Source organism: Algibacter sp. YIN40, from assembly GCF_057219435.1.
Genome location: NZ_JBXVVC010000002.1, coordinates 115,344 through 173,014, shown reverse-complemented (window position 1 = coordinate 173,014; position 57,671 = coordinate 115,344). Strand labels below are relative to the sequence as shown.

The 57,671-nt window shown below is 33.1% G+C and carries 49 protein-coding genes and 2 tRNA genes (2 of these 51 cut by a window edge); 21 read left to right on the top strand and 30 right to left on the bottom strand.

All coding sequences use genetic code 11. The annotated features are described in order from the left end of the window. Window positions 1-383, bottom strand: the start of a protein-coding gene (locus AC2D6V_RS08630) for an IS110 family RNA-guided transposase (protein ID WP_484647691.1). 613 nt of this gene lie to the left of the window's left edge; 383 of the gene's 996 nt are visible here — the first part of the coding sequence; its start codon is at window positions 381-383; its stop codon lies beyond the left edge, outside the window. 734 nt (window positions 384-1,117) lie between these two features. On the opposite strand from AC2D6V_RS08630, the gene AC2D6V_RS08625 reads away from it, so the two are divergent. Next, window positions 1,118-1,660 carry a BfmA/BtgA family mobilization protein gene (locus AC2D6V_RS08625; RefSeq protein ID WP_484647690.1) on the top strand — a complete coding sequence of 181 codons (543 nt, stop codon included), beginning with the start codon at window positions 1,118-1,120 and terminating at the stop codon, window positions 1,658-1,660. A gap of 130 nt (window positions 1,661-1,790) precedes the next feature. Here AC2D6V_RS08625 and AC2D6V_RS08620 read toward each other — a convergent pair whose 3' ends face one another. Next, window positions 1,791-3,047 carry a site-specific integrase gene (locus AC2D6V_RS08620; RefSeq protein WP_484647688.1) on the bottom strand — a complete coding sequence of 419 codons (1,257 nt, stop codon included), beginning with the start codon at window positions 3,045-3,047 and terminating at the stop codon, window positions 1,791-1,793. Window positions 3,048-3,420: 373 nt separating this feature from the next. Here AC2D6V_RS08620 and AC2D6V_RS08615 point away from each other — a divergent pair, with 373 nt between their 5' ends. Both AC2D6V_RS08615 and AC2D6V_RS08610 read left to right on the top strand, forming a co-directional pair. After that, complete coding sequence (locus tag AC2D6V_RS08615) at window positions 3,421-4,677, top strand: site-specific integrase (protein ID WP_484647686.1); 1,257 nt, start codon at window positions 3,421-3,423, stop codon at window positions 4,675-4,677. A 2-nt stretch (window positions 4,678-4,679) separates the two neighbouring features. Next, the gene (locus tag AC2D6V_RS08610) at window positions 4,680-5,120 is read left to right on the top strand and encodes a hypothetical protein (RefSeq protein WP_484647685.1); all 441 of its coding nucleotides are present in this window, start codon (window positions 4,680-4,682) and stop codon (window positions 5,118-5,120) included. Between the two features lie 254 nt (window positions 5,121-5,374). Here AC2D6V_RS08610 and AC2D6V_RS08605 read toward each other — a convergent pair whose 3' ends face one another. The 11 genes from AC2D6V_RS08605 to AC2D6V_RS08555 form a co-directional block, all read right to left on the bottom strand. Then, entirely contained in the window at window positions 5,375-5,908 is a 534-nt protein-coding gene (locus AC2D6V_RS08605) for a hypothetical protein (protein WP_484647684.1), read from the bottom strand. Between the two features lie 162 nt (window positions 5,909-6,070). After that, window positions 6,071-6,220 carry a hypothetical protein gene (locus AC2D6V_RS08600; RefSeq protein ID WP_484647683.1) on the bottom strand — a complete coding sequence of 50 codons (150 nt, stop codon included), beginning with the start codon at window positions 6,218-6,220 and terminating at the stop codon, window positions 6,071-6,073. A 13-nt stretch (window positions 6,221-6,233) separates the two neighbouring features. Beyond that, window positions 6,234-6,830, bottom strand: coding sequence for a recombinase family protein (locus AC2D6V_RS08595; RefSeq protein WP_484647682.1), 597 nt, complete (start codon window positions 6,828-6,830; stop codon window positions 6,234-6,236). A gap of 676 nt (window positions 6,831-7,506) precedes the next feature. Then, the gene (locus AC2D6V_RS08590) at window positions 7,507-7,944 is read right to left on the bottom strand and encodes a heavy-metal-associated domain-containing protein (RefSeq protein WP_484647681.1); all 438 of its coding nucleotides are present in this window, start codon (window positions 7,942-7,944) and stop codon (window positions 7,507-7,509) included. Between the two features lie 18 nt (window positions 7,945-7,962). Further along, on the bottom strand, window positions 7,963-9,732 hold the full coding sequence (locus AC2D6V_RS08585; RefSeq protein WP_484647680.1) for an efflux RND transporter periplasmic adaptor subunit: 1,770 nt from the start codon (window positions 9,730-9,732) through the stop codon (window positions 7,963-7,965). A 2-nt stretch (window positions 9,733-9,734) separates the two neighbouring features. After that, window positions 9,735-10,445 (bottom strand): PepSY domain-containing protein, encoded by a 711-nt coding sequence (locus AC2D6V_RS08580; RefSeq protein WP_484647679.1) that lies wholly within the window; start codon window positions 10,443-10,445, stop codon window positions 9,735-9,737. A 3-nt stretch (window positions 10,446-10,448) separates the two neighbouring features. Continuing rightward, entirely contained in the window at window positions 10,449-12,941 is a 2,493-nt protein-coding gene (locus tag AC2D6V_RS08575) for a heavy metal translocating P-type ATPase (protein ID WP_484647678.1), read from the bottom strand. Between the two features lie 76 nt (window positions 12,942-13,017). After that, window positions 13,018-13,575: a helix-turn-helix domain-containing protein gene (locus tag AC2D6V_RS08570; RefSeq protein ID WP_484647677.1), complete on the bottom strand. Its 558-nt coding sequence runs from the start codon at window positions 13,573-13,575 to the stop codon at window positions 13,018-13,020. Window positions 13,576-13,577: 2 nt separating this feature from the next. After that, window positions 13,578-14,795 carry a TolC family protein gene (locus AC2D6V_RS08565; RefSeq protein ID WP_484647676.1) on the bottom strand — a complete coding sequence of 406 codons (1,218 nt, stop codon included), beginning with the start codon at window positions 14,793-14,795 and terminating at the stop codon, window positions 13,578-13,580. Next, the gene (locus tag AC2D6V_RS08560; protein ID WP_484647674.1) at window positions 14,792-18,505 is read right to left on the bottom strand and encodes an efflux RND transporter permease subunit; all 3,714 of its coding nucleotides are present in this window, start codon (window positions 18,503-18,505) and stop codon (window positions 14,792-14,794) included. Before AC2D6V_RS08560 ends, AC2D6V_RS08565 begins: the two co-directional genes overlap by 4 nt. Window positions 18,506-18,611: 106 nt before the next feature. Next, entirely contained in the window at window positions 18,612-19,025 is a 414-nt protein-coding gene (locus AC2D6V_RS08555) for an HYC_CC_PP family protein (RefSeq protein WP_484647673.1), read from the bottom strand. Between the two features lie 860 nt (window positions 19,026-19,885). On the opposite strand from AC2D6V_RS08555, the gene AC2D6V_RS08550 reads away from it, so the two are divergent. Together AC2D6V_RS08550 and AC2D6V_RS08545 are read left to right on the top strand one after the other, a co-directional pair. Beyond that, window positions 19,886-21,022, top strand: coding sequence for a primase C-terminal domain-containing protein (locus tag AC2D6V_RS08550; RefSeq protein ID WP_484647672.1), 1,137 nt, complete (start codon window positions 19,886-19,888; stop codon window positions 21,020-21,022). A 1-nt stretch (window position 21,023) separates the two neighbouring features. Beyond that, entirely contained in the window at window positions 21,024-21,302 is a 279-nt protein-coding gene (locus AC2D6V_RS08545; protein ID WP_484647671.1) for a hypothetical protein, read from the top strand. Window positions 21,303-21,458: 156 nt separating this feature from the next. On the opposite strand, the gene AC2D6V_RS08540 is transcribed toward AC2D6V_RS08545, so the two are convergent. After that, window positions 21,459-21,533, bottom strand: a tRNA-Pro gene (locus AC2D6V_RS08540). Between the two features lie 99 nt (window positions 21,534-21,632). Continuing rightward, entirely contained in the window at window positions 21,633-22,613 is a 981-nt protein-coding gene (gene trxB / locus AC2D6V_RS08535; RefSeq protein WP_484647670.1) for a thioredoxin-disulfide reductase, read from the bottom strand. A gap of 157 nt (window positions 22,614-22,770) precedes the next feature. Here trxB and AC2D6V_RS08530 point away from each other — a divergent pair, with 157 nt between their 5' ends. Next, window positions 22,771-23,244 (top strand): hypothetical protein, encoded by a 474-nt coding sequence (locus AC2D6V_RS08530; RefSeq protein ID WP_484647669.1) that lies wholly within the window; start codon window positions 22,771-22,773, stop codon window positions 23,242-23,244. A 219-nt stretch (window positions 23,245-23,463) separates the two neighbouring features. On the opposite strand, the gene AC2D6V_RS08525 is transcribed toward AC2D6V_RS08530, so the two are convergent. The 14 genes from AC2D6V_RS08525 to AC2D6V_RS08460 form a co-directional block, all read right to left on the bottom strand. Further along, the gene (locus tag AC2D6V_RS08525) at window positions 23,464-24,741 is read right to left on the bottom strand and encodes an alginate export family protein (RefSeq protein ID WP_484647668.1); all 1,278 of its coding nucleotides are present in this window, start codon (window positions 24,739-24,741) and stop codon (window positions 23,464-23,466) included. Window positions 24,742-24,892: 151 nt separating this feature from the next. Further along, complete coding sequence (locus AC2D6V_RS08520) at window positions 24,893-25,723, bottom strand: ABC transporter ATP-binding protein (RefSeq protein WP_484647667.1); 831 nt, start codon at window positions 25,721-25,723, stop codon at window positions 24,893-24,895. Window positions 25,724-25,732: 9 nt separating this feature from the next. Further along, window positions 25,733-26,581: an ABC transporter ATP-binding protein gene (locus AC2D6V_RS08515; RefSeq protein ID WP_484647666.1), complete on the bottom strand. Its 849-nt coding sequence runs from the start codon at window positions 26,579-26,581 to the stop codon at window positions 25,733-25,735. A 142-nt stretch (window positions 26,582-26,723) separates the two neighbouring features. Further along, window positions 26,724-27,830 carry an ABC transporter permease gene (locus AC2D6V_RS08510; RefSeq protein ID WP_484647665.1) on the bottom strand — a complete coding sequence of 369 codons (1,107 nt, stop codon included), beginning with the start codon at window positions 27,828-27,830 and terminating at the stop codon, window positions 26,724-26,726. A 30-nt stretch (window positions 27,831-27,860) separates the two neighbouring features. Next, window positions 27,861-29,255 (bottom strand): CmpA/NrtA family ABC transporter substrate-binding protein, encoded by a 1,395-nt coding sequence (locus AC2D6V_RS08505; RefSeq protein ID WP_484647664.1) that lies wholly within the window; start codon window positions 29,253-29,255, stop codon window positions 27,861-27,863. Window positions 29,256-29,510: 255 nt separating this feature from the next. Further along, on the bottom strand, window positions 29,511-30,269 hold the full coding sequence (locus AC2D6V_RS08500) for a Crp/Fnr family transcriptional regulator (protein ID WP_484647663.1): 759 nt from the start codon (window positions 30,267-30,269) through the stop codon (window positions 29,511-29,513). Between the two features lie 56 nt (window positions 30,270-30,325). Then, window positions 30,326-31,756, bottom strand: coding sequence for a rubredoxin (locus AC2D6V_RS08495; protein WP_484647662.1), 1,431 nt, complete (start codon window positions 31,754-31,756; stop codon window positions 30,326-30,328). Next, complete coding sequence (locus tag AC2D6V_RS08490; protein WP_484647661.1) at window positions 31,756-35,277, bottom strand: molybdopterin-dependent oxidoreductase; 3,522 nt, start codon at window positions 35,275-35,277, stop codon at window positions 31,756-31,758. Before AC2D6V_RS08490 ends, AC2D6V_RS08495 begins: the two co-directional genes overlap by 1 nt. A gap of 567 nt (window positions 35,278-35,844) precedes the next feature. Beyond that, a complete protein-coding gene (locus AC2D6V_RS08485) occupies window positions 35,845-36,510 on the bottom strand; it encodes a response regulator (RefSeq protein WP_484648192.1) in 666 nt (221 codons plus the stop codon). Window positions 36,511-36,599: 89 nt separating this feature from the next. Continuing rightward, entirely contained in the window at window positions 36,600-38,414 is a 1,815-nt protein-coding gene (locus AC2D6V_RS08480) for a sensor histidine kinase (RefSeq protein ID WP_484647660.1), read from the bottom strand. Between the two features lie 10 nt (window positions 38,415-38,424). Next, the gene (locus AC2D6V_RS08475) at window positions 38,425-39,009 is read right to left on the bottom strand and encodes a DUF4202 domain-containing protein (protein WP_484647659.1); all 585 of its coding nucleotides are present in this window, start codon (window positions 39,007-39,009) and stop codon (window positions 38,425-38,427) included. Window positions 39,010-39,023: 14 nt separating this feature from the next. Further along, window positions 39,024-39,401 (bottom strand): nitrite reductase small subunit NirD, encoded by a 378-nt coding sequence (gene nirD / locus AC2D6V_RS08470; protein WP_484647658.1) that lies wholly within the window; start codon window positions 39,399-39,401, stop codon window positions 39,024-39,026. A 167-nt stretch (window positions 39,402-39,568) separates the two neighbouring features. After that, a complete protein-coding gene (gene nirB, locus AC2D6V_RS08465; RefSeq protein ID WP_484647657.1) occupies window positions 39,569-42,082 on the bottom strand; it encodes a nitrite reductase large subunit NirB in 2,514 nt (837 codons plus the stop codon). A gap of 448 nt (window positions 42,083-42,530) precedes the next feature. Then, window positions 42,531-42,605: transfer RNA gene (locus AC2D6V_RS08460), tRNA-Pro, on the bottom strand. Window positions 42,606-42,759: 154 nt separating this feature from the next. Here AC2D6V_RS08460 and AC2D6V_RS08455 point away from each other — a divergent pair. The 15 genes from AC2D6V_RS08455 to AC2D6V_RS08385 all read left to right on the top strand — a co-directional run bounded on the left by AC2D6V_RS08455 (window position 42,760) and on the right by AC2D6V_RS08385 (window position 57,517). Beyond that, window positions 42,760-45,027 (top strand): TonB-dependent receptor domain-containing protein, encoded by a 2,268-nt coding sequence (locus tag AC2D6V_RS08455; RefSeq protein WP_484647656.1) that lies wholly within the window; start codon window positions 42,760-42,762, stop codon window positions 45,025-45,027. A 22-nt stretch (window positions 45,028-45,049) separates the two neighbouring features. Then, window positions 45,050-46,174, top strand: coding sequence for a PQQ-dependent sugar dehydrogenase (locus tag AC2D6V_RS08450; RefSeq protein ID WP_484647655.1), 1,125 nt, complete (start codon window positions 45,050-45,052; stop codon window positions 46,172-46,174). Window positions 46,175-46,184: 10 nt separating this feature from the next. After that, entirely contained in the window at window positions 46,185-46,580 is a 396-nt protein-coding gene (locus AC2D6V_RS08445) for a c-type cytochrome (RefSeq protein ID WP_484647654.1), read from the top strand. Window positions 46,581-46,645: 65 nt separating this feature from the next. Then, entirely contained in the window at window positions 46,646-47,251 is a 606-nt protein-coding gene (gene udk, locus AC2D6V_RS08440) for a uridine kinase (protein ID WP_484647653.1), read from the top strand. Then, window positions 47,252-47,584, top strand: coding sequence for an FtsB family cell division protein (locus AC2D6V_RS08435; RefSeq protein WP_484647652.1), 333 nt, complete (start codon window positions 47,252-47,254; stop codon window positions 47,582-47,584). Further along, complete coding sequence (locus tag AC2D6V_RS08430; RefSeq protein ID WP_484647651.1) at window positions 47,574-48,938, top strand: methylmalonyl-CoA mutase subunit beta; 1,365 nt, start codon at window positions 47,574-47,576, stop codon at window positions 48,936-48,938. Before AC2D6V_RS08435 ends, AC2D6V_RS08430 begins: the two co-directional genes overlap by 11 nt. Window positions 48,939-48,959: 21 nt before the next feature. Continuing rightward, window positions 48,960-49,631 carry a hypothetical protein gene (locus tag AC2D6V_RS08425; RefSeq protein WP_484647650.1) on the top strand — a complete coding sequence of 224 codons (672 nt, stop codon included), beginning with the start codon at window positions 48,960-48,962 and terminating at the stop codon, window positions 49,629-49,631. Beyond that, on the top strand, window positions 49,632-51,752 hold the full coding sequence (scpA, locus tag AC2D6V_RS08420; RefSeq protein WP_484647649.1) for a methylmalonyl-CoA mutase: 2,121 nt from the start codon (window positions 49,632-49,634) through the stop codon (window positions 51,750-51,752). 113 nt (window positions 51,753-51,865) lie between these two features. Continuing rightward, complete coding sequence (locus tag AC2D6V_RS08415) at window positions 51,866-52,630, top strand: ParA family protein (protein WP_484647648.1); 765 nt, start codon at window positions 51,866-51,868, stop codon at window positions 52,628-52,630. Window position 52,631: 1 nt separating this feature from the next. Continuing rightward, entirely contained in the window at window positions 52,632-53,543 is a 912-nt protein-coding gene (locus AC2D6V_RS08410; RefSeq protein WP_484647647.1) for a ParB/RepB/Spo0J family partition protein, read from the top strand. Next, window positions 53,533-54,150 carry a DUF5683 domain-containing protein gene (locus AC2D6V_RS08405; RefSeq protein WP_484647646.1) on the top strand — a complete coding sequence of 206 codons (618 nt, stop codon included), beginning with the start codon at window positions 53,533-53,535 and terminating at the stop codon, window positions 54,148-54,150. Before AC2D6V_RS08410 ends, AC2D6V_RS08405 begins: the two co-directional genes overlap by 11 nt. Beyond that, window positions 54,151-54,855 carry a 4-hydroxy-tetrahydrodipicolinate reductase gene (gene dapB, locus AC2D6V_RS08400; RefSeq protein ID WP_484647645.1) on the top strand — a complete coding sequence of 235 codons (705 nt, stop codon included), beginning with the start codon at window positions 54,151-54,153 and terminating at the stop codon, window positions 54,853-54,855. 67 nt (window positions 54,856-54,922) lie between these two features. Beyond that, the gene (lepB, locus tag AC2D6V_RS08395) at window positions 54,923-56,500 is read left to right on the top strand and encodes a signal peptidase I (protein ID WP_484647644.1); all 1,578 of its coding nucleotides are present in this window, start codon (window positions 54,923-54,925) and stop codon (window positions 56,498-56,500) included. 73 nt (window positions 56,501-56,573) lie between these two features. Further along, window positions 56,574-57,191, top strand: coding sequence for a WbqC family protein (locus tag AC2D6V_RS08390; RefSeq protein ID WP_484647643.1), 618 nt, complete (start codon window positions 56,574-56,576; stop codon window positions 57,189-57,191). A gap of 5 nt (window positions 57,192-57,196) precedes the next feature. Next, on the top strand, window positions 57,197-57,517 hold the full coding sequence (locus AC2D6V_RS08385; protein ID WP_484647642.1) for a DUF6122 family protein: 321 nt from the start codon (window positions 57,197-57,199) through the stop codon (window positions 57,515-57,517). Between the two features lie 81 nt (window positions 57,518-57,598). Here AC2D6V_RS08385 and AC2D6V_RS08380 read toward each other — a convergent pair whose 3' ends face one another. Beyond that, window positions 57,599-57,671, bottom strand: partial view of an endonuclease/exonuclease/phosphatase family protein gene (locus tag AC2D6V_RS08380; protein ID WP_484647641.1) — the 3' portion only. 953 nt of this gene lie beyond the right edge of the window; the window shows 73 of its 1,026 coding nt (coding positions 954-1,026); its start codon lies beyond the right edge, outside the window; the stop codon is at window positions 57,599-57,601.

The window sequence follows — 57,671 nt, the reverse complement described above, 5'->3', positions numbered from 1 at the left end:
GGAATTGGTCTATATAGTTCTATTTCATTACAGTTTTTAATTGCATATTGTGCAATACGAATGGCATCTATTTTGTCATTTTTACCGCGTTGGATTCCAAGACTTCGGGTAATCCTTAAAGACATTTCAACACAGAAATTAGCTTCTGTTTCCAATAATTTTGTGATGAGCAACCTTCCATATATACCTGTGTGTTCCATACAAATAAGCGTATCGTTTAAAGCCATTTGTTGGTTCTTGAGCAATCTTAAAAAGGCTTTGACGCCTTTGTTGGTGTTTTCAAATAAAAATGATTTGGTAGAGGTCTCATTAACAATGGCAACATCAAAAGTCTGTTTGGATACATCTATACCGATAAAGTACAGAAAGTCTAATTTTTTCATAATAAAGAGTTTAAAAAGTATGTAACATAAAAGAACAAATACAACCAAGAATCTGAGGTATCATCTAATCCCTAATAATAGGTCTAAAAACCTGAATTTCCATTTGATGCTGGTTCAGATATAACCGACAAAGGATTTAATCCGACCTTATAAGTCCGAAACTTTGAAAAGCAATTAATTCTCCTTTGTCGGTTTGGTTGCCATTCATAATCATAGAGGTTTAAAGTAAGATAAATTATTATCTATCCTCTATATGAATAGCGATATAGACCTTTAAAATATTAAAGGTTAGATTTTATATGATATGAACGTAAAAACAATTAATAATCTGAATTACCATCGAAACCCAATATTAGGTCTAAAAACCTGTATTTCCATTTGATACGGTTCAGAGATAACCGATAAAGGATTTTTAAGGCATAAGTCTAAAACTTTCTTTGCGTGTAATTCCCCTTTATCGGTTGGTTGTTATTTACAATTACAGAGGGTATTCCCGTAAAAAAGATAACTGCTCACATAAGTAGTAATTATCTTAAAAGAAAGCTCTATGTAAATGACATTGCGAATCTAAGGGATAAGCAAGAGGGTAACACGCTTCGCGATGTTACTTATTCATATTTTACTGATTTTCAAATAATTAAAATAACATTAATTATTACTGTTTTAGCTTTTTACAGTAAATTTGGTTTGCAACATAGTAAATTTAGCATTTCATTGTAACAATTTAATAAATTATGGATGATTTTAATACCATTCGGTTAAAGAAAAAAACTATTGATAAATTTAAGAACTATTCTAAAAAAATAAGTCCGAGTTATTCTGAAACTTTGGACTTTATGATTGCTTTTTTTGAAGATAATAAACTCTCCCCTTATGACACTTTAAGAATGAGTAATGCATCACTACTAAACGTATTTAACAAACGCATGGACGCTGTAGTTTCTATTTTCAAGAATGTTGAAGAGGCACAATTAAAGCCAACAAAAAAAATGTTGGAATCTCTATTTGAGGAAAAGAAAGAAACAAAACCATTACTTAAAGAAAAAAAGATATTGATAAAACCTACTCTCATAAGTAAAAATGAAGAGCTAGATTACTACCGCAAAGCTTATTTTATAAACAATCGAAAATTAACCGAACTTAAACACAAGTTCAATAGTTTTCTTAATAATGCTAAGCTGGTCAAGAACACTTTTGGTTCAAATTATTATTCTTTAAGGTTAACTGCTGAAGAGTACAATATAATACAAGATAAGCTTACAAATGGTGCACTTTGACCTACCGCACTCGCTTAGGCGAGTTTGCTTCATTTTTAAAACTATGGATTCTCCACGCTTGAATTAGCAATGTTACAAAAACAGATTTAAAATACCCAGCCTCTAAATCCATAGTTTTAAAAACGGTTTTTTAGCCCTCTGCTATTTCCATTCTCTTTTGAGCTTTTCTTTCAAATCGTTTTAACAGGTTTTGAACATCCTCACTTATTTTCGTTTCCACTACCCTAGCATATATTTGTGTAGTTGTTAATTTGGTATGCCCTAACAGTTTTGAAACCGTTTCAATAGGAACCCCGTTGGACAACATCACTGTAGTTGCAAAGGTATGTCTGGCAACATGAAAAGAAATGTTTTTATTAATACCGCAATCTTTTGCTATTTCCTTTAAATATACATTTACCTTCTGATTCGAATAAAGTGGCAGTAATGTTTTACTTTTTGTCTTTTCACAAGCAGTTTTATACTTGCAAATGATCTTTAAGGCTCTGGGCAAAATTGGTATTTTGACCGTTTCATTTGTTTTTTCCCGTTTGGTAAATATCCAATAATTATTATCGATACCCCTAGTTATTTGATTTAAGGTAAGTTCCTTTACATCAATATATGACAACCCAGTATAGCATGAAAACAGAAAACAATCTTTCACCCTTTCTAAGCGTTCGCTATTATAATGAGTATTCTCGATAATTTCAAGTTCCCTTTCAGAAAGATATTGTCTATCAAATTTATCAAACTTTAATTGGAACTGAATAAAAGGATTTTTTGGAATCCATTCTAACCTAAAGGCAAGGTTAATCATTTTCTTAAACCGCTCTAAATGTTTCATCACCCCATTGTTGGATAAGGATAATTCCTTTTTTGTGTTTTTATACTTTCGAAGGTATTGTTCGAAATCACAGATAAAGCGATAATTCAATTGTTTTAAATAAATATCATCAACTTTTAAAGTTTCACATAAAAACTTATGTAGATATTTTTCTGTGGTGTAATAATTTTTCATAGTACCAAATTTCAATACATTCATCATATTAGTATTATGATATGCAATGAGTTCTTTTAAAGTTTTGTGATTATCATCCTCTCCTAAATATCGTCTTTTAATCGCATTGGCAGATACCATCTTACCCTCTTCAAATAATTGCTTGTGACAATCGAGCAATTGATTATAAACTTCATCTAAATAAGCATTTAAAAATCTTATTTTTGATGTATTTCCCCTACACCTAGACCTATTATTGTCCCAATCATTCACCTGAACGTTTCTTTTTAAACTAATTTCTGAACGTTTTCCATTAACAGTAATACGTGCATAAATTGATAACTTAATTACTGGACTTGATAATTTCCTTGTATAGAAAATGACTGAAAATGTACTGTTTGTCTGCATTTTACGAATCTTTAGTTAAACAAATTATTTGTAAAACAAAATTCAAATTGCTCTTAAAAGCTCTTTAAAATTACGACAATTCTATTAAAAAAGAACGCACCGAATCGTACACCTTTTAGATGATTTTATATGATTTCATTTGATACCATATAAAATGAAAAACACTGATAATCATACAATTAACAGTGTTTTGATATATCTTGAAACTAGGTTCGTCGGGATGACAGGATTTGAACTATATTTTCTCTAATTAACTTTATATTCACTAAATATTGGTTTTCAATGCATTAATATAAAAGTGATTTTAATATTTTCTCTCAATGTTTTCTCTATTTTCTTTATTTTCCTTATTTTGTGTTCCAATCGTGTTCCTATGGGTTATTCAACAGTTAAATTATATAAAGAAAATAAAAATAAAGAGAAATTTGTAGTCATATACTATAAACATGATGGTACCGCAGTAAGACACAGAACTGGAATTACAATCCATGAAAAAGACTTCGATAAAAAAGCTGAGAGAATAAAACCCTCACACCCCTCCAATGAAGATTACAATAAGATTATTAGTAAATTTCAGAAGTCAATAGAAGGCTTAATTATTGATTATATAAATGAACACGAAATAAAACCTACCAGTGACTATGTAAAGAGACAAATTAAATCAGGGCTTAAAGAAAGAAAAGAATCTTTAGAAGCTGATATCATGGATTGTTTTGAAGATTTTTTGAGTGAAAAAAAAATCATGTTTAGCAGTCCTGAAAGGAGCAACACTTCCTTGAGAGATTATATTTCAACTAAAAATGCTTTAAGAGATTATTCCAAAGTAATAGGATACATCCGCCCTTCAGAGTTAAATGACACAATTTGGTTAACTAAGTTTAACAAGTTCCTTGCAGAACCAAGGCCAAGTATTGCTGGTTATAAATTTATTACTTCAGCTCAGAACGATAAAACTAGGGCTAAGCGTTTTGGTGTTTTAAAGAACTTTGGAAAATGGTTGGTAAAAGAGAACTACCTTAAAGAGTTTGATGAATTGAAGAACTTTAAGGTTAAGGTCGAAGAAAAAGCATATTACACTTTAAGCCTCGAAGAATTAAGTTTAATCCAACATCATCAATTTAAATCTCCATCTCATCAGAAAGCCATAGACATGTTTATTGTAGCATGCCATACAGGTTTGAGATTTAGTGATGTTATAAGGATTTCTAAAACCAAAATCCATAAGAAAAATAACGGAAGAATTCTTGCCATTGTAAATCAGAAAACAAAAATCAAGGTCGAGGTACCTCTAACTAATAAAGTATTAGATATACTTAAGAAATATGACTATCGTCTCAACTTAATGTCCCCTCAAAAAACTAATGATTACATTCACGAAGGACTGGAAAACATCAAGGAATTTCATGATTTACAATCAAATGGAGATGATGGTGAAGAATTGCACAAATATGAATTAATCACCTTTCATACTGGCCGTAGAACATTCATAACTAACTTAGTAAACAACAATATTAGCTTGAATGCTATCATGAAAATGACTGGACACCGAAAATTATCTACTCTACAGAAGTATATTAACCCTGATTACGACTTAATTATGGATAACGTTAGAATATTTAATAATTTATAGAAATGAAAAAAGCAGATATACAATTAGTAATAGACTTAATTCATTCTACAGAACCTTTCCCAGAATCCATTAGGGTTGAAAAAGTAGTTCAAAGTACTGTAGATAGATATATCGATAATCTCATTAAAAACGACCCTGGAATTAAATATAAAACCATAAAAACTCTTAGCGAGAGAAAGACAAATAACTTCATCAGACAATTCGAAGTTGCATTTCAAAGAAAATTAAAGAAGCTACTTGAAGAACACTATTTAAAGGCAGAACCTAAACCAGCTAAAGAGGAAAAACAGCACCTAATTAAAGATGCTGCTAATTTACTTAAAATGACTCCACAAAACCTTAATCATCTGTTAAGAGGCCATCCAGAAATAAATGTTATAGAAATATCAAGCAGAAAAAGATATTTAACTGAAAGTGAAATTGAGAAATTGAGAAATTTATAATCTTTAGAATCCAGTGAATCAAAAAGTCCTTCAGGGCGAAAATTATTTAATCCATTCAAAGTTACTATTACATTTATGATTGAATGATGAAGTTGATTTTATCAAGGCTGTACTAATTAAACTAATAAACTTGTTAATATGTATAATAAATGTGACATAAAATAAAACCACATATATACTTATATAAATTAGGCCAAATATTTTTTTTGAGGTAATAAATTAAAATAAGCTGTTGAAGAATACGATATTTTGTTTTATTCATCCAAAAGACTCATACCATATGTGCTTTGTTTAAAATTAATTTCATCTTGTGGTATTAATCTGCCTCTAATTGAAATTGATTTAGTTTCACCGTTTAACAGATTTTCGGCAGATACAGTCAATTTGTCGCTACTAAATTTGTAATAAATTATTGGTTTACCAACTGGTGTTTTTTTCTTTGTAGTTAATTTCACTTCGTTAGGACTAAAGGTGTTAATGTTGACTTCTAAAACTTCAAATTCTCTGACAGTAGTACCCTTAAAAGACTCAAGTTTGTCAAGCCACTTTAGATTAGATAAAAAATAGTTCTCACTATATTTTTCTTTAACTATTACAATATACTCTACTTTAAGCTTGCCAGTATCAGGGTCGGTATCCTGAACTTTAAATATAAAACCATCTACAATCTCTATATTAATGTCTTCATAAGGGTAAACTTGTAATAAATCCTTTGAATCATTTTGAGAATAAGAAAAACCGCCAGATAATAATAAACAAAAGAAAATTGTATAAAAAATTGGTTTCATAGTACTGAGTGTTTTAAAGAAACATTTTTCGAAATGTTTTATAAATATACGAAGAGTATATAGTTTTTAAATATTTTAAATTTTTAGCATTACTACCTTTAGGTCTTTCGGTCCAGTCAAATATGATTTTGCCTTATTTGGGTTAGGTGTATTTGAAGGTTTTTAACCCTTACTCATCTGTTTTACCCAGTGCTTAACTTGAAACTGATTCTGAATTATTTTTTTTGCTGCAGATGGGTTGCTGGCTTTGGCTGAAACATCTACAGCACTTCCTAGGCCAGAGATTCGGATTTTTCCTTTGTAAGTTTTCATCTTATTTTTAAAATTAATTATTATTCATTGCTTTTTTAACACGTTGTGCCACTCCAAGACTGACACCACCTAATGCCGCTGCTCTTCTTAAAGATTCACCATTACTTAGCTCATTGGCCACCTTTTTATACTTATTTAAGAACTCTTCAGTGGTCATTCTGGAGCCATATAAACGGCCTTTATAAACGCCATTGGCCTTGGCTATCTCAATGCCCTGTCTTTGTCTTTCAAGCATATTATCCCGTTCCATTTCACTAACATTCCCCAAAACCGATACAATCATCTTAAAGATTGGGTTCTGTTTTCCATCAACCATTGAATACATTCCTATGTTCTCAACATATAGATTCACACCTTTTTGAGTAAAGAATTCACACACGGTCAAAATATCTAATATGCTTCTTCCGATTCTATCTATGGATATTACATGAATCTCCTTAATTTTTCCTGAATTTATGTCTTCAACCAGTTTCTTTCCCTGTGGTCTGTCAAAAAATGATATGGCCCCACTTATTTTATCAACATAAACTTTGTTGAACTCTGATTCATTTTTTTCTTGTCTGGAAGTATTTTGTTCTAATGTTGAAACTCTAACGTACTTAACTTTCATAATTACTTATCTATATTACAAATATAGTGTATTTATTTAGGGTGGCAAAATAATACACCTGAAAACCAGGCATTTAACTCATTTAGGTGTAACTATTTCAAGCATGCTTGGAATAATACACTTGATGTATATACAAACAGTTTATATTACTGGAAGTTGGTCACCAGTTAACGGACAGATGGGACCCATGTCTATACACGGGTGCTTCTAATTTCATGAAGACGGTGGATACGGGGATGAGGTTCTAGAATTCTTGAAAATATAAGTAATGATAACGCACCCCTCCCACTGAAATGTCAAAAATTGTATAAAAACCGCACTTATAACAAAGTATACACTACGACTTGCGTGCCATAGTAAGGTCTGAACGGTACAGTTAAATAAAGTTTATTGATTATTAGAACAATTTATACAGGTCTGACATATTTATATTTAAAGAATAGTTATGAGTAGACTTCCAAAAACTGAACAGACTGACGTCCTTGTTGTAAGGATTTCACCAACATTAAAACAAAAGTTATTTGAATTGGCTAAACGAAACAAATCAAAGTATGGTGGCAGCGCATCATCCGCCATTAGATACCTGATAGAATCAGCAGTGAAATACCATTAATTAAGCTCACAAACTATATTGTGAGCTTAATTACATACATTTTGCTAAATATTGATATCGTAACTAATGGTTGTGACCAGAATGGTCATTACCTTTTTCTTTTCCTGATTGATTCATAGCCATTTCATGGTCGTACTGGCAACAACCTGGTAAACCTTTATAGGCCTCTTCACTACCAGCTACTTTTTCTGTATCGTAACCTGAAGCTGCTATTGCTTTGTGAATTGCCATCACATCAGTTTTAGAATCATCAAAAGTTACATCAATTTTCTTTTTATCCACGTCCCAAGCTACTTTTGCAACACCATCTACACCATTGGCTGCTTTTTCAATAGTCTTTTTACACATACCACAATTTCCTCTTACCCCAAAAGATAAATCGGTCATTGCCATTTCATGTGCTACTTCGGTTATTGCATCTGTTTTTTGTTTCGTCTCATTTTTACAGCTTGTTAAACTGATAGCAGCAATTACAGCTACACTTAAAATTACTTTTTTCATTGTTTTAAATATTTGTTGTTACTCTATTATTTGCTTTACTTCTCCACAGGTAAGCATGGCTTCTCCAAAATATGGATTGATTACTTTTTCTTCTTTGCTCAACCAATAAGCCCCATTATTGCTATCTGCCATTGGACAAAATTGATAGTAAACCTTTTCGTTTATACCGAATAGCTGAAGAGCTTTAGCCAAATGTGATGACAAATGCTTAAAATGATTTCTTTGCCCTTTAATATCTGAAGAGCTTGAAATAGAATTAGCTGAAGTTTTTAATTCTTTTGCCAAGGTCATCCAATGGCTATGTCCTTTATCGGTTAATAATTTCATGTCTATCTTACCTAAATCGGACAAGAACTCTTTTGCTGATTCGGCACCTTTTTTATAATCCTCGTTTACTAGGGCTTTCTTTAATTTGATATAGTCATTAAATACTACCTTTAAATGATTTTGAAAATCTTCTGACACTTCCATTCTTTCATTCATTTCGGAATGACTCTCTTTTGCACTTGAAGGGTTTGCCCCCATACCAAGATGTCCTTCATGACCAGTCATTACCTTGCCACCTTCTTTATTCATCATGGATTTCTTGCCTTGTAATTGGGCAGCAGCATCAACTGTAAACGTACCATTGGTTACAATTTCATCCCCATCATTAACACCTTCTAATACTTGGTAGTTTTCTCCAATCCTGTTACCAAGAGTTACTTCTTGTAATTCAAATATGGGTTCGTTAGGATTCCTCTTTAGATACACTACAGAACGTTTTCCTGTCCACAATACAGCACTTGAAGGAATAACAAGTGTTTGTTCAGTAATCGCATTAACGGGTTCTATATTGCCCTCTACAAACATACCTGGCTTGAATAAATCCGTTTTGTTCTCTAATACCGTTCTTAATTTCATAGTCCTAGTTTTTACATCAAGGGTTGGGTCTATAAAAGATACTTTTGTTTTAAAGGTTTTATTTGGATAGGCATTAGTTTTAATTGAAATTTCCTGCCCTTCCTTAAACAAGTCTATTTGATTTTCGTAGACATCAAAATTTGCCCAAACTGTGTTTAGGTTTGCAATTTTTAATAAAGGTTGACCTTGCTTGATATACTCGCCTTGTTCTACTAATTTTTTAGATACCGTACCAGATACAGTAGCATAAACAGAAAAGTTCTCATTTACTTTGCCAGATGCTTCAATCTTATTTATTTGCGTGTCTGATAGCTTCCAAAGTTTTAGTTTATTACGAACCGCCTTATATAGTTCTGGTTGCGAATCTTTTAAAGAAGATGCTGTAATAAGTTCTTGTTGGGCAGCAAATAATTCTGGAGAATAAATAGTTGCTAATAGTTGCCCCTTTCTTACTTTTTCTCCTGTATAACTAACGTTTAGTTTTTCTATTCTACCAGAGAAGTAACTGACTTGGACTACATTTGATTCTTCATTTTCAACTATTTTCCCTGATAGTTTTATCGTATTCCCTTCTACTTTACTATGACCTACAACAGATGTTTGAATGTTAGCCAATGCCATTGCATTTTTGGTCAGTTTAAATTGGTCTGCCGTTAACCCACCAGCTCCACTTTCGGCTGGAATTAAATCCATACCACATATTGGACAATCTCCTGGTTCTGGTTGCATAATTTGCGGATGCATAGAACAAGTCCACATTTGATTGCTTTCTACTGATTCACTGTGATTATGTGAAGTTTCTTCATTAGAAGAATTGCCAAATAGCAACCATCCCAATAGTAGCCCTATAGCTAATACTCCGATATAAATTACATATTTTTTCATATTCATTTGTTTTTTCGTTTTGATAATTTTCTGATTGATGGAGAACTTGTAAACCATAATAAAAAGCCACTCAAAACAGTAATTAATCCTAAAAGAGAAAATACTCTTAAAACTACTGTGTTAAAATTGTCTCTACCTTCATAATCCATCGTATGGGTCATCCATAAAAAATCAAACCAACGCCAACTTTGATGTCTAACCGTTTGAAATCTTCCATCTTTAATAGAAACATAGGCTTTTAAGGATTCATCCGATTTATACGATATAACGTAAGCGGGTAACAACCTCTCTCTATATTCGTGATGCTTACCAACTTCATTGATTTGTTCAATAGTTTCTACTTCCAAATCACTTTTCATGTGGTTTTTAGCTATATATAAAGCCTCATCTTTTGTGATGTAATTTTTTGGGTTGCCATCAATGGCATTATATAGTTGATTGTTATTTATCCAATAAAATGGTGTGTTACCAATGTCTCGTAACTCAATAGTTTTTAAACCACCTGAAACAATTAGTTGTGCTGGACTAATAAGGTTATTGAATGATTTCGGTTGATATTCTAATTTTTTAAATTGGTCTCCATGAATATCATCAATATTTGTCCAACTAAAATATAAGCCACTTGTTGTCCATAGTAAAAACTGGATACCTAAAAACAAACCCAAATAGCGATGCGTTTTTCTAATTTTTAATGCCGTGTGTCTGTTTACCATAGTTTAAATATTAATTGTCCTAAGTCTTAATGCGTTTGCTATTACAGAAACCGAACTAAAACTCATAGCTAAAGCCGCAATCATTGGGGAGAGTAACAGCCCAAATATTGGGTATAAAACACCTGCTGCTATTGGCACCCCTAATACGTTATAAACAAAAGCAAAAAACAGGTTCTGTTTTATGTTTTTGACTACACCGTGACTTAACTTTTTAGCTTTTACGATGCCCTGTAAGTCTCCTTTTACTAATGTAATTGTTGCACTTTCTATAGCAACATCTGTTCCTGTTCCCATAGCAATACCAACATCCGATTGTGCTAAAGCTGGCGCATCATTAATTCCATCTCCAGCCATAGCTACTATTTTTCCTTGCGATTGCAGTAGTTCAATTTCTTTGAGTTTATCTTCTGGAAGACATTCGGCTTTATAGTGTTTTAGATTTAACTGGTTCGCTACAGCTTTAGCTGTGTTTTTGTTGTCCCCAGTAAGCATTATAACATCAACACCATTGTTTTGAAGTGCTGAAATAGCCTTTTGACTTGTAGTTTTAATGGCATCGAAAATAGTAACATAGCCTACCGCCTTATTATTTACTGTAATGTATGAAACTGTTTTACCTTGTTCTTGTTCAACCAAAACTTTGCTTGCCAAACTTTCAGGAATGACTATAGTAAATTGTTCTAACAATTTTGCATTACCTAAAGCAACCTTCACATTTCCAACTGTACCTATAACTCCCTTTCCTGCTACTGCTTGAAAATCCTTTACTTTAGTAATAGAAGCCTTTTTTGATTTACCATAATTTACGATGGCTTCTGCTAAAGGATGTTCGCTATATTGGTTCAATGATGTTATGTGTTCTATCAAAACTGTTTCCTCTACAGCATCCGTTCCTATAACCTTTTCAACTGATGGTTTTCCTTCGGTTATTGTTCCTGTTTTATCTACAATTAAAGTATCAACCTTATTCATTTTTTCTAAGGCTTCCGCATTCTTAATCAATACTCCAGATTCCGCACCTCTTCCAACGCCAACCATAACAGACATTGGTGTAGCCAAACCTAAAGCACAAGGACAGGCAATAATCAATACTGCAATAGCATTGACAAAAGCAAAAACATAAGCTGGTTCTGGACCAAATACAGCCCAAACTATAAATGTTATTACAGAAACAATTAATACTATCGGAACAAAATATTTAGAGATTCTATCAGCTAACTTTTGAATGGGTGCTTTTGAGCGACTTGCATTATTAACCATGTGAATAATTTGAGACAGCAAGGTTTCTGCACCAACCTTTTCGGCTTTCATTACAAATGATTTTGTACCATTGATTGTTCCAGAACTCACTTTATCATCTACATTTTTATCTACAGGAATAGGCTCTCCTGTAATCATAGATTCATCTATACTACTATGCCCTTCTACAATACTACCATCAACAGGAATTTTTTCTCCTGGTTTTACACGTAATAAATTGCCTTGCTCAATTTTATCAATGGCAATTATTTTATCCTCTCCATCACTTACCAAGGTTACTGTTGAAGGCACTAATTTTAATAATTCCTTTATCGCTCCACTTGTTTGGCTATGTGCTTTAGCTTCTAATAATTGCCCCAATAAGACTAATGTGAGAATTACAGTTGTAGCTTCAAAATACACAAATACATTACCGTCAGCAGTTTTAAAATCTTGCGGAAATATATCAGGAAACAACATAGCAAATACACTAAACACCCACGCTATACCAGACCCAATGCCTATAAGTGTAAACATATTTAGGTTTATCGTTTTTATAGAGGTCCAAGCACGTTCAAAAAACATCCAAGTCGCATAAAACACTACTGGAATTGATAAAACAAATTGAATCCAGTTCCATGTCTTTTGTTCTAATATTGTGTATAACGGATTGCTATTAACCATTTCAGACATAGCGATTAAAAAAATAGGCACAGTAAAAGCTACGGCAACCCAAAACTTTTTTAATAGTTTCTTATAGGTTTTATCTTCTTCTGAAGTATCAGCTTCCAATGGCACTAAATCCATCCCACAGATAGGACAAGAACCAGCTTCATCTTTAATAATTTCAGAATGCATAGGGCATGTAAATTGAACACTCGAAGGGACTATACTTCTTTCTTCTACCAAGTCCATTCCACACACAGGGCAATTTCCTGCTTTCTCATAGGTTTTATCTCCTTCACAATGCATAGGACAGTAAAAAGTACCTGTGCCTTTCCCTTTTGGAGCTTCTTCTTTCTTTAATTCCTTATGATGATGTTCTCCTATATTATGTATGCTATATCTGTCACTATCTTTCTTTAAAACTTCCTGAAAAGTTTCTAAAGAAATATGCAATTCCATTTCAATAGTCGCTTCTGATTTTTCTAAATCGACTATTGCACTTGAAACACCTTCCACTTTTGAAAGTGTTTCCTCTACATGACTTCGACAACCGTTACAGGTCATTCCGTGTATGTGATAAGTATGTTTCATTTTTTATAAATTTTAGAATTAACTCCCAAAACTATATTTACTTTAAAATTGTTGTTTTTCTAATTATGATTAATTTTTATACAATTTTGTCCAATTCTCTTCTATTCCAATTTTGCAACTTTTTGTATTGTGACATTGATATACCAGTTACAGATTTAAACTGCTTAGCTAAATGGCTACTATTATTATAATTGAGGCTATAAGCTATTTCGGAAAAGTTTAAATGATTTATTTGAATATGTTCTTTTACTTTTTCAATTTTTAAATTGATAAGGTATTTTTCAAGCGTCATCCCTTCTGACTTACTAAAGTATCTGCTCAACATAGAATAACTCTTCCCCAATTCTTTTGGTAATTCAGAAAGTATATTCTCAACATCATTTTTCTTCAACTTTTGAATCATCGATATTTTAATTTTTTCTATTAATACTTCTGATGCTTTATTAATAAGCTCAAAACCTTCAGCCTTCAACGATTCTTCGAGCTTTATAAAATCAATTTCTTTCTCTCCTTTAACAACCACTTTTCCTAGTTCAATGGATTCAACTTCATAGCCTTCACTTTTAAATTGTTGTTCAATAATTGTTTTACAACGATTACAAACCATATTCTTTATACTTAGTGTATGCTTCATAATTATTCCGTCAAATAGTTAATAACAGTTGATTGCACATAATAGCTCTTCACAGATTCTATCTGATTAATTTGAAACTTTAATTGTAACTCTTGGATGTCTAAAACATCGTTAAAATTAATCGTTCCAGTTTCATAACTCTTTATTAAAATTTCTTCTGCGTCTTTTGCCTGTTTTAAGTTTTTAGCTTGTGTATCATAACTAATCCGTGAAGCAATTCTGTTGTTAATTGCTTTAGACAAAGCTGTCTCTAAAATGTTTTCCCTTTCCTGTTTCTGAAATGTAATCTCCTTCAGCTTTAATTTATTTTGCTTGGTTTGCGACTTGTTTTTCTTATTGAAAATTGGAATTGAAAGTGATACCATTGGCATTACAATATCTTTCCCATTATCACTAAAATTCATATTGGGTCGTTCTGAAACCGAAACGTAATCTAAACCAAAGGCAATCATTGGCTGACTATCTTTTTGATTTAATAGCTCGGATTGTTCCACAGATTGAAACAACTTATCATACTTTGTCAATTCAGGATGCAATGCTAAATCCGCTGACTCATTTAGAGCTTCATTTAACGGTATTATCAATTCGCTTACTAAATCAATTTCAACAGATTTTTCTCTATTTAAAAGCTTATTGAATGTTGTCTGTTCTGCTAAATATAATTGCGCTAATACTTGCTTAGATTGTTCCAGCTCATTCTGCCTCATTTGCAATCGTAATACATCGACAGCTGAAGCTTTGCCAACTTCTAGAGACGATAAAGCCAACGTTTCATAAGTTTTGAGTAGAGCTATATTCTCATCGAAAACCCCTTGTTTTGCTTTAAGCGCATAAAGATTATAATAAGACTGCGATACAGAGGCTACTAATTTTCGTTTTGCTATGGTAATATCTTCATATTTAGCATCAGCTAAAGAGCTAAAATAATTCTCTCTGGCGGTAATAGAACCAAACCAAGGCATCATTTGTTTCGCAGAAATCTTAAACCGTTGTGCGCCAGTTCTCGTTTCAGGTTCACTTACAAAATAACCCACTCCAAATTCGGTGTTTGGTATAGTATTGACCTCGTTAACCTTTTCTGAAGCTATACTATATTGCAATTCAAACTTCTGGATTTCTGGATTATTCGCTAAGGCTTCATTGATTAATATTTCCAACTGTTGCGCATTGGAATTATTAAACACCATTAAACCAAGAAGTATAAAAACTAATCTTTTCATTTTTCTACTTTTTTTAGTTGTAACTCTGCTTTCCAACTGTATAAAACTGGAACAACAAATAGTGTAATCAAGGCAATGAGCATACCTCCGAAACTTGGAATTGCCATTGGAATCATAATATCACTACCACGACCTGTTGAAGTCAATACTGGCAACAACGCCAATATGGTAGTTGCTGTGGTCATTAAGCAAGGTCTAATACGCTTTTCTCCAGCTTCTACTACAGAGGCTCTTATAGATTTTTTGTTTGTTGGCTTGTTTCTATCAAATATTTGAGTAAGATATGTAGCCATTACAACGCCATCATCTGTAGCTATACCGAATAGGGCTATAAAACCAACCCAAACGGCTACACTCAGATTAATAGGATGCATCTGGAACAAATCTCTTAGGTTTTCTCCAAAGAAATTGAAGTTTAAAAACCAGTTTTGACCATATAACCAAATCATGATAAAACCACCTGCAAAGGCAACAGCTATACCTGTAAATACCATAAAAGATGTAGCGACTGAACGGAACTGAAAATATAGAATTAAGAAAATAATAATCAGTGCTAAAGGCACTACAACCGACAAGGTTTTTTCTGCTCGTAATTGATTTTCATAAGTTCCTGTAAACTGGTAGTTAATTCCTTTTGGAACTACTAATTCTCCTGAATCAATTTTCTGTTGAATAAGTGTTTGGGCATTTTCAACAACATTTACTTCAGCATATCCATCTAATTTATCGAAAAGCACATAGCCTACTAAAAAGGTATCTTCGCTCTTAATGACTTGCGCCCCTTGTTCATAACGAATGGTTGCCAATTCACTCAACGGAACAGGACTTCCTTTTTCTACTGGAACATAAATATTTTCCAAATCCGTAGGATTACCTCGTAGTTCTCTGGGATACCGTACCCTAACACCGTAACGTTCTCTACCTTCAACAGTTTGTGTTAGCACCATACCTCCAACAGCTACTTTTAAAACATTTTGAACATCCTCAATAGAAATACCATAACGTACTATCTTTTCTCTATCTATATCAATTAACAAGTATGGCTTACCAACAATTCTATCAGCAAATACAGCTTCAACTTTAACACCTTCTGCTTGCTTTAAAATATCCTCCAACTGAACACCAAAAGCTTCAATCTCCTTTAAATCTTGTCCTTTCACTTTAATACCCATTGGAGCACGCATACCTGTTTGTAACATAACCAAACGTGTTTCTATGGGTTGTAATTTAGGGGCTGACGTAACACCTGGTAATTTGGTAACACGAACAATCTCTTTCCAAATGTCATTTGGATTTTTTATTTCTGGTCTCCAGTTTCTATAAAATTCTCCGCTATTATCTTCAATTAATTGTTCTCTAACTATATCAGAATTAAGTGGAATGTTTTCAGATATGTTATTAGGATTTCCTATAAAACTTCCATCCTTCAACTCAAAATAACCTTCTTCATTAACCTTGTAGCGTTGGCGTTCTCCATGTAGATTTAACATGTATTCAGGTTTATATTGAATCACATTTTCATACATAGATAAAGGAGCTGGGTCCAAGGCTGATTCTGTCCGTCCAGCTTTCCCAACTACCGTTTTAATCTCTGGAATATTAGCCACAGCCATATCTAATTGTTGTAGCACTCGTTTATTTTCTTCCACACCAGAATGTGGCATCGAAGTTGGCATTAAAAGAAAAGACCCCTCATTTAACGATGGCATAAATTCTTTTCCTGTATTTTTCATTATAAAGAAGCCTCCAATAACAATAAGTGTAGGAATGGATAGAAACAAAGCTTTATTAGCTAAAGCCCATTGCAAAATGCGAGTATAATACCTTCTAAATAATGTGAAGCCTCCTAATAAGCCAAAACATATTAAGCCCACAAAAATGAGATTCCAAAAAATACTCTTATCAACGCCTAAAGGTCTCCAATATTCAGCAAGAAGGAAGATGATTGTTACTGCTGAAATAACAATATTTATAAGGTTCGTTCTTTTTTCTAAAAGTTGTCCATTAGATTTTAATAGGGCTGTAATGCCAAATGCTATCAATATAAGACCGAGCCAATATCCAGAGATTATTGTTATAATACCTATTATAATTAAAAGCCCATTCACTACATAACTAAATGTTTTTTTTATATTTTTCTTTCTAAATAGAAATGCCGCAAATGGGGGTATCAAGAATAAGGCAACTATTATGGAAGCGGTTAAAGCAAAGGTTTTTGTAAAAGCCAATGGTCTAAACAATTTTCCTTCCGCACCTATCATTGTAAACACAGGAATAAAACTTATAATAGTGGTCATTACTGCGGTTACAATAGCCCCTGAAACTTCAGCAGTTGCATTATAAACCACAGTATTTATTGGTAGATTATTTTTATTTTCATCTAAGTGTCTTATTATATTTTCTGAAAGAATAACACCAACATCTACCATCGTACCAATAGCAATAGCAATACCTGATAAGGCTACAATGTTTGCATCAACTCCAAAGAGTTTCATAGCTATAAACACCATGAGAACAGCAACAGGTAATAAACCAGAAATAAGAACTGAAGCTCGTAAATTGAACACCATAATAATGATGACCAAAATTGTTATCAATATCTCTAAAGTTAAAGCTTCATTAAGTGTCCCTAACGTTTCTTGAATCAATTCTGTTCGGTCATAAAAAGGTACAATAGTAAGTTGAGACGTTCTTCCATCACTCAATACTTTTGATGGTAACCCAGAACTTAACTCACTTATTTTTTCTTTTACATTTGTGATGACTTCCATTGGGTTTGCTCCATAACGAGCCACAACCACTCCTCCTACAACTTCAGCACCTTCTTTATCTAAAACCCCTCGTCTTGTTGCAGCTCCTAAAGACACATTTCCTATATCCTTAATTCTGATTGCTGTATAGTCTTCCGAGGTTACAACAGCATTTTCAATATCTGCAATGGATTTTATATAGCCTAAACCTCTAACCAAATATTCTGCTTGATTAATCTCTAAGGTTTGTGCTCCAATATCATTATTACTTTCTTTAACCGCCTTTACAATATGATGTAAACCAATATTGTATTGCCGCATGAGTTCTGGATTAACATCTACTTGATATTCTTGAACATATCCGCCTATCGAGGCAACTTCTGAAACACCACTTGCTGATGACAGAGCATACTTTACATAGTAATCTTGAATGCTCCGTAATTCATGTAAATCCCATCCTCCTGTTACATTTCCTTTTTCATCACGTCCTTCGAGGGTATACCAAAATATTTGACCTAAACCAGTTGCATCTGGACCCAAAGCTGGATTTACACCTTCTGTAAGTAACCCACTTGGTAACGAGTTTAGTTTTTCAAGAATCCGACTTCGACTCCAATAAAATTCTACATCTTCTTCAAAAATGATATAGATACTAGAAAAACCAAACATAGAAGAACTACGAATCGTTTTTACTCCTGGTATTCCTAATAATGAAGTGGTCAACGGGTAGGTAATTTGGTCTTCAATATCTTGTGGAGAACGCCCATCCCATTTAGTAAAAACTATTTGTTGATTTTCACCAATATCTGGTATGGCATCAACAGCCACAGGGTTACTTGGCAAAAAGCCAACATCCCAATTAAATGGAGCGTTTACAGTTCCCCATCCGATAAAAAGAACGAGCAATAAAACAGCTACAAGTTTGTTTTCTATTAAAAATTTTATGCTTTTATTTAGCATTGCATATGATTATTAAACAGTTAGACATTGGCCTTAGGAAAACACCGAATACAACAAATTATCCTTATAGCATGCACTATAGGATAAATAGTCTATTGTTTAAAAATCAAATTAAATAGGTCTCGTCAATCTTGTAGATACGCCTTATGACGAGTGGCGGTTTGTATTCTTCGTAAGAAGACACATTATTATCTAAACCTTCAAAAAGGTTAATATAAGTAGATATAAATGAAGCTATAAATACTTGTTGGTCTAAAGTTAATTTATCAAAAGATATTTTTAACTCATCCTGACCTTCAATAGTAATTTGTACATCTGTACAACAATTCTTTTTTGTAACAGCACAATCAGTACTTGAAGGATTTTGCATTTCCATACCACAACCTTTTGCTTTATGGAATATGGCAGTCTCAACCAAAGTATCTCCACAATAATGCATATCTATTGTAAACGACATTGTAGAAAATAAGACTACAAAAGCCATTAAAAATGATGCTATTTTATGGGATACTTGTTTCATCTGTACCACAAAGGTATTAAATTATAATACTTCTAAATAAGTTTAACATAAAATTTAGATAATTGAGGTTAATAATTGTACTACTTCGATAACCATCTACTTTTGCTTTAATTCTGTTAATAACCATGTAATTTCGTTAAGAACTCTCTGAAAAACACTTGTCAAATGGATATTTTTTTGCTTTTTTTGATTAAACGATTTTCTAAATGTCATAAAATAAAATGACTTTCCGCTTCGGCTAGACTATTTATTTATGAAGGAGTCACTAAGGACTCTCGTTAATAGATATGAAATTACCACATGAAAACCGTGACTGGAGGCTTAATATTCCATTAGAAAAATTGTCCGTTAACCAAAGGAAAGAATCTTTAATATTATTATTCTTTCTAAACCTTCACAAAGAAGAAATTAGGGCTTTTAACGAGCTTAAAATTAAATGGATTGACACAGTATATAAGTTGCCAAAAACCTCATCTGAGAGCTATGATACGATAAAAAATGGAAGGTACGTGGTCTTGAAGAGAATGAAGGAATTATTTAATAAGTACATGGTCAAACCTTAGACCTAAATTAAGGTTATAAAACTTGGATATGATGCTGCTTTAAAACAAATTCATACAGCACCATATCCATGGTCCCTAGGTTTCTAGGGCTTTCAATAAGTCTTGTTTAATAAGAGATTTTTATAGTAATCTGAACAAGACATGAAGAGTGCCGACTCTACTATATAAATAGTTAAAAAAAATAAAGAAGACTACTTGATTCGGTATTCGATTAATTTTTTATTAATCATGTTAAATTATTACAAATGCGTTACAAGCTCTAGTAACGTACTTGGGTCAATAAGTACTCAAGATTTTTTGAGCAAAATCCAATATGGAGACAATTACTTAAATCTAATTAAAGAAGCTAGAGAAGTCCATCATTGTGATACTCTTAGGTATAAAGCCATTAAAAGGAATTCTTTGCCATGTTATACCTTAAACTTCACCTTTAGAAACATAAGAAGAGATAAGAATATAATTGGCCCAACAGGCTATATTTACCTAGATATTGATGAAGATATAAATATTAATTTTAATCATCCTCTGCTGCATGCCTCTTGGCTATCTCTTTCTGGAAAAGGACGTGGAGCCTTGGTTAAGGTATATGGACTTACACAAGATAACTTTAGTCATAACTACAATCTTATATCCAACGAACTTGGAATTGAAAGCGACAATGGTGCAAGAAAGAAAGGTCAAGTTAATGTCTTGTCATACGACCCTAATCTATTCTTTAACGATAATTCAGATTATTGGGGATGCCAAACAAATTATGAAAAAAGACCCCATTTCAGTAAAAATATCACCCCCACCATTATTACTACTGAAATGGGTACAAAATCACCTCAAGATATCAGGTATCATAATTTAAATGATTTACTACCAAAAATAGATTTTGATGGTGAAGATGTACATGACCTAAAAGAGAAACTATACTATAGCAAAGTTAAACTGCCATACAATCAGATTGAAGAGAATTATAGAAATTCAATACTATCATCCATCGCATATCAAATTAGAGCATTAAACCAGCATATCGAATCTAGTCTTTTATTAATGCTTATGCTTAATATCAATAATAAGGTGTGTTCAGCACCTCTTGAAAACTACGAAATAGAGGTTATGGTTACATCCATAATGAAGAATGACCCCAAAGACCTTAAACCTGTTATTAACGCCTCAAGAAGATTTATATACAACAAAGACTATTGTTTCACCACAACTCAGAAAAGACAAATAATCATTAATGCTATGGCCGCTGACAAGGTCAAGAAAAGCAAATTAAAGATTGAAAAGGCCATTAAGGAATGGGACTTTCTAGAAGATGGTAAAATAACCATAAGGTCTTTATCAAAAGTTGCTGGAATGAACAAAAAGACGGTTCAGAAATATTACCACTTGTACAAGTCAGAGATTCAATTATTAAATAACACATACTACAAAAAGAAATAAAATGATACTATCAGATAAATTATTAAAATCAAAAGACCTGACACCAACTCAGAAGTTCGTTCTAGGTTTAATACTGAGTGAAAACCTAGTGGTTATGCAATTCGGTGGTGGCTATCTAAAAACCTGTAGTGAGATAGGCAAAGAAATTGGTCTGTCCAGAGCCAAAGTCAAAACCGCATTGAGCGATTTAGTTAAACAAGGTTATGTTATCACCGAGTATGGAACTGCCTGGAGAAAGACGAACTTAACGGATAAAGGTAGTGAATATGCACCAATATAAATCACTTTACAATAGGTCTATTTTCTCTATTTTCCTTAATCTTAAATGAACCTACTATAAATTGAAAAAATTCAAGGAATTCACAAAACAGTGTTCTTTTTGTGTTCCTTGAATTTTTTAAAACACTCATAAACAAATACTTAAAAGTTTAATTAGTCGGGATAACAGGATTTGAACCTGCGACCACACGACCCCCAGCCGTGTACGCTAACCGGACTGCGCCACATCCCGAATTGATTTCAAAGAAAAGATATTTCTAAATAATTACAAAACGCAAAAAAGCCAAAGCAATTCACTTTGGCCTTTGAAATTATAAGCTTATTTTATTTTTTAGTTATACGTAGATGTTGAAACTTCAAATGTAGAATCCTTAGCAGCAAGATAACGTTCTGCATCTAAAGCAGCCATACATCCAGTTCCAGCAGCAGTAACAGCTTGTCTATAAACATGGTCCGCAGCGTCACCAGACACAAAAACACCTTCAATATTTGTTTTAGATGTTCCTGGTACATTAATAATGTATCCAGTTTCATCTAAGTCTAAGAATCCTTTAAAAATATCGGTATTTGGTTTATGTCCAATAGCTACGAAAAAGCCTGTCGCCGGTATTTCGTGTTTTTCATTTGTACGATTATTAAAAACTCGCACACCCGTTACTACCTGTCCATCTCCTAAAACCTCATCAGTTTCGGTATTGAATAAAATTTCGATGTTGGAGGTATTCTTTACTCTAGCCGCCATAATTTTAGAAGCTCTAAATTCATCTCGTCTAACTAACATGGTTACTTTTGTACACAATTTGGACAAATAATGTGCCTCCTCGCAAGCTGAATCTCCAGCTCCAACTATAACCACTTCTTGGTTTCTATAAAAGAATCCATCACAAACAGCACATGCCGAAACACCCCCGCCTAATTTTAAATATTTTTGTTCAGAGTCCAACCCTAAATATTTAGCTGAAGCTCCAGTTGAAATAATAATGGTATCAGCGTGGATTTCCTTAGTTTCATTTACCCATACTTTATGAACTTCTTCTGAAAAATCAACTTTAGTAATCCAACCATCACGAACATCAGTTTCAAAGCGCTGCGCTTGTGCCTGCAATTGCATCATCATTTCTGGTCCTGTAACACCATCTGGATAACCTGGAAAATTTTCGACCTCATTTGTTGTCGTTAATTGTCCCCCAGGTTGCGTGCCTTGGTATAAAACAGGTTTCATATTGGCTCTTGCAGCATATATTGCTGCGGTATAACCCGCTGGTCCCGATCCGATAATTAAACATTTTACTTTTTCTATATTCTCTGCCATAATTAATTCTATTTGTAAAGCAAAAGTAGAATTTTTGATAGAAAACTTACATATAAGTTATTAACAGTTTTTATGCAATAATAACTTACTCTTATTAGGTATGTGTTTTTTTTGTAACTTGTAATAATCATTTTATTAATCCTTCAATTAGAACACTATGAAAAATTCACTATTACTCATTATTATCGTTTTATTTTTTTCATGCAAAGACAATCCAAAAAATAATTTGGAAGAGAGTTCAGTATTAGACATGGCGGAAAACAAAGTCAATACACTGGAAGGTGCATGGAAACTTGTAAGTTATTTGAATTATGGTGAAGATGGAACCGCAGACACCATTCTTTCGTCGAAAACAAATAAACAAATAAAAATGTATTCTGCTTCTAAAGTCATGTGGAGTAGAACTCGTATTTCTGACTCAATTGATTGGTTTGCTTTTGGTGATTATAATGTTAAAGATGGTCAGCTTACGGAGATTTTAGATTATGGGTCTAAATCAATGAATCAGGTGATAAAAGAAAAAACTGAATTTATATTTAATGTTAAAATAGGAGAAAATGAATTTAGTCAGATTGAAATTGATAGTTTAGGTCATCCTATTTTTGCCGAAAACTATATACGTCTTGAATAAAAATTAATTCTGTAAATAAAGAAAGCCTTTCAAATGAAAGGCTTTCTTGTCGGTGTGTCAGGATTAATTAGACTCTATTAGTCACATATACATTATAGTTATTATCTTTTAATCAATTAATGTTCGCCGAAAAGTACATTAACGTCAAAAGAACTATTTAAACAAACTGCATTACTTATAGTATACTAAATAATCAAAAACTGTTCTATAAATTCAAATTTAGTTGCTACCATTAAAAAACTTAGGCTTAATTACCAACATAGCCCATGCCCAGTTTTGTCCACTTGCAGCAGCATCTTCAGTAATTCCCTTCAATTCATACATACCATCGCTAGCAAACATTTGAGAATAACCAGCAACTAAAGCGTACCCTTTAAACTTCTTTTTAAATACAATATCTATTTCTGTTCCCAAAGCACTCTCACCACTTGGTAAATCTTGCTCTCCACTAAAATTTAAAGCTTTAACCATTAAGCTAGAGGTTTCGCTTAATTTAAAATTAGCACTTACATGGATATCTACTAATCCAACTGAATTAGCATGGTTACCTACATAGAAATAATCCATAAATCCATTAAATTTATGGTTAGTGCCGTACAATGGAAAAAACGCTCCTGTTTCTCCTACTCCACCATCATTGCCACTAATAATTTCAATACCTGCGCCTAAACCAACTTTCGGAGATGCTTTATACGTGAAATCTAGCCCTAATAAATGTGCCCCTTTAACATCCACTTCCCCCTGGCGTTTTCCTGTTTGAATAAAGGCGTTAAGTGCAGCACCGAAACTTCCTTTTTTATAATATAAATGTGTTCCTAATGTTTGTAAATTACTAACACCATCAGCAGCACTAGCATCATCAAATTCTTGAAAACCATTGTTCATTAATAATAAACTTCCAGAAAAACTTTCCCAAGATTGCTTTAAATAAGCATACTGCATGGTTTTATAAGAAAAGAAGCCTGTAGTATTATAAGCAGTTCCAGAACTCACAAAGCCTGTTGGATTAGAATAATCCTGATTAAATACTAAAGCTATATCTAAAATAAATTTATCTTTTTTATATTTAATCAATCCAGCATCATGGTTTCGTCCTTGTTGTGCCCAGTCTAAACCACCAAGTATACGTTGATCGTCATAGGATAAAACTTGACGACCTAATTTAGTTGACCATCCAGAACCGAAATTAATTTCAGCCCATGCTTGAAATATAGCAAAAGAGTTATTTTGATCATAAGGCAAAATCTGTCTATTTTCACCCCAAACCATAACGTCTTGTATACTTAAATAAAATTTATATGCTTCTGTTTTATAACCTGCATTTAATCTTGCTCTAGTAGAAATACCAAATCCAGCATCGGCATCATCTGCTATTAAACTTCCAAATCCGTTGCGGTATTCTGCTCTTGGTCTAAATTCACCATCTAAAGTAAATTGCGCTTGTGCAAATTGAAATATCAATGCCATCAAGCCTATTAAAATGTATTGCTTTCTCATGTTTCCTTGTTTTTAAGTTTTAATTCTGTTTTTGAGTTATTATTAATTTCTGTTTCTGTTTCTGTATAGTTATAGTTATCCTAAGATTTAGAAAACAAAGTGTTTCAAAATCTGATTAATAACCAATAGTGTTTTAGTTGCTTTTCTTTAATTAGTGTTCTAAAAAGTCAATTAAATGCTTTCTGTATTTATAATAATCATCGTGTTCTAAAACCGATTTACGAGTTCTGGGTCTTTCAAATTTAATATCTAATACATCGCCAATTTTAGCTTTTGGTCCGCTAGTCATCATTACCACTCTATCTGCAAGAAAAATAGCCTCATCAACATCGTGAGTAATCATTACTGCAGTAATTTTTTCTTTGTTCCAGATTTCAATTAAGATATCTTGTAGTTCTCCTCTAGTTAAAGAATCCAACATCCCAAAAGGCTCATCAAGTAATAGCACTTTCGGCTTAATAGCAAACGCTCTTGCAATACCCACTCTTTGTTGCATCCCTTGAGACAATTCTGATGCTTTTTTATTAAACGCATCCTCTAATCCTACTTTCTGCAAATAATACTTAGCAATATCATTTCGTTGGGTTTTGGTAGCATGCGGAAAGACTTTATTAACACCTAACATGACATTTTGAAGCGATGTCATCCAAGGCATTAAACTTGGTGATTGAAAAATGACACCTCTATCAGGTCCGGGACCTTTAATAAACTTACCTAAAACCGATATATTCCCCCCCGATATTGGATTTAACCCAGCTATCATAGAAAGCATGGTGGTTTTACCACAACCTGAATGTCCAATAATGGTGACAAATTCCTCTTTTCGAATTTGTAGATTTAAATCTTCAAGAACTACATAATCCCCTTTTGGTGTTGGATATACTTTCTTAAGATTTTTCAAATCCAACATCACGTCATTTGAAGGAAAAAGGCCATTATTAGCAACGCTAATTGTTGTTTTGTTTTCTATTATAGTATTCATGTCATCCCCTTATTTAAACTGATTAACAAAATCTTTCGGACTCAAATCTGGAAGTACAAATTCCGCTTTAGCTTCAGATTTTCTTTCGTTTCCAATATCCATTAAGTATTCAATAATGGCATTTCTAGTTTTCTTAAAATTTGGATTATCATTCATTTCTGTTTTATCTCGAGGACGCTCAAGATCAATTTTAAACTCAGGCCCCAAGGTAGCATTTGGTCCTGGCCGTAAAGGAATAATACGATCTGCCATATAAATACCTTCATCAACATCATTCGTTATTAATAAAGCTGTGCGCTTATCTTTACCCCAAATATTTAAAATTTCATCTTGAAGGTTTCCACGCGTTAACGCATCTAAAGCCCCAAGAGGTTCATCCATAATAATCATCTCGGGTTTCATAGCTAGTGCTCTTGCAACCGCGACACGCTGGCGCATTCCTCCAGATAATTCTTTAGGACGTTTATTAATAGCAGGTGTTAAACTCACCATCTCAACATAATCTGCGACAATAGTATTTAACTCCTTTTTACTCATTTTCGGAAAGGCTTCCTTAACTGCCATAAAAATATTCTGTCCAACTGTCAACCATGGCAACAATGAATAATTCTGAAAAATCACCCCGCGCTCATGACTCGTCCCCTGCACAGGTTTTCCTTTAAACAATACGGCTCCTTTTGTTGGCTCCAACAAACCATTAATCAAGTTTACCAAAGTCGTTTTACCACTTCCTGTAAATCCAACAATTGCAACAAATTCACCTTCCTCAATCGATAAATTAATATTCGAAAGTACCTCGGTTTCATTTTCACCTTGTCCATAAGTTTTATAAATGTTATTTAATTCTAAGTATGCCATTTTGAAAATGTTTAATCGTTTAATTGTTTATACTTACTCATTCGCTTAATTTCTTCTTAACGAATCCACATGTAAACAAATCAACTTTTTTATGCTCGTTACCATGAGGGTCGGGCTTTCCGCTACAATCCCTAACGCAAAATTAAATGGCGTCTGTTTTATCAAAAGACACCCAATTCTGTATCGTTAACATCAATCTGTCTAATAAAAAACCTATCATACCAATTACAAACATGGCAACAATAATTTTTGCATTCGAGTCGTTGGCACCATTTTGGAATTCCTCCCAAACAAACAAACCTAAACCTGGGCTCTGGGCTAATAATTCAATAGCGATAAGCACCATCCACGCTACCGATAAGGTGATTTTCAAACCTGTAAATATTAATGGTAAAGATGATGGTAACACGACTTTAAATATTTTCTGAAAGTTCCCAAGCTTTAACACTTTAGCAACATTAATAAAATCTTTATCTACACTCGATACACCCATTGCTGTATTAACTAAAGTAGCCCACATAGAACATAAACCAACACTAATAAACGAGATAGTAAAAGAGCTATCTTCATTAGAATCTATTAGTAATGTTTTCACAATCATAAACACCAATAAATACCAAACCACTGGAGATACGGGTTTAAAAATTTGAATAAACCAATTAAACGAACTTTTTAAAGTCGGACTCAATCCTATAAATATGCCTAGTGGTACAGCAATAAATAATGCTAATAAAAATCCAGCAAACACAGTTTTTAAACTTCTAAATATTTGATCAACAAATGAAGGTCTTCCCGTATACGTAATAGCATCTTTACCTTCTGCAATACGCTTTTCATTCAAAGCAGCAGTTTTATCTATAAATGCAGCTTTATCAGCACTAATAATGTTATGATCTCTTAATAATGATTTATAAGAGCCCCAAACCTGAATAGGTGATGGTAATGTATTTGGTTGGCAACTAGAATCTCCCGATGCAATACATGTACGTAGTGCATCGGCAGCTTCTCGTCCTTGATCATTAAGTGCCTTTTCTATTTTAAATTCTGCTTCTATGTTGTACAAAGATTTTGCACCCATATGCCACAGGCCAATAAATAATAGAATAGAAGCAAGCGGTACAACTACTTTACGTAGAAAACTCTTTAAATCTTCCTTTTCCAGTTTTCCAGTAAATAGGCCTTTTAATGTGCTTAAAAATCCTAACCCTATAAATTGAGTTACTTTTCCCAATGATATACTTTGCTTCATCTTCTTTTCTTTATTAATTTATTTTACTCCTTACTGTACAGCTTTATCCTTGTTACCAATTTTAAAACTGTTGATATATCCAATAGGATTTTTAGCATCGTAAGATGTTCCATCAATAAAATCAGCAGTAGCAGGCTTGTAGCCATCTGTTGTTGGAATATCACCAACTGGAATATGTCCTTCTTCTACTAAAAGTTTTGCGGCTTTAGTCCAGATATCTGGTCTGTAAATATCTTTAATTGTATTAGGATACCAATCTGCTGCCTTAGCTTCTGGAATTTGTCCCCATCTTCTCATTTGGGTTAAGAACCAAATACCATCAGAATAGAAAGGATACGTTGCATTGTACTTATAGAACACGTTAAAATCAGGCATATCGCGCTTATCTCCTTTTTCAAATTCGAAAGTACCAGTCATAGAATTCGCTAACACTTCTTCTGGCGCTCCAACATATTGAGACATCGATAATATTTTCACTGCCTCTGCTCTATTGCTTGGTTCATCCAACCATTTACCAGCTCTAATTAATGCTTTCGTTACTGCTATTGATGTGTTAGGATAATCTTCAACAAATTTCTTCGTCATTACAAACACTTTTTCTGGATTGTTTTTCCAAATATCATAATTGGTTACTACTGGCACTCCTATACCTTTAAAAACAGCTTGCTGATTCCAAGGTTCACCAACACAATATCCATAAATAGTTCCTGCTTCAAGAGTAGCTGGCATTTGTGGTGGAGGTGTTACAGATAATAAAACTTCTGCATCAATTTGTCCTTGTACGTTATCGGCAGTATACATTCCTGGGTGAATTCCAGCCGCAGCTAACCAGTATCTAATTTCGTAGTTATGTGTAGAAACCGGGAATACCATACCCATTTTAAAAGCTTTTCCAGAGTTTTTATATTCTGTAATTACTGGCTTTAAAGCCTCTGCTTTAATGGGATGAATTGGCTTACCATCTGCATCTTTTGGTACATTTGGTTTCATTTTAGACCAAACATCATTAGATACTGTAATACCATTTCCATTTAAATCCATCGAGAATGGTGTCACTAAATCTGCTTGTCTTCCAAAACCAGCTCCAGCAGCAATTGGCTGACCTGCTAACATATGCGATCCATCTAATTGACCATCAATAACACGATCTAATACGTTTTTCCAATTGGACTGTGCTTCAACAGAAACAAATAATCCCTCATCTTCAAAGAACCCTTTTTCTTTTGCTATGGCCAAAGGCGCCATATCAGTTAACTTGATAAAACCAAAAGTCAATTGTGGTTTCTCAATATCTAATGTTTTAGTTTTTGTTGTTTCGACAACCGCAACTTCGGCAACATCTTTCTTTTTGTCTTTACCACCGCAAGCAAATAGTAATACTGCAACCGGTAAAATCCAATTTGTTTTTTTGATTAGAGATTTCATTTTTTGTTGTTTTTAAATTAATCTAAGTATTAATACTTATTTATGACAAATATATAAGTAGATTACATTCTATTTCATGATTATTACCATGTAAAAACCTCTTTTTAAACATAAAAAAACCTGTTAAAAAACAGGTTATAAAATTATTACTATGATTTTCAATAAGTTAAACAAATACGTAGACTACAAATACCTCTAAGTAAATTATAAAACGTAATAAATAATTGAAATTAATTTCAAAAAAAATTTAAAAATCTAAGCGTCTAAGAAGTAATTATGTTCGCTTATTTCATTTTTAAGTAATTGAACATCAGTAATAGATATTTTTTTTCCTCTAGCGGAAACAAGTCCTTCTTTCTTTAGACTTGAAAAAACCCGAATCACTTGCTCTTCAGTAGTACCAGCATAATCCGCATATTCTTTTCTGCTTAAAGGCAGATTAATGTAGTTATTTAAAATACCGAATTTTCTATGAATATATAATAAAGAATCCACCACACGCTCACGAACAGTCATTTGAGAAATAGACTTTACTTTATTCTCGCTTCTGTTAAGTTCATTAGCATAAAACAACATCATATCGTAAGCAAACTTAGAGTTTTCAAGCAGTGTGTCTTGTAAATCTTCTTTTGAAAAATAACATAAAACAGAATCTTGTAACGCAATTGCACCAATAGAGTAATACTCTTCAGTACCAAAACCGCGATGCCCAATAATTTCACCTTCCTTTGCAAAACGAACAATTTGTTCACGACCATTAATCCCTGTTCTAAATACTTTCACAGTGCCTTTTAAAATAAAAAACAAGCCATTAACTGGAGCTCCTTCAATGATAAATTGCTGTCCTTTTTTACATTTAATATTGTTTTTATTATTAATGAATTGGGAATCTTTAAAATTACTTAAGTTTCTATTTATCAAACAGTTTTTATTCTCGCACATACTACATGATGTTTCAGCAACGCTATACTTTCTGTCTATTGTAGAATCTATATTTTGATTTATTATTGGCAAATTTTATATCTTAAAATTAAAATAATTAACTATTTTGAAATAAAACGAAAGCATTATCATTTAAATAAAACTTTCTTTCCAAAACTACTTTTAGATGCTTCACATAGTGAACATTCATAAGTTTCAGAAAGATTTTCAAAAGCTGTATTTGGAGCAATATTTTGTGTGATATCGCCATAGATTTCGTTATAAATGGTCAAACATTCTGAGCATTGATAAACCTCTTCCTGAGTAGTTTCAGCAATAGAAACCTGAACGCCTTCATCTTCTTTTTCTGTTCCTAATTGCTCAAAATACAACTGACTTAATTCCATTAACAAGCCAGGAAGCTCAACCTTATCCACATCTTGAACATGCATGATATATTGGCGTGTATTCGGGTCGAAATTCCTAGCATATAGTAAGTTATAAGTATCTCTTATTTTAAAATCCCCAATAGTTTCAGGCTGCACATTCTTCTCTACAACAATAGAGGTGAAATTGTAAGTATCGCTATCAAAATTTGTAATTCCGAAAGTCAACCCGTAGGTACTAATATCATTTTGATCAAAATTAGTAACCAAGTACTTTTTTAAGCTTAATGCATCTTTATCATTTACAGGTAAATGCCAATTCATCTCTAACATAGAGTGTCTTACATTGATACCAAATTTACCGAGAAATTTTTCCCATTTTAATTTTGAATGTAACGGGATGCCTTTCACAATGAATGATTTCCATGGTGTGATTGAGATTTTTCCAATTTTGTTTTCTGAACACAACTCACACATAGCTTTCAGAAATTTTAAATCGTACCTATTATTCCGCCAATACAAACCCAACCAATAGCGATCAGTACCAATTCTGTTCATCCCTTCGTAATACGGAAACGGATAAAAAGGAACTTCCAATGGCTTATCAACCGTTCTGTTATTGGAATCTATGGCATCACTTACCAAATCAAAAACGGTTTCAATAGTTTCGGGTTCCTCTATCAAAATATTTTCAATAACCAATTCAACTTTACCCATATCCCAGCTATAAATAAGCGCAGGATACATTTGTGTTTTTTTCCAACCAGGTAGTCTCAAATATAAATACCAATAATCTTCATGCTCTGAAGCTATAAAATTAACATTTCCAGTAAATAATGGCACTAAACGTTGCTTTGGGTCTATAACATTTATACGAAGTTTTGGATTATGCTTAAACTGTTCTAAAACATACAAATAACGCTCGCCTGTTAACCATGAAGTACTTGGTAAAATTTCAGATGAAACATAAGACGACGCTATATTTTCAACGCCATCACTTTTAGGTTTTACAAATTGAATTTTATCAAACTGTGAAAACTTTTTTTCATCGATTTCCTCAGGAAAAATAATATCTTGGCGAGACCCAAAAGATATAGCATCTAAACCTAGAAACTCAGCAGCATCACAAATATATTTTAATTCACCTGGTGATAAAACACCGCCGTTAATCATTAATCTATAAGGTTCCTTCATTATGCTAATACTTTTGAATTTTGAAGAATATCTCTTACTTCAGTTTTACAACTACCACAACCTAAACCAGCTCCAGTTTTATTACATAATTCTGTAAAATCTATACAGCCTTTTGAAATAGCTTCCTCTATATTACCCGCGCCTACTTGACTACAAGAGCACACTAATTTTCCTAATACAGGAACATCATTTGAAGTGCCACGAAGCAATTTGTCTCGCTTTTCAGCCATTTCAATCTTGCTTTCAATCATGGTTTTAAATTCGGCAAATTCATTTTTATCACCCATTAAAACAGCACCAACCAACAAATCATCTTTTACAATACACTTTTTGTAGTACCTTTTTTTAATGTCTGTAAAAATGATTTCTTCGTAGCTATCATCATTATCTGGCACATTTATATCACCAATACTACAAAGGTTTAAATTATTAAATTTCAGAATATTCATTAATACAGATCCCTTATATGAACAACTAATATCGCCTGCAATAAAGTTGGCTAAAATATTAGCTTGCTCTTCTGCCGCAGATGTAATTCCGAATAATTGATTGTTATATTCTGCTATTTCTCCAACAGCAAAAATATCTGGATGTGATGATTGCAAATGCTGATTTACCTTAACACCTCGGCTACAATTTATGCCATTTTCTCGAGCTATTTCAATATTTGGGATAGTACCTATAGCATATACAATAGCATTGGCAGTGATAAATTTTCCACTTTTTAAAGTGATGTTTAATTCGCTTGTATCATCATCATCAAACACCGTACTCACTTCATTATCAAAATAAATTTGAATGCCACGCTCTTGAACATCTAAAGCTAATAGTTTACTTGATACTTTATCTAACTGGCGTTCCATTAAACGAGAACCTCGTTGCACTATCGTAATATTAGTATTCTTATGCTTCATGGCTGCTGCCAATTCTAAACCTAGCAATCCACCACCCACAATAACCACATGCTGTTCTTCAGAAGGCAACCCTGTAGCATCCAAATAGCTTTTAAAACTATCTGCATCACTTTTGTTACGCATGGTAAAACGCCCAGGTAAATCTATTTGAACATCTTTTGGAATAAACGATCGACTACCTGTTGCTAATATTAATTTATCAAAATGATGAACCTCATCGTTACTATCCGTTACCTCCTTGCCTGCTTTTTCTATGTTTGTAATAAAAGTTTCAGGATGCAAATGGATATTGAGTTTATCCAGCTCTTTTTCCTTAATTTTTAAAAGTTGTTCCCAAGTTAATTCTTCGGTAACATACTCTGGCAACAACACTCTGTTATAAAACAAATTTGGTTCTTTTGAAAACACATGGATTTCATCTGCCTCATTTTGCTCTCTATAATTTTGAATGAACCTGAATGCTGCAGCTCCAGCACCAACAACAATTATTTTTTCTACTGATTTTTTATATTTTGAAACTGAAACACAGGTAAACTTAAAGTCTGGTTCTTTTGACACAGGGTCAACATGTGTATTCGTTAAATTATTTGCCCTGTTTAAATTACTTTGCAATTGTTTTCCCCAGTGCATTGGTAAAAACACCACGCCTTTTTTAATGTTTTCTGTAATACTTGCACGTACACGAACCACACCGTTCTCACTTTTAATCTCGGTAATATCACCATCCTTAACCTTATTTAAATAGGCATCTACGGGGTGTATTTCTAAAACAGGGGTTGGATAATGTGTTTTTAAACGTGATACCTTTCCTGTTTTTGTCATGGTATGCCATTGATCTCGCACACGACCTGTAGTTAATATTAATGGATAATCTGAAGTTGGTTGTATAGATGTATTTTCAATAGTACTTGGCAAATTAAACTGTGCTTTCTGTGAAGACGTATAAAACTTTTTATCTTCAAATAAACGAGGTGTACCTCGGTGTCTGTACTTTGGGACTGGCCATTGGAAAGTGCCTTCATTTTTTAATCTATCATAATTAAGAAATGATACATCAATATTCGTCCCTTTGGTCATAGATGCATACTCATCATATATTTCACTAGCATTATTATAATTAAATCCACGGAAACCCATTCGTTGTGCAAAATCGCAGAAAATTTCAACATCTGGTCTTGCTTCTCCCGGAGCATCTATTTCTTTAGGTAAATATGAAATTCGCCTTTCAGAATTGGTCATTGTACCTTCCTTTTCTAACCATCCTGCTGCTGGCAGTACTAAATCTGCAAAAGCGACTGTATCAGATTTATGTGATATCTCTTGAACCACAACAAATTTTGCATTTTTCATGGCTTTCTCAATACGATTCAAATTTGGCAAACTCACCAATGGATTTGTACAAGCTATCCAAATGGCTTTCATTTTACCACTTTCTAAAGCATCAAACATTTCGGTAGCTGTTAACCCTAGTTTAGGGTTGATTTTATTAACACCCCAAAACTGCGCGACTTCTCTACGATGTTCTTCGTTACCTAAATCTTTATGAACTGCTAACAAATTCGCCATGCCTCCTACCTCACGACCGCCCATTGCATTTGGTTGTCCTGTTAAAGAAAAAGGGCCTGAGCCAGGTTTTCCAACCTGCCCCGTAATTAACGATAAATTTAAGAGTGACACATTTTTATCGGTACCTACCACACTTTGATTAAGTCCCATCGCCCACATACTTATGAAACCCTTTGAAAGCCCAATAATATCTGCTGCCTTTTGAATCTCTCTTTCAGAAACACCACATAGTTTAGATGCTTGCCTTAAAGAGGTTTTAAAAATTAAATCCTTATAGTCTTGAAAACCTTCAGTATGGTTATTTATAAAATCTTCATCTATTAAACCACGTTTGTATAAACACCTTCCTATAGCATTATATAAGATGACATCTGTTCCTGGAAGCAATTGCAAATGCAAATCGGCAAAATTAGCGGTGTCTGTTTTTCTTGGATCGATAACAATAATTTTTACATCAGGATTATCTTCTTTACGCTTTTCAATGCGCCTAAATAAAATAGGATGACACCATGCGGGATTAGCACCTGTTATTAAAAATGTATCAGCTAACTCAATATCATCATAGGAAATTGGTACACTATCTTCTCCAAAGGTTTTTTTATATCCTACCACAGCAGAACTCATACATAATCTTGAATTCGTATCAATGTTATTTGTTCCTAAAAACCCTTTAGTAAGCTTATTAGCAATATAATATTCTTCGGTTAAACTTTGTCCAGAAACATAAAACCCAACACTATCTGGACCATACTTTTTTATGATAGATTTAAAAACACCTGCTGCTCTATCTAATGCATCGTCCCAACTTACTCGTTCAAGAGGATGCGATCTACTCCAACGCATTTCTGGGTATAGAATTCTATCTGAAGTATCGTTAGCTACGTAATGCAAATTCATGCCTTTAGAACATAGCATACCTTTGTTTACAGGATGGTCTTTATCACCCTCAACAAAAACTTTATCGTTAGTGTCTTTCTTAACAATAATCCCGCAGCCTACACCACAATAAGAGCATGTTGTTTTTACTTCGCTTTTAATCATTCAGACCTAACTTTACTACTAATTAAAACAATAATTTTTCCTAACACAAGCCCATTTAGTATTATTCAGAATACCACAAAAACTGTGCTTTTATTTTTTAATTCAATAAAAAATTAAATAAAAAATTTGCATTTTATAGCTTGAGTTGAATAATTAAATATAAAACTCAACTAATACTAGCAAATACAAATCTAAGTATTAATACTTAATATTGAATATTAAAAATTAAGTGTGATAGAAAAAATATCAGTTTGATAATTTAAAGAAGTTGGAATTGAGGATATGATAAAATTGGATATAAAATAGATAAGATTTTAATAAGAATTTTTACAAACAAAACAATAAAAACATATTAAGGATGAATAATAAAACGATTAATGTCCATGAATTAGCATAAGAATTCCATGAAGATATATTTCAACTATCAAAATCAATTGATTCATTTTTATTAATCTTATAAATCAATAAGGAAACAGCTAGTCCTAAAATTATTATTCCTGAATAAACAAGATAGTCATCAGAAAAAAATAATAGTCGATTTTTCATATTTATTTGATTAACCAAAATTTAAACCAGTCCAAACTCGTTAGCCTTATGATTCAACTCCATCAAATTTTTAACATCTAGTTTTTTCATGAGGTTAAAACGATGAACTTCTGCGGTACGTTTGCTAATTTGAAGTTCATCAGCAATATCTTTATTATTCTTTAATTGCAATACTAAACTAAGTATTTGCTTTTCCCGCTTAGTCAATTTAAATGGATCTTCTTTAACTCTCTGCTTAGGTGCAGCTGCTGTGTTGGTATTTCCGTTTACGAAGTTGTTCATAATAATAGCAGTCACATCACCTGTAAAATATTTACCTCCAGAAGCTACCTTATTCAAGGCTTTTATAAATTCATTTTTACTTGCGCCTTTTAATAAATAACCATCGGCACCAGCTTGGATAGCTTGCACAACATATTCCTCAGAATCATGCATAGATAGGACTAATGTTTTCACATCTTGGTATGATCTACTCATTTCTCTAACCACTTCAATTCCATTCATCTCTGGCATTCTAATATCTACAATTAACACATGAGGCTTGTTTCTAGAGATCACTTCTAAAGCTTCTTTTCCGTTAGAAGCTTCATCAATAACAGCAATACCATCTTGGTCTTCTAAAAGCGCCTTAATGCCATCTCTAACTAAAACATGGTCGTCTGCAAGAACTACATTAATCATATTTATTATCTTAAATTATAAGTACAAAAGTAACAAAATTAAGTAATTCTACGTATTTGAATACTTTAATATGGTGACTTGAATTTTACGCTTATCTAAACCAAAGGAATATTTAAAGTTACCCGAGTTCCTTTACCCACTTCAGAAGTTAAAAACAATCGCCCTTCAATATATTTTATACGCTCATTCATAAAAGTCATCCCCATACCACCATCTCCAGTTTTTACATGCTTTAATTTCCCTGGGTCAAAACCTTTTCCATTATCATCAACAACAATACTCAACATATTCTTACTATGAGACATAGACACTAAAATATGTGTTGATTCTGCATATTTTATGGCATTATTAATAGCTTCCTGGACGATACGATAAATATTTATTTCGGTGAGGGAATCTAAACGGGTACTAAAATCTGTTTTATTAAAAAACACAATTTCCTTTCCTGTAAGTCTAGCTAATTCTTTTGTCAATTTTGTAATCGCAGGAACAATTCCATGATCTGTCAATTCTGGGGGCGTTAAATTAAAAGTGGCTGTTCTAACGCCTTTAATAATATTGGCAGTAAGCTTTTTTAAGTGTTCTATTTTAGATGCAGCTTTATCAACATCATTAGGATCAATACTCTCCAAATTATACTTTAAACCTGTAAGCATTTGCCCTATACCATCATGCACATCTTTTGCAATGCGATTTTGCTCTTTTTCTTGATTTTCAATGATTTTGCTAGAAATAATTTTCTGCTGACTCATCTTTTCTTCAAAACTCTTTTCAGTAAGCCGCTCAATTTCTAATTGTGCTGACTTCCTTTCTGTGATTTCAGAAGCTATAATAAGTAACTCAGACTTTTCATCTGTTGGATTATAAGGTATAACAGCCATTTCTAACCAAATAGCATCACCGTTTTTTACGGTTGCCTTAACTTCCCCTTGCCAACCTGTTTTTTTAAATTTATTAATTAACTCTTCGAGCGCTAATTGCTCGCTTTCTATTATAGATAAAACATTCCAAAATAACACGGAATCATTAAAATTAGAAAACTTAAACAATCGTGTAAACTTATTCCCCATGTGCACAACACTCCCATTAGGTTTAATGCGAGCAAAAAGCAAAGTATCATCCATAGCGCGACTTAAGGCACGAAGCTCCTTAATCGATTTTTCCTTAGCAATACTCAAATTATCTGCATCAAAAGCCATTTTTTTAGCGTGCTTCTCTGCTAATAATAAGTCTGCCAATACAGTTTTTACAGATTTTGCAGCAGGCCAGAAAATAAATAAAAATTCAACTAAAAGAATTAATAAAGTAAGCCCTGTTAACCACAGCTCTAATTGACGCAACCACTTTACTTTTTCATCAGCCTCAAAATCATATTGATTAACAATATCATCCATCATTATTAAAAAAGCTGCTTCATTAGCTTTTACCTTTTCAATATCTTCGGCATAATACTCTAAAGGTAAAGGCGGTTTATTTTCAATCTTATCAATAATAGATTTTGAGGCAACACTTATAGTATAAAAAACAGGGTTTAAAACTTTGTATTTGTCTGTAATCTTAACGCTATTTGTTTTAGGCAGTCCTAGGCTATCATTACCTTTTTGAAGCGCCTTATGAGACAATCCCCAAAGGTGCAAGGTGGCTTTAATTTCATCTTTCAAAAGAATACGGTTTTCTTGGTTGGTTTCCGCAGAAAGCGATACAATATCTTTTGTCAATTTCTGACTCAACATACGCTGTCTACCAGCCACATTAATTACAGTAGAGTCACTTTCTTGTCCACTGAGATGTTTCCGTATCAATATCTGACTTACAATTACCGAAACCGCAATGGTACTTAATGCTATAATATATAAACGGCGTAATTTATCAAACGTTCTTTGGTCTAATGAATTACTCGGTGTAGTCATGGTTTTGCATTTATGAAATAGCCTGTTTTACTAAAGCCAAACTTTTATCAGAAAATGGTAATTTTAAGGCAGTAATATGACCTTTATCAGACATTTTCAACCAAGTCTTTTTCAAAATATCAATTACCTTTTCATCAGTATGCTTAGCAGCAAACTCTTCAAAATAGTAGTCTAAAAACACTAAGCATATAGTATCTTCAAGTGTTTGAGATTCTTCGTTTTTCTTAATCAGTTTTTTACTAATTATAGCTTTAACCCTATCGGTAAATTGGTCATCAAAACCTACTTGTTTTAAAATATCCGCTGTTAAATTAGCGTGCATTTTTTTTAAGGTTTCACGCCATTTCAAATAGCCCACGCGATCCATTGGGTATTCGTTACGTGCAATTTTCCAACGGCAAATATGCTGTCCACGCGCCGAAATTTGAAGTGCTTTAGAGGCACTAGGCTCAAACTGCAACAATTTCCTTGTCATCCGTTGCGAGTACAACAACTCCTTAGGATATTTTAAACCAGCAACTTCATATGTATTTACATCCTCGGAGTTGGCTTTATCTATTAGTGCAATAGCAGTTTCAAAACGTGTAGGCTTCATATCTTTTTAGGGTTTTAATCCGAGAAGCCAATATACACATTTCCGTTTTTAATTTTAACAGGATAGGTGGCTATTTTCAAATCTTCACCAGCCAAATTACTACCATCTTCTAAAGAAAAATTCTTTTTATGTAAAGGGCATGCTACTTTCGGTATATCCTCCTTATCACCAATCAGACCTAGAGACAACACCATTTCCATTTTATGCGGACACAAATTCTGTGTCGCATACCATTTCCCGGTTCGTGTAAAATTATAAACTGCAATTTGCTTGGTTTTGTACTTTATACAGGCTCCGCTATCCTGAGGAAAATCACTAGCTTCACCCACTCTAAACCACTCTTTAACAGAAGTTTCAGTTACCGTTTCGTATTGACTCAATATATCTTGCATATCATTAAAATTAAAATCAATTTATTATTTATTTTGGCATTACCACAAGAGTTGGGCTTTAAATAACAAATCCCCGCTCGTCCCAATAACAATCGTGAGCTCTCTGTGTGATTTCCATTGAAACCCCTAACAAGGGTTAGTCATCAATTTTTAATCTTCAAACTCAACTAACTCCAAGCTTTAGGCATTTTCTGCTCACGCATTGGTACAAACTCTAAATTATCATCCGTATCATCAGAATTCATAAAATGTTTGAAACGCTTCATGATTTCAGGACTCTCAACAGCCTGCTTCCACTCACATTTATATTTGTTAATTAAACCTTCCATCTCCCGCTCTAGTTCCTCTGCAATTCCTAAAGAATCTTCAATTACCACCTGCTTCAAGTAATCCAAACCACCATCAAGTTTATCTAACCAAGGTGCTGTTCTTACTAATGGTCCAGCAGTACGTATATAATACATTAAAAACCTATCTAAGTATTTAACAACTGTTTCATCATCCAACTGTTCTGCTAATAAAACCGCATGTTTTGGTGTAGCTCCACCGTTTCCGCAAACGTATAAATTCCATCCGCCTTCAACAGCAATCAATCCAAAATCTTTCCCTCTAGCTTCAGCACACTCTCTAATACAACCAGACACGCCACCTTTAAATTTATGAGGAGAACGCAAGCCTCTATATCGCTTCTCTATATCTATAGCAAATGTTACACTTTCGTGCATACCGTAACGACACCAAGTAGAACCCACACAACTTTTTACAGTTCTTAAAGATTTTCCGTAAGCATGTCCACTCTCAAAACCGGCATCAATTAATTCTGTCCAAATCATTGGTAATTCATGAACCTGTGCACCAAATAAATCAATTCTTTGTCCACCAGTAATTTTAGTATACAAATCGTATTTCTTAGCTACAGCACCAATAGTCATTAACTGGTCTGGAGTAATCTCACCACCCGGAACTCTAGGAACTACCGAATACGTGCCATTACGCTGTATATTAGCTAAAAATCTATCGTTAGTATCTTGTATAGCAGGTTGTTCGTTTGCTGTTTCCATAGTTACAGTAGCAAAAATAGACGCCACTAATGGTTTACATACCTCACAACCATGACCTTCTCCAAATAAGTTAAGTGCTTCCTGATAATCTGGCACTTTATTAATTTTTATAAGATCGTATAATTCTTGTCTACTAAAGTCAAAGTGTTCACAAATCGTTTCTTTAACTTCTTTTCCTAATGATTTTAAAGTTTCATTTACTAAATCTGTTACCATAGGTTTACAACCACCACAACCCGAAGTTGCTTTGGTTTTTGTAATTACATCACCAAACGTATTACAATCGCCCTCTGTAATAGAACAACATATATCACCTTTAGATACACTCTCACAAGAACACACTTGAGCCGTATCTGGCAAATCTAATACACTTCCAAAAGACGAACCACCTTCACTCACCGGTAAAATTAATTGTGATGGATCTTCTGGAATTGCCATCCCATTTAAGTAAACCTGATGCAACATATTGTAATCTGATGCATCTCCAACTAAAATCCCTCCAAGTAATGATTTACCATCAAGACTTATGTTAATTCGTTTATATAAATGTTGGGTTTTATTTTCAAAAATAATAGAATGCCCTTTAGATGCCGGCATAAACGGCTCACCAAAACTAGCTACATCCACACCAATTAATTTTAATTTGGTAGACATATCAATAGCATCTGGCATTAATGGCGCTTGGTTTCCTAAAATTTGATCTACAGCAACACCAGCCATTTCATAACCAGGAGCCACTAGTCCATAAATCATTTGATTATATAACGCAATTTCACCTATGGCATAAATATTCTCGTCTGAGGTTTGCATTTTATTATTAACCACAATACCACCGCGAACACCAACTTCGAGTCCACTATTCTTACCAAGCTCATCTCTGGGTCTAATACCCGCAGAAACTACAAGCATATCCACATCTAAAACATCATCCTCTCCAAACTCCATGCCTGTAATGGTATTATCCCCTAAAATTTGGTTGGTTGCCTTACTTAAGTGAATATTTAAACCTATAGATTCTAATTTTAATTGTAATACTTGACTACTTCTTGAGTCTAATTGTCTTGGCATTAGCTTAGAAGCAAACTCTACAATATGCGGCTCTAAACCCATATCCATAACAGCTTTACCAGCTTCTAAACCTAATAATCCACCACCAAGAATAGCAGCTCTTGCATCTGGCTTTTCAGCTTTAAGTTTTGCAGCATAAGCTAACATCCCTTCTAAATCTTCAATGGTTCTATATACAAATACACCTTCCTTTTCAACACCTTTAATAGGTGGAACAAAAGGTGAAGACCCTGTAGCTAGCACTAAATAATCATAAGAAAACTCAGAATCTTTAGCTGTTGTTATTGTTTTTGAAGCTCTATTAATATCTGCAACACGTTCGCCTGTAATTAGTTCAATACCATTATTAGCATACCATTCTGCTGGCGCCATTTCTAGAGCTTTAGCATCTTGGTTTTCGAAAAACTCACTTAAATGAACACGATCATAAGCAGGTCTTGGTTCTTCACCAAAAACGGTTACTTTATAGGCCTTGCTACCAGATTGGGTTATAAATTTTTCACAAAATTTATACCCTACCATACCGTTTCCTACAACTATGATTCTTTGCATAAATACGTATTTTAAACACAAAACTACGTATTTATACGTATATTATAATTTATTTAATTAAGATATTTACGTAGAATTATCATTATTGTTAATTTGACAAATTGCAACAAGAAAAATAGTTTTTTAAAAATTTATACCTCTACTTTTAATAAAATCTCAATCAGTTTCAAAAGCACATAAATTTTTAAGACTAATTTCTGAACGTTTTTCGTTCATCTTAATACGAGAATAAATAGATAACTTAATTGTCACGCTTGAATAATACTATTTACAGGAAATATTAAAACGCAATTTTTTTCTAAATTTTATACTGTTTTAATTTGGACAATTATGTGAAGAAAAGGCAAATATTTCAACCAACTTTCATATAACGACTAAATCATATAAAATAAAAAACACTGAAAATCATAAGATTAACAGTGTTTTGATTATACCTTCACAAGGTTAGTCGGGGTGGCAGGATTCGAACCTGCGACCTCCGCGTCCCAAACGCGGCGCGATAACCGGGCTACGCTACACCCCGATTTGGTTATCTGTAACGGGATGCAAATATACTTTATTTATTCATTTTGTAAATACAATTCTAAAAAATATTTCTTGTTTAAAATTGATAATTTAGCTGTTTCAATTTCATAGCGATTTTAGTGCACGTATTATTTAAAAATATAATTTTTTTCTTGATTTTCAGTATTACATTTTTGTGTTATAGTCAATCAAAAATAAAGGGAAAAGTAATTGATAGCAATAATGGAACTCCATTGGCAATTACTCAAATATTAGATATAAATAATAATGTAGTTACAGCCACAAACACAGATGGTGCTTTTGAACTATTAAAAGCAGGCATGTATTCATTTAAAAAACAAGGATATATTGATAAGCCTTTTGAACTAAATAATAATCAATACATCATCATTCAATTAGATATAAATCCCTCAGAATTAAATGAAGTCATTATAAACACCAACCATATTCCAAAAAAGCTACTAAGAGCTACTACATCAATCAATATTATTTCGTCGGAAGACATTCAACGCTCAAACAATACCGATTTTGCTCCGATTTTAAATAAAACTCCCGGTATATTTATGCAAAGTGGCGCGCTTAATACCAATAGAATTACAATTAGAGGTATAGGGTCAAGAAATTTATTCGGAACTTCAAAAATTAGAGCGTATTTTAAAGATATTCCACTCACAAATGGTAGCGGAGAAACTACCATTGAAGATTTCGAACTCGCTTCAATCTCCCGTTTCGAAATTATTAAAGGTGCTGCATCTAGCATTTATGGCTCTGGCCTTGGTGGGGTTATTAACATGACACCTCAAAATTCATTTTTAAATCAATCTGATTTAAATTCTGAATTATCAATTGGTTCTTTCGGACTGTATAAAGGTATTATAAATGTAAATCATGGTTCAGCAAAGAACAGTTTTAGAGCAGTTTATAGTAACACGCATAGTGATGGCTATCGAGAGAATAATCAATACGACAGGCAAACATTTACAATAAACTCAAATCATTTTTTGAGTGAAAAAGATGAACTGTCATTTTTAGTAAGTTATGTTGATTTAAAAGCTTTTATTCCGAGTTCTATTGATGAATCAACTTATTTTAACACTCCAAAATCTGCTGCTTTTACTTGGAAACAAGCACAAGGTTTTGAAGATTCTAAAAGAGGTGTTTTCGGGATATCATGGAATCATAATTACAACACCTATTTAAAACAAGCCACAAGTATTTTCGCCTCCTTTAGAGATGCTTATGAACCTAGGCCTTTTAATATTTTAGAAGAAAACACTTTTGGTTTTGGTATTAGAAGTCGGTTTTTAGGAAACACCCAAGTATTTGACAAAAACCTAAATTGGACTATTGGTGGCGAACTTTTTAGAGATACTTATAAATACGGCGCTTTTGAAAATTTGTATCAAGATTTCCCAGCTGGAACTGGAAGTGTTAAAGGCGAGCAACTATCTAATTATAAAGAAAAACGTAATTACTACAATGTTTTTTCAGAAATTGATTATGAATTTTCAGAAAAAACAACAGGCTCAATAGGCTTAAATTTAAATGAAACATCATATATTTTGAAGGATAGGTTTCAAGTTTCAGCAAATAACCCAGATCAGTCAGGTAGTTTTAAATTCAAAACTATTTTATCTCCAAAATTTGGTTTATCACATCTATTTTCAGAAAATATTTCAATATTTTCAAGCATAAGTCATGGCTTTTCTCCGATTTCCCTTCAAGAAACTTTACTTCCCGACGGACAAATAAATACGAACATAAAACCGGAAACAGGATGGAATTTTGAAGTTGGCACAAGAGGTTCAGCTTTAAATAACCGCTTACAATTCAATGTAACAATTTACCGTTTAGATATAAAAAATCTATTGGTGTCTAGACGAACTGCTCAAGATGAATTTATTGGCATTAATGCAGGTAGAACACAACATGATGGATTGGAAATAGCTTTAAATTGCAGATGGTTTGAGAACAAAAACCTATCTCTAAATTCATTCGTAAATTACACGCTTAATAATTTCATTTTTAAAGAGTTTATTGATGATACTAATAACTTTTCTGGAAATGATTTAACAGGAGTGCCTACAGATATTTTTAACGGAGGAATTGATTTTGACTCAACTTTTGGGCTTTATGGTAACATAAACTTTCAATATGTTGGGCGTATGCCTATTACAGATGCGAACAGCTTATATTCTGATAGTTACAATCTGACAAATATTAAAATTGGCTACAAAACAAATCTTAATAAAAAGCTAAAATTAAATACATTCTTGGGAGTAAATAATATCTTTGAAGAGGTATATGCTTCTCAAATTCTGATTAACACTTCAGGCTTTGGAGGTAGTGATCCTAGATATTATTATCCGGGAAACCCAATAAACTATTTTACTGGAATTAATCTAAATTATGTTTTTTAACGTAACTTTAAATCAAAAAATAATGAAACAAATTCACTCGCTATTAGCTATAATATTTTTTGCATGTATATCGTGTGCGCAACAGATTGAATCTGAGGTAAAAGCTGAAGATCCAACTAATTTAAGTTACACCACAGAATTAATTGTACCAGATTTAAATATTCCTTGGGGCATGGCATTTTTACCCGATGGAAGTATGTTAGTCACAGAAAAATCTGGTGAACTCATTCATTTTAAAGATGGTATAAAAACAAATATTGAGGGTGCCCCTGAAGTTTATGTTCGCGGGCAAGGTGGTTTTCTAGATATTGAAACACACCCAGATTATGAAAATAATGGATGGATTTACATGACTTATTCCTCTTCAGAAGGTGAAGGCGACGGCGGCAATACTGCTTTGGCTAGGGCAAAATTAAACGGCAATACCTTAGTTAATTTCGAGAAACTTTATAAAGCAGAAGGCAATACAAAAAAAGGTCAACATTGGGGTTCTCGTATAAAGTTTGACAATGAAGGCTACTTATATTTTTCAATTGGCGACCGAGGTAACAGAGATGTTAATCCGCAAGATATAACCCGCGATTGTGGTAAAATTTACAGATTAAATGACGACGGAAGTATTCCTCAGGATAATCCATTTGTAAATACTATAGATGCAAAAACGGCTATTTATAGTTATGGCCACAGAAATCCGCAAGGCATGGCAAAAAATCCAGTTACGGGAGCTATTTGGGTTAACGAACATGGTCCACAAGGCGGTGATGAAATAAATATTGTTCAAAAAGGAAAAAACTTTGGATGGCCCGTTATTTCTTATGGCATCAATTATAACGGTACTTCATTCACAGATTTGACTGAAAAAGAAGGCATGGAACAACCTTTGTTCTATTGGGTGCCATCTATCGCACCAAGCGGAATGGCTATAGTTTCCTCTGAAAAATATCCAGATTGGGAAGGTAATGTACTTGTTGGCTCATTAAAATTTGAATATTTAGAACGGTTAATTTTAGAAAATGATAAAGTTGTTAAACGCGAAAAATTATTTGAAAATATTGGTCGTGTTAGAGATGTTGTTCAAGCCCCAGATGGTAACATTTATGTCGCTGTGGAAGGAAAAGGTATTATAAAAATTGTTCCAGAAAATTAAACCGCTATTCATGAAATTATTTATACTCAGTCTTGTTTTAACGCTTTCATTTTCATGTGTGTCTCAAAATGATGCTTTGAAGCAAAGTATTGAAAGAGGTGGCGAAATATATACCGATTTTTGTATGACTTGCCATTTACCTAATGGCGAAGGTGTAGAAAATGTATATCCGCCGTTAGCGAAATCTGATTACCTTTTTAAAAACCGTGAGGCTAGTATTCGAGGTATTAAATATGGACAACGAGGAGAAATTGTAGTGAATGGAAAAACATATAATAGTGTTATGGTAGCCATGGGATTAAATGATGATGAAGTTGCCGATGTTATGAATTACATCACCAATAGCTGGGGAAATAAAAATGACAAAATAATTACCGAAGAAGAAGTTTCTAAGATTAAAAAATAAGATGCTTTCTTATTATTAGACTTTACATTTGCCTAACTTTGTAAAGATCAAACAAACAACAAATCATGCTAATTATTGGAATTGCAGGCGGAACCGGTTGTGGAAAAACAACGGTTGTTAACCAAATACTTCATGAGCTTCCTGAAGGCGAAGTAGGCATCATATCGCAAGATTCTTACTATAAAGATACGACGCATCTAAGTTACGACGAACGTGTAAATATAAATTTTGACCACCCAAGATCTATAGATTTTGATTTGTTAGCTTCCCATTTAGAAAAATTAAAAAATAACGAACCAATACACCAACCTGTTTACTCATTTGTTAAACACAATAGAACTGGTGATACCATATTAACCCACCCGAGAAAAGTGATGATTGTAGAGGGTATTTTAATTCTTACTAATCCCGAATTACGCGATATGTTTGACATTAAAATATTTGTACATGCTGATAGTGATGAACGCTTAATAAGACGCTTAAAACGCGACATTTCTGAACGTGGAAGAGATTTAGACGAAGTTCTTAATAGATATAAAACAACGCTAAAACCTATGCACGATCAGTTTATTGAACCAATGAAAGAATATGCCGATATTATTATTCCTAACAATAAATACAATACGGTGGCTGTTGATATAGTTAGAACTATTATAACTGAAAAATTATAAATGGCCAACCTGAAAAATAAAGGTAAATATCTAAAACCATTTAAAAACTGGTTTGTAATTATTATAATAGGATTTGTTGTTTGGATGCTATTTTTCGATGCCAATTCATGGTTTATCCATAACGAATTAAATACAGAAATAGAAGACCTTGAAGACGAAAAAGACTATTACAATCGAGAAATAGAAAAAGACAAAAAGGCAATTAAAAAGTTGAAAACAGAGGAGGGCCTTGAAAAATTTGCACGTGAAGAATACTATATGAAACGTGACAATGAAGAAATTTATATTATTGAATATGAAGACAGTTTAAAACTGAAAAAAGATGAGTACTAAATTGTTTGACGATTTCAATCAAGTTTCTTCAAAACAATGGAAACAAAAAATTCAGTTCGATTTAAAAGGAGCCGATTATAATGAAGTGCTAATTTGGCATACAAATGAAGATATTGCTGTAAAACCGTTTTACCATGCTGATGATTTCAGTAACTATCCAGAAGGCAGTCTCAAAGAAATTAAAGGTTGGAAAATATGTCAAAGTATTTTTGTAACCGATGCAAAAAAAGCAAATTTAAAAGCCACTAATACCATTGTACGTGGTGCTGAAAGTATCAAGTTTATTATTCCAGATGAAACCCTATCTATATCTGATTTAATTCAAAATATTAACCCTAAGTTAACTCCCATTTATTTAGAATTACAGTTTATTTCTGAATCATTTCTAGAAAAGAATGCTAAATCCATCAATTCAGAAGGAATTCAAATAGAGACAGATATTATTGGGAACTTGGTTAAAACCGGCAATTGGTTCAAGAATATAAAAGATGACTTTCAAAAAATTGAAAATATAATAAAGGATACATATACAATAACTATTAATGCTTCTATATACCAAAATTCAGGTGCGTCGATGGTGCAGCAACTCGCATATAGTATGGCACATGCAAACGAATATTTAAATCATTTAAAAACTCTCAATAAAAAAACGCAAACTCTTGAAGTGATATTCAATGTTTCAATAGGTACCAATTATTTTTTCGAAATAGCAAAACTTAGATCTTTAAGACAATTATGGAATATTTTGTCTTCAGAATATGATATCAATTCTAGCTGTCACATTACTGCTACGCCAACCAAACGCAATAAAACCCTTTACGATTATAACACTAATTTACTACGCACTACTACAGAATGTATGAGCGCCATTCTAGGTGGTGCAGATACTATTTGCAACTTAAGTTATGACGCTATCTACCACAAAGACAATGAGTTCGGTGAGCGCATTGCCAGAAATCAGCTTTTAATCTTAAAACATGAAAGTTATTTTGACATAGTTAATAATGCATCAGATGGGTCATATTACATTGAGAGATTAACTACTCAACTAGCAGAGAAAGCACTTAACCTGTTCAAAGATATAGAGGCCAATGGTGGTTTTTTACATCAGTTGAAAACAGGAACAATTCAACGTAAAATAAAAGAGAGCGCTTTAAAAGAGCAGCAACTATTTGATTCGGGTGCTGAAGTCCTTTTAGGAACTAATAAGCATCCTAATATAAATGATAAAATGAAGGGGGAATTAGAACTTTATCCCTTTGTAAAGTCAAAAACGAGAAAAACCCTAATAGAACCAATTATAGAAAAACGATTAGCTGAAACATTAGAACAAGAACGATTAAAAAAAGAATAAACCTTAAATTATATTATTAAAATGAAACCTCAATTATTAAAACTTTTTGTAGTTGCCTTAGTAATCAGTTTTATAAGCTGTAAAGAAGAAAAAATAACTTTATCTGAGTATGTATATACCGATAAAGGTGTTGTTTTAAATTGCGAAAGCTTAGACTCTAAGCTATATAACGAAGCGCTTTTTGCCTTTGAAAACGATATGATTAATTTTTATAGTAATGGGAAACCGAGTATTTCAAGAGCTTATTCTCAGTTTGTTCGCCAAGCAATAAACGGACAATTAAAGTATCAAGATATGATTACACCACATACAGTAGACGTTTTTAACGTTTTAAAAAAGGAAAGTGATTTATGGGATGCTAACAATCCAAATAGCCATTTAAATTATAACAGTAAACTTTTCAATTGCATTGCATCCAATATCCAAAACAAAGATTTAAACACTACTCTTAATGCATTGGTTTCAACCAACAGTATGAGTCCAAAATTATTTGGTCCACCTCTAATATCTAATTATGGTCAAGCCAATAGGGATAAATATTTATCAGCTTATATGGCATTCGATTTGTTTTACGCAAAACTTTTTGATGTTGATTTGTCTCATGTTAAAATGAATGAATCAGAAGAAAAAGTAGACTTTAATAACACCCAGGAAGAAACAACACCAGACCCACACGCTGGACATAATCATTAAATGAGAAAAAATCTTCAACATATAACCCTAAATAATGAATCTAATAATCAAGAGAACTTGATTAATGATTCTTTTTTAACTTCGGAAGGCATTGAAGTCAAATCAGTCTATTCCAAGAATGATATTGAAGATTTAGAACATTTAAACTTTGTTGCAGGAATAGCCCCTTACCTTCGAGGACCATATAGCACCATGTATTTACGCAGACCATGGACTATTAGGCAATATGCTGGTTTTAGTACAGCGGAAGAAAGCAATGCCTTTTACAGACGTAATCTAGCTGCCGGACAAAAAGGATTATCGGTTGCGTTTGACTTAGCAACACATCGCGGATATGATAGCGACCATGAACGTGTAGTTGGTGATGTTGGAAAAGCAGGAGTTGCAATCGATTCTGTTGAAGACATGAAAATTCTTTTCGATCAAATTCCATTAGATAAGATGTCGGTTTCAATGACTATGAACGGCGCCGTATTACCTATAATGGCATTTTTTATTGTGGCAGCAGAAGAACAAGGAGTTTCCATTGAACAACTTTCTGGCACCATTCAAAATGATATTCTAAAAGAGTTTATGGTTCGTAATACTTACATCTACCCTCCTACACCTTCCATGAAAATCATTTCAGATATTTTTGAATTTACTAGTAATAAAATGCCAAAGTTCAATAGTATTAGTATTTCAGGTTATCACATGCAAGAAGCTGGTGCAACCTGCGATATAGAATTAGCTTATACCCTAGCCGATGGATTAGAGTACCTTAGAACTGGCATAAAAGCAGGTATGGATATTGATGCTTTTGCTCCAAGACTTTCATTCTTCTGGGCAATAGGAATGAATCATTTTATGGAAATAGCAAAATTGCGTGCAGCTCGTATGCTTTGGGCTAAACTTGTAATGCAATTTAAGCCGAAAAATCAAAAGTCCTTAGCCTTAAGAACACACTGCCAAACATCTGGCTGGAGTTTGACTGAGCAAGACCCTTTTAATAATGTAGCACGCACAACTATTGAAGCAGCTGCCGCGGCTTTTGGAGGCACTCAAAGTTTACATACAAATGCACTAGATGAAGCTATTGCACTACCAACCGATTTTTCAGCACGAATAGCAAGAAACACACAAATATTTTTACAAGAAGAAACCAAAATTACCAAAACAGTTGATCCATGGGCAGGTAGTTATTATGTTGAAAAACTAACACATGATATTGCCAAAAAAGCTTGGGCACTTATAGAAGAAGTAGAAGAACTTGGAGGTATGACAAAGGCCATTGAAGCTGGAATTCCAAAAATACGCATTGAAGAAGCTGCAGCGAAGAAACAAGCACGTATTGATTCTGGACAAGATATTATTGTTGGTGTTAACAAATACCGCTTGGAAGAAGAAGACCCTATTAGCACACTAGAAGTAGATAATCAAACTGTAAGAAACTCTCAAATAGAAAGGCTAAACAGTATTAAATCGAAAAGAGATTCTAATAAAGTAGTAACAGCATTATCAAAATTAACAAAAGCAGCTCAAACAGGAGAAGAAAACTTATTATCTTTAGCTATTGAAGCAGCTCGCGAACGTGCCACATTAGGTGAAATAAGCGATGCCTTAGAAGTGACTTTTGGAAGACATAAAGCACAAATAAAATCCTTTTCAGGTGTGTACAGTAAAGAAATAAAAGACGACAAATCCTTTAAAAGAGCTCAAGAACTAGCTGATTTTTTTGCAGAGCAAGACGGTCGCAGACCTCGTATAATGATTGCAAAAATGGGACAAGACGGTCATGATCGTGGTGCTAAAGTGGTCGCCACAGGCTATGCAGACGTTGGCTTTGATGTAGATATTGGACCGTTGTTTCAAACACCTCAAGAAGTTGCAAAACAGGCTGTAGAAAACGATGTTCATATTTTAGGCGTTTCCTCACTTGCTGCTGGCCATAAAACTCTAGTGCCACAAGTTATTGAGGCATTAAAAAAATATGGGCGAGATGATATTATGGTTATTGTTGGTGGTGTTATACCTAAGCAAGACTACCAATATTTATTTGATGCAGGTGCAGTTGCTGTTTTTGGTCCTGGCACAAAAATTAGTGATGCAGCCATTAAAATACTAGAAATCTTGATTGATTAAGCTAATAATTATCAATATCGTAATTGACTTTCTTATTATCCTTTTGTTAACAAGTTACGTTTTTATTCCTCGTAAATAATCGTATTTTTACCGCTTATTAAACCAAATCATTAATGGGTAAAATCATTGCAATTGCTAACCAAAAAGGTGGTGTTGGTAAAACAACAACTTCTATAAACTTAGCAGCCTCACTTGGTGTTTTAGAAAAAAAAGTCCTTCTAATAGATGCAGATCCACAAGCAAATGCCACATCTGGCATTGGTATTGATGTTGAGACCGTAGAAATTGGAACCTATCAACTTCTTGAACATTCTAATTCGGCCAAAGAAGCCATCATAAAAACAGAAACTCCAAATTTAGATGTAATTCCTTCTCACATAGATTTGGTTGCCATAGAAATAGAGCTTGTTGATAAAGAAAATCGCGAGTACATGCTTAAAAAAGCTTTGGAAGAAGTTAAAGATGACTACGATTTTATTTTAATTGATTGCGCGCCTTCTTTAGGACTTCTAACACTCAATGCATTAACTGCGGCAGATGCGGTAATAATCCCAATTCAGTGTGAATATTTCGCACTTGAAGGCTTAGGGAAATTGCTAAATACCATCAAAAGTGTTCAAAAAATACATAACCCAGAATTAGACATAGAAGGCTTATTGCTTACTATGTACGATTCTAGACTAAGACTTTCTAATCAAGTAGTTGAAGAGGTTCAAAAGCACTTCAACAATATGGTGTTTCAAACAATTATACAACGGAATGTGCGTTTAGGTGAAGCACCTAGTTATGGTGAAAGTATAATTAATTATGATGCGAGTAGCAAAGGAGCTACTAATTACTTAAGTTTGGCTAAAGAAATTATCAATAAAAACGCTTAATATGGCTAAGGCGACTAAAAAACAGGCTTTAGGTAGAGGTTTATCGGCTCTTTTAAAAGACCCAAGTAACGATATTCAGTCTGTTCAAGATAAGAATGCAGATAAAGTTATTGGAAGTATTGTTGAATTAGACATCGATTTTATTGAAGTAAACCCTTTTCAACCAAGAACCAATTTTAGTGAAGAATCTTTACGTGAATTGGCTTCTTCTATAAAGGAATTAGGCATTATTCAGCCAATTACGGTTAGAAAATTAGATTTCAATAAATATCAATTAGTTTCTGGAGAACGTCGTTTTAGAGCTTCCAAATTAATTGGTTTAGAAACCATTCCAGCATATATTCGAATTGCAAATGATCAAGAATCGTTGGAAATGGCTTTAGTTGAAAATATTCAACGCCAAGATTTAGACCCAATTGAAATCGCTTTATCATACCAACGTTTAATAGATGAAATAAACTTAACACAAGAGCAAATGAGTGAACGTGTTGGTAAAAAACGTTCTACTATTGCCAACTATTTGCGTTTGTTAAAACTAGACCCTATTATTCAAACGGGAATGCGTGATGGTTTTATCTCCATGGGACATGGTCGTGCTTTAATTGGTATTGAAGATCAAACATTTCAACTAGATATTTACGAAAAAATTCTTTCTAATAAATTATCCGTTAGAGAAACCGAAGTGTTAGTTCGCAATTTTAATAGTAATGTCGATGCAAAACCAACTACCCAAAAAGATACAGAAGGAGATGTTCCTAAATATATTAAAAAAGGGATAACAGCATTTTCAGAATACTTTGGTCACAAAATTGACGTTAAAGTTTCTAATAATGGTAAAGGGAAAATAACAATTCCATTCCATTCTGAAGAAGATTTTAATCGCATTAAAAAATTAGTTCAAGGTGCCAAATAAATTTATAACAGCAAGTATATTTTCATTACTGTTTTGTTTTTCATTATTAGCCCAAGACAAAGAAGAAAAAAATAAAGAGGAACTTCCAGAGGCTCTTGTTATTGAAGAAGTTCTCGAAGCAAGAGACCCTATTAATCCATTATCTCCAGCAAAAGCTGCTTTTTATTCGGCTGTGTTACCAGGATTAGGTCAAGCATACAATAAAAAATATTGGAAAATTCCTATTGTTTATGCTGCAATTGGGACAGGTGTTTATTTCTACGTTACTAATAACAAAGAGTATAACAGATATCGAGATGCTTATAAAAGTAGAATCGCTGGTTTTACAAATGATGAGTTCTACATAGACTCACAAGGAAATCAGCTTAGCACACCTAGAGTATCAGACGATGCATTACTAAGAGCGCAAAAACTGTTTAGAAGAAATAAGGAATTGTCACTTTTAGTTACGATAGGTATTTATGCTTTAAATATTATTGATGCTAATGTTGATGCGCATTTATTGCAATATAATGTAGATGAAAACTTATCTTTGGCACCTCATTATAAATTAAATGAGATTGATGCAACTAGCAATCTCGGGTTAACATTAAATTTTAAGTTTTAAATGAATATTGCTCTACTAGGATACGGAAAAATGGGTCAGACTATTGAGAAAATAGCAACTAGTCGTGGTCATAATATAGTGTTGAAAATAGATAAAGATGATACAGATTACGACATTACTAATGCAGATGTTGCCATAGATTTCAGTATTCCAAATGTAGCCTTTCAAAATATTTCTAATTGTATCAATAATAATATTCCCGTTATTTCGGGAACTACTGGATGGTTGGACAATTACGATAATGCCGTTGCTTTATGTGAAGAAAAGAAAGGCGCATTCATCTATGCTTCTAATTATAGTTTAGGTGTTAATATTTTCTTTGAACTTAATAAGACTCTCGCCAAAATGATGAGTACATTAAAGCAATATAATATTAGCATGGAAGAAATCCACCATACTCAAAAATTAGATGCACCTAGTGGTACTGCTATCTCTTTAGCTAATGACATTATTTCTCAGAGTGAAAAATATAAAGCTTGGGAATTAGATGGAAATGACAACACTAAAATACCTATTGCAGCTAAGCGTATTGAAGACGTTCCTGGAACGCACTCTATAAATTATGAAAGCGAAGTTGATGCTATAACTATTGAACATATTGCACATAATAGACAAGGTTTTGCCTTAGGAGCCGTTGTAGCAGCTGAATGGATTGTAGGCAAAACAGGTGTTTTCACAATGAACGACGTGTTAAATATAGGTTAATACAATCAAATCGTGTAACAAAAAACTTGTGTTTAGCTACTAACTAAAATATTTTAAATTTTCAATTATGACACTATCTCAATGGTTTATATTCATTTTAATTATTCAATTAATTCATGGATTAGGAACTTGGAAATTATATGTTAAAGCTGGTAGAAAAGCTTGGGAAGCATTTATACCTGTTTATAATGCTATTGTTTTAATGAAAATAATTAACCGCCCTTGGTGGTGGGTAATCTTATTGTTTCTACCCATTGTCAACCTCATTATGTTTATTGTGGTTTGGGTTGAAACGGCTAGAAGTTTTGGAAAAAACAAAACATTAGATACTTTTTTAGCAGTCGTTTCATTAGGTTTTTACAATTACTATTTGAATTATGTTGCCGATGTTACTTACGTAAAAGATAGAGATATTCAACCAAAATCTGGCTCAGGAGAATGGACAAGCTCTATTTTATTTGCTATTGTAGCTGCAACCATAGTGCATACTTATTTTATTCAACCATTTACTATTCCTTCATCATCGCTAGAAAAATCGCTTCTAGTTGGTGATTTTTTGTTTGTTAGTAAATTTCATTATGGTGCTAGAATTCCAATGACGACGGTTGGAGCACCAATGGTTCATGATACTATTCCTGTATTAAAATCGAAATCCTATTTATTTGATGACCATATTGGCAGTAGCTCCTGGAAAAACAAATTACAACTTCCTTATTTACGCATTCCTGGGTTTGAAAAAATCGATAGAAACGAAATAGTAGTATTCAATCAACCAGCAGATACCTTGTTGGACATGAACGATTTTCAGCCAGATAGAAACTACTACAAACCTATTGATAAGAAAACAAACCTTGTTAAACGTTGTGTTGCTGTTGCAGGAGATACGTTAGAAGTTCGTGATGGTTTTGTTTACATAAACGGTAATAAAAATGAATTACCAGATAGAGCACACTTACAGTTTAGTTACCTCGTTCAACCAAAAACTAATCAGTTTAGCCCAAAACAAGTAAAAGACCGATACGATATTACAGATGGCTTTGGTATTATGCCAAACTCGAATAATACATATTATTTCTCGGCCATTTCAGATGAGGCTTTGTCGAAATTTAAAAACCACCCGAATGTTGCTAGCATCACACCAAATAAAAAGGAAAAGGGCGTTCGTGACTCGAATATTTTTCCTCACGACCCAAATTATAATTGGAATGTCGATTTCTTCGGACCACTTTACGTTCCTGAAGCTGGAAAAACTATAGATATTAATTTAGATGTTTTACCGCTTTACAAACGTGTTATTACAGAATATGAGGGTAATTCACTACAAATTAAAGGAAATCAAATATTGATTAATGGTGATGTGTCTAGCACCTATACCTTTAAACAGGACTACTATTGGATGATGGGAGATAATCGCCATAATTCTATAGATGCGAGGCGTTGGGGCTTTGTTCCTTTCGACCATGTTGTTGGTAAGCCTGTATTTATTTGGATGAGTTGGGATGGCATCAAAAATCCACGTTGGGAACGTTTTTTTACAACTGTTAGCGGCACAGGAAAGGCAACGTCATACTTTATTCCGTTTTTGGTATTACTTTTCGGATGGATTAGTTATAGTAAATGGAGGAAACGCAAGAAAAAAAGTTAAGTTGTAAAGTCGTGAGGTGTTAAGTTGTTTTAATTCAATTAACATTTCATCTAAACAACATGCAGCTATACAAATGAACGCTTTAATACATCCGACATACCTTCCTAGCATAGCACACTTTGTAGCTATAGCAAGAGCCAAAGAAGTCTTGTTTGAAATGCATGACAACTTCGTAAAACAAACCTACAGAAACCGCTGCTATATTTATGGTGCTAACGGAAAACTAGCTTTAAACATTCCTGTAATTCACTCGCAAAAGAATCGCCAAAAATACCGTGGTGTAAAAGTCTTTCATGAAGAAAATTGGCAAAGTAATCATTGGAAATCAATATTATCGGCATATAGAACATCTCCTTTTTTCGAATATTATGAAGATGACTTAAAACCTTTATTTACAGAAAAAGTCGATTCAATTTTAGATTTCAACGTAAAATGTTTTGAAATAATTTGTGAGTGTTTACAATTAGAATTTAATATCTCTCAAACAAAAGTCTACGAAAAAACGGTTCAAGGTGTTAACGACTTTAGGCACCTTGTAAATGCCAAAAAAAAAACTATACATAGTTTTGAACCTTATACGCAAGTGTTTGAAAGTAAACATGGTTTTATATCGAATTTGAGTATTCTAGATTTACTTTTTAATGAAGGTCCCAATGCTATAAATTATTTAGATTCTCAAACTTTAAAATAATTCTAATGCTACAATCTGTTGCTCATTATGGATGTCATTTTCTTATTCCTTTAGTTGTTGCGTTAATTTGGTACAGAAAAACTTGGAAAACGGCTTTTATGATTATGCTTGGGGCTTTTATAATAGATTTAGACCATCTTCTTGCAAATCCAATTTTCGACCCAAATAGATGTAGTATTGACTACCACCCGCTTCACTCCTTTTTTGCAATTACTTTTTATTTATTTCTATTAATTCCTAAGAAATCAAGGTTGGTAGCTTTAGGTTTAGTAATTCACATTATTTCAGATGCAGTAGATTGTTCTCTTATGTTATTTTCCTTGTAAATCCTCAATGAAAAAGATTGCCACAGTCGATACCTCCTTCGCTATGACATAAAAACTTATAACTGTGACTGCGGCTGAATACTAATTATCTAAACTTAGCGTCGTCATCACCGGGTAATGATCTGAAAATCGCTCATCATAAGTTTTATAGCCA

Excerpts from the sequence above, each read along its gene's own strand:
- AC2D6V_RS08625 (WP_484647690.1), top strand. The coding sequence starts at position 1,118 with ATGGATGATTTTAATACCATTCGGTTAAAGAAAAAAACTATTGATAAA.
- AC2D6V_RS08620 (WP_484647688.1), bottom strand. The coding sequence starts at position 3,047 with ATGCAGACAAACAGTACATTTTCAGTCATTTTCTATACAAGGAAATTA.
- AC2D6V_RS08615 (WP_484647686.1), top strand. The coding sequence starts at position 3,421 with ATGGGTTATTCAACAGTTAAATTATATAAAGAAAATAAAAATAAAGAG.
- AC2D6V_RS08610 (WP_484647685.1), top strand. The coding sequence starts at position 4,680 with ATGAAAAAAGCAGATATACAATTAGTAATAGACTTAATTCATTCTACA.
- AC2D6V_RS08605 (WP_484647684.1), bottom strand. The coding sequence starts at position 5,908 with ATGAAACCAATTTTTTATACAATTTTCTTTTGTTTATTATTATCTGGC.
- AC2D6V_RS08600 (WP_484647683.1), bottom strand. The coding sequence starts at position 6,220 with ATGAAAACTTACAAAGGAAAAATCCGAATCTCTGGCCTAGGAAGTGCT.
- AC2D6V_RS08595 (WP_484647682.1), bottom strand. The coding sequence starts at position 6,830 with ATGAAAGTTAAGTACGTTAGAGTTTCAACATTAGAACAAAATACTTCC.
- AC2D6V_RS08590 (WP_484647681.1), bottom strand. The coding sequence starts at position 7,944 with ATGAAAAAAGTAATTTTAAGTGTAGCTGTAATTGCTGCTATCAGTTTA.
- AC2D6V_RS08585 (WP_484647680.1), bottom strand. The coding sequence starts at position 9,732 with ATGAAAAAATATGTAATTTATATCGGAGTATTAGCTATAGGGCTACTA.
- AC2D6V_RS08580 (WP_484647679.1), bottom strand. The coding sequence starts at position 10,445 with ATGGTAAACAGACACACGGCATTAAAAATTAGAAAAACGCATCGCTAT.
- AC2D6V_RS08575 (WP_484647678.1), bottom strand. The coding sequence starts at position 12,941 with ATGAAACATACTTATCACATACACGGAATGACCTGTAACGGTTGTCGA.
- AC2D6V_RS08570 (WP_484647677.1), bottom strand. The coding sequence starts at position 13,575 with ATGAAGCATACACTAAGTATAAAGAATATGGTTTGTAATCGTTGTAAA.
- AC2D6V_RS08565 (WP_484647676.1), bottom strand. The coding sequence starts at position 14,795 with ATGAAAAGATTAGTTTTTATACTTCTTGGTTTAATGGTGTTTAATAAT.
- AC2D6V_RS08560 (WP_484647674.1), bottom strand. The coding sequence starts at position 18,505 with ATGCTAAATAAAAGCATAAAATTTTTAATAGAAAACAAACTTGTAGCT.
- AC2D6V_RS08555 (WP_484647673.1), bottom strand. The coding sequence starts at position 19,025 with ATGAAACAAGTATCCCATAAAATAGCATCATTTTTAATGGCTTTTGTA.
- AC2D6V_RS08545 (WP_484647671.1), top strand. The coding sequence starts at position 21,024 with ATGATACTATCAGATAAATTATTAAAATCAAAAGACCTGACACCAACT.
- trxB (WP_484647670.1), bottom strand. The coding sequence starts at position 22,613 with ATGGCAGAGAATATAGAAAAAGTAAAATGTTTAATTATCGGATCGGGA.
- AC2D6V_RS08530 (WP_484647669.1), top strand. The coding sequence starts at position 22,771 with ATGAAAAATTCACTATTACTCATTATTATCGTTTTATTTTTTTCATGC.
- AC2D6V_RS08525 (WP_484647668.1), bottom strand. The coding sequence starts at position 24,741 with ATGAGAAAGCAATACATTTTAATAGGCTTGATGGCATTGATATTTCAA.
- AC2D6V_RS08520 (WP_484647667.1), bottom strand. The coding sequence starts at position 25,723 with ATGAATACTATAATAGAAAACAAAACAACAATTAGCGTTGCTAATAAT.
- AC2D6V_RS08515 (WP_484647666.1), bottom strand. The coding sequence starts at position 26,581 with ATGGCATACTTAGAATTAAATAACATTTATAAAACTTATGGACAAGGT.
- AC2D6V_RS08510 (WP_484647665.1), bottom strand. The coding sequence starts at position 27,830 with ATGAAGCAAAGTATATCATTGGGAAAAGTAACTCAATTTATAGGGTTA.
- AC2D6V_RS08505 (WP_484647664.1), bottom strand. The coding sequence starts at position 29,255 with ATGAAATCTCTAATCAAAAAAACAAATTGGATTTTACCGGTTGCAGTA.
- AC2D6V_RS08495 (WP_484647662.1), bottom strand. The coding sequence starts at position 31,756 with ATGAAGGAACCTTATAGATTAATGATTAACGGCGGTGTTTTATCACCA.
- AC2D6V_RS08490 (WP_484647661.1), bottom strand. The coding sequence starts at position 35,277 with ATGATTAAAAGCGAAGTAAAAACAACATGCTCTTATTGTGGTGTAGGC.
- AC2D6V_RS08480 (WP_484647660.1), bottom strand. The coding sequence starts at position 38,414 with ATGACTACACCGAGTAATTCATTAGACCAAAGAACGTTTGATAAATTA.
- AC2D6V_RS08475 (WP_484647659.1), bottom strand. The coding sequence starts at position 39,009 with ATGAAGCCTACACGTTTTGAAACTGCTATTGCACTAATAGATAAAGCC.
- nirD (WP_484647658.1), bottom strand. The coding sequence starts at position 39,401 with ATGCAAGATATATTGAGTCAATACGAAACGGTAACTGAAACTTCTGTT.
- nirB (WP_484647657.1), bottom strand. The coding sequence starts at position 42,082 with ATGCAAAGAATCATAGTTGTAGGAAACGGTATGGTAGGGTATAAATTT.
- AC2D6V_RS08450 (WP_484647655.1), top strand. The coding sequence starts at position 45,050 with ATGAAACAAATTCACTCGCTATTAGCTATAATATTTTTTGCATGTATA.
- AC2D6V_RS08445 (WP_484647654.1), top strand. The coding sequence starts at position 46,185 with ATGAAATTATTTATACTCAGTCTTGTTTTAACGCTTTCATTTTCATGT.
- udk (WP_484647653.1), top strand. The coding sequence starts at position 46,646 with ATGCTAATTATTGGAATTGCAGGCGGAACCGGTTGTGGAAAAACAACG.
- AC2D6V_RS08435 (WP_484647652.1), top strand. The coding sequence starts at position 47,252 with ATGGCCAACCTGAAAAATAAAGGTAAATATCTAAAACCATTTAAAAAC.
- AC2D6V_RS08430 (WP_484647651.1), top strand. The coding sequence starts at position 47,574 with ATGAGTACTAAATTGTTTGACGATTTCAATCAAGTTTCTTCAAAACAA.
- AC2D6V_RS08425 (WP_484647650.1), top strand. The coding sequence starts at position 48,960 with ATGAAACCTCAATTATTAAAACTTTTTGTAGTTGCCTTAGTAATCAGT.
- scpA (WP_484647649.1), top strand. The coding sequence starts at position 49,632 with ATGAGAAAAAATCTTCAACATATAACCCTAAATAATGAATCTAATAAT.
- AC2D6V_RS08415 (WP_484647648.1), top strand. The coding sequence starts at position 51,866 with ATGGGTAAAATCATTGCAATTGCTAACCAAAAAGGTGGTGTTGGTAAA.
- AC2D6V_RS08410 (WP_484647647.1), top strand. The coding sequence starts at position 52,632 with ATGGCTAAGGCGACTAAAAAACAGGCTTTAGGTAGAGGTTTATCGGCT.
- dapB (WP_484647645.1), top strand. The coding sequence starts at position 54,151 with ATGAATATTGCTCTACTAGGATACGGAAAAATGGGTCAGACTATTGAG.
- lepB (WP_484647644.1), top strand. The coding sequence starts at position 54,923 with ATGACACTATCTCAATGGTTTATATTCATTTTAATTATTCAATTAATT.
- AC2D6V_RS08390 (WP_484647643.1), top strand. The coding sequence starts at position 56,574 with ATGAACGCTTTAATACATCCGACATACCTTCCTAGCATAGCACACTTT.
- AC2D6V_RS08385 (WP_484647642.1), top strand. The coding sequence starts at position 57,197 with ATGCTACAATCTGTTGCTCATTATGGATGTCATTTTCTTATTCCTTTA.